The 57671-nt window shown below is 61.4% G+C and carries 46 protein-coding genes, 1 tRNA gene and 1 pseudogene (1 of these 48 running past the window's edge); 41 read left to right on the top strand and 7 right to left on the bottom strand.

The window, feature by feature from the left end:
• Positions 1-419: 419 nt before the first annotated feature.
• The 3 genes from D0550_RS28120 to D0550_RS28130 are packed head-to-tail and all read right to left on the bottom strand — an operon-like array spanning position 420 to position 3709.
• Positions 420-1796 carry a glycosyltransferase family 39 protein gene (locus D0550_RS28120; protein ID WP_116812527.1) on the bottom strand — a complete coding sequence of 459 codons (1377 nt, stop codon included), beginning with the start codon at positions 1794-1796 and terminating at the stop codon, positions 420-422.
• A 28-nt stretch (positions 1797-1824) separates the two neighbouring features.
• Positions 1825-2676, bottom strand: a complete 852-nt coding sequence (locus D0550_RS28125) for a D-alanyl-D-alanine carboxypeptidase family protein (RefSeq protein WP_153067394.1) — start codon at positions 2674-2676, stop codon at positions 1825-1827.
• On the bottom strand, positions 2657-3709 hold the full coding sequence (locus D0550_RS28130; RefSeq protein WP_161966103.1) for a DUF3617 domain-containing protein: 1053 nt from the start codon (positions 3707-3709) through the stop codon (positions 2657-2659). The genes D0550_RS28125 and D0550_RS28130 overlap by 20 nt, the downstream gene beginning before the upstream one ends.
• 185 nt (positions 3710-3894) lie before the next feature.
• On the opposite strand from D0550_RS28130, the gene D0550_RS28135 reads away from it, so the two are divergent.
• From D0550_RS28135 to D0550_RS28155, 5 genes are all read left to right on the top strand, one after another.
• Positions 3895-4248 (top strand): DUF1428 domain-containing protein, encoded by a 354-nt coding sequence (locus D0550_RS28135; RefSeq protein WP_116812530.1) that lies wholly within the window; start codon positions 3895-3897, stop codon positions 4246-4248.
• A gap of 34 nt (positions 4249-4282) precedes the next feature.
• On the top strand, positions 4283-4567 hold the full coding sequence (locus tag D0550_RS28140) for a DUF2277 domain-containing protein (RefSeq protein ID WP_116812531.1): 285 nt from the start codon (positions 4283-4285) through the stop codon (positions 4565-4567).
• A gap of 132 nt (positions 4568-4699) precedes the next feature.
• Positions 4700-6415 carry a GH35 family beta-galactosidase gene (locus D0550_RS28145; RefSeq protein ID WP_116812532.1) on the top strand — a complete coding sequence of 572 codons (1716 nt, stop codon included), beginning with the start codon at positions 4700-4702 and terminating at the stop codon, positions 6413-6415.
• Between the two features lie 28 nt (positions 6416-6443).
• A complete protein-coding gene (locus tag D0550_RS28150; RefSeq protein ID WP_116812533.1) occupies positions 6444-8117 on the top strand; it encodes a glycoside hydrolase family 43 protein in 1674 nt (557 codons plus the stop codon).
• A 226-nt stretch (positions 8118-8343) separates the two neighbouring features.
• Positions 8344-10239 carry a SurA N-terminal domain-containing protein gene (locus D0550_RS28155; protein WP_116812534.1) on the top strand — a complete coding sequence of 632 codons (1896 nt, stop codon included), beginning with the start codon at positions 8344-8346 and terminating at the stop codon, positions 10237-10239.
• A gap of 77 nt (positions 10240-10316) precedes the next feature.
• On the opposite strand, the pseudogene D0550_RS36690 reads toward D0550_RS28155, so the two are convergent.
• The 3 genes and pseudogenes from D0550_RS36690 to gloB form a co-directional block, all read right to left on the bottom strand.
• Positions 10317-11115, bottom strand: a pseudogene (locus tag D0550_RS36690) (enoyl-ACP reductase FabI).
• Between the two features lie 79 nt (positions 11116-11194).
• Entirely contained in the window at positions 11195-12877 is a 1683-nt protein-coding gene (locus tag D0550_RS28165) for a lytic transglycosylase (protein WP_116812535.1), read from the bottom strand.
• Positions 12878-13045: 168 nt separating this feature from the next.
• Entirely contained in the window at positions 13046-13825 is a 780-nt protein-coding gene (gene gloB, locus D0550_RS28170) for a hydroxyacylglutathione hydrolase (protein WP_116812536.1), read from the bottom strand.
• Between the two features lie 247 nt (positions 13826-14072).
• Between gloB and D0550_RS28175 the strand changes: the two genes are divergently transcribed.
• The 6 genes from D0550_RS28175 (at position 14073) to tviB (ending at position 20228) form a co-directional block, all read left to right on the top strand.
• Positions 14073-14819: a class I SAM-dependent methyltransferase gene (locus D0550_RS28175; RefSeq protein ID WP_116812537.1), complete on the top strand. Its 747-nt coding sequence runs from the start codon at positions 14073-14075 to the stop codon at positions 14817-14819.
• Between the two features lie 47 nt (positions 14820-14866).
• Complete coding sequence (gene rnhA / locus D0550_RS28180; protein WP_116812538.1) at positions 14867-15319, top strand: ribonuclease HI; 453 nt, start codon at positions 14867-14869, stop codon at positions 15317-15319.
• A 79-nt stretch (positions 15320-15398) separates the two neighbouring features.
• Complete coding sequence (locus tag D0550_RS28185) at positions 15399-16523, top strand: DegT/DnrJ/EryC1/StrS family aminotransferase (RefSeq protein WP_116812583.1); 1125 nt, start codon at positions 15399-15401, stop codon at positions 16521-16523.
• A 4-nt stretch (positions 16524-16527) separates the two neighbouring features.
• Positions 16528-17301: a DNA polymerase III subunit epsilon gene (dnaQ, locus tag D0550_RS28190; RefSeq protein ID WP_116812539.1), complete on the top strand. Its 774-nt coding sequence runs from the start codon at positions 16528-16530 to the stop codon at positions 17299-17301.
• Between the two features lie 10 nt (positions 17302-17311).
• Complete coding sequence (gene nhaB / locus D0550_RS28195; RefSeq protein ID WP_116812540.1) at positions 17312-18811, top strand: sodium/proton antiporter NhaB; 1500 nt, start codon at positions 17312-17314, stop codon at positions 18809-18811.
• Between the two features lie 133 nt (positions 18812-18944).
• Positions 18945-20228 (top strand): Vi polysaccharide biosynthesis UDP-N-acetylglucosamine C-6 dehydrogenase TviB, encoded by a 1284-nt coding sequence (tviB, locus tag D0550_RS28200; protein WP_116812541.1) that lies wholly within the window; start codon positions 18945-18947, stop codon positions 20226-20228.
• 7 nt (positions 20229-20235) lie between these two features.
• Here tviB and D0550_RS28205 read toward each other — a convergent pair whose 3' ends face one another.
• Entirely contained in the window at positions 20236-20718 is a 483-nt protein-coding gene (locus tag D0550_RS28205) for a four helix bundle protein (protein WP_206606592.1), read from the bottom strand.
• Between the two features lie 20 nt (positions 20719-20738).
• Between D0550_RS28205 and D0550_RS28210 the strand changes: the two genes are divergently transcribed.
• The 30 genes from D0550_RS28210 to gltX form a co-directional block, all read left to right on the top strand.
• Positions 20739-21746, top strand: a complete 1008-nt coding sequence (locus tag D0550_RS28210) for an NAD-dependent epimerase (RefSeq protein WP_116812543.1) — start codon at positions 20739-20741, stop codon at positions 21744-21746.
• A gap of 111 nt (positions 21747-21857) precedes the next feature.
• Positions 21858-23504, top strand: a complete 1647-nt coding sequence (gene pgi / locus D0550_RS28215; protein ID WP_116812544.1) for a glucose-6-phosphate isomerase — start codon at positions 21858-21860, stop codon at positions 23502-23504.
• 101 nt (positions 23505-23605) lie between these two features.
• Complete coding sequence (gmd, locus tag D0550_RS28220) at positions 23606-24694, top strand: GDP-mannose 4,6-dehydratase (protein WP_116812545.1); 1089 nt, start codon at positions 23606-23608, stop codon at positions 24692-24694.
• Complete coding sequence (gene fcl / locus D0550_RS28225; protein ID WP_116812584.1) at positions 24687-25631, top strand: GDP-L-fucose synthase; 945 nt, start codon at positions 24687-24689, stop codon at positions 25629-25631. Before gmd ends, fcl begins: the two co-directional genes overlap by 8 nt.
• 106 nt (positions 25632-25737) lie before the next feature.
• A complete protein-coding gene (locus D0550_RS28230) occupies positions 25738-28677 on the top strand; it encodes an SLBB domain-containing protein (protein ID WP_161966104.1) in 2940 nt (979 codons plus the stop codon).
• 16 nt (positions 28678-28693) lie between these two features.
• Positions 28694-29596, top strand: a complete 903-nt coding sequence (locus tag D0550_RS28235; protein ID WP_116812547.1) for a Wzz/FepE/Etk N-terminal domain-containing protein — start codon at positions 28694-28696, stop codon at positions 29594-29596.
• Positions 29597-29632: 36 nt separating this feature from the next.
• Complete coding sequence (locus tag D0550_RS28240; protein WP_116812548.1) at positions 29633-30973, top strand: oligosaccharide flippase family protein; 1341 nt, start codon at positions 29633-29635, stop codon at positions 30971-30973.
• Entirely contained in the window at positions 30970-31650 is a 681-nt protein-coding gene (locus D0550_RS28245) for a methyltransferase domain-containing protein (protein WP_116812549.1), read from the top strand. Before D0550_RS28240 ends, D0550_RS28245 begins: the two co-directional genes overlap by 4 nt.
• Before the next feature lie 24 nt (positions 31651-31674).
• Positions 31675-32421 carry a class I SAM-dependent methyltransferase gene (locus D0550_RS28250; protein WP_116812550.1) on the top strand — a complete coding sequence of 249 codons (747 nt, stop codon included), beginning with the start codon at positions 31675-31677 and terminating at the stop codon, positions 32419-32421.
• A complete protein-coding gene (locus tag D0550_RS28255; protein WP_116812551.1) occupies positions 32418-33512 on the top strand; it encodes a glycosyltransferase family protein in 1095 nt (364 codons plus the stop codon). The genes D0550_RS28250 and D0550_RS28255 overlap by 4 nt, the downstream gene beginning before the upstream one ends.
• 10 nt (positions 33513-33522) lie before the next feature.
• On the top strand, positions 33523-34800 hold the full coding sequence (locus D0550_RS35035) for a hypothetical protein (protein ID WP_161966105.1): 1278 nt from the start codon (positions 33523-33525) through the stop codon (positions 34798-34800).
• Positions 34797-35867 carry a glycosyltransferase family 4 protein gene (locus D0550_RS36550; RefSeq protein ID WP_161966106.1) on the top strand — a complete coding sequence of 357 codons (1071 nt, stop codon included), beginning with the start codon at positions 34797-34799 and terminating at the stop codon, positions 35865-35867. Before D0550_RS35035 ends, D0550_RS36550 begins: the two co-directional genes overlap by 4 nt.
• A complete protein-coding gene (locus D0550_RS28270) occupies positions 35846-36706 on the top strand; it encodes a class I SAM-dependent methyltransferase (RefSeq protein WP_116812552.1) in 861 nt (286 codons plus the stop codon). The genes D0550_RS36550 and D0550_RS28270 overlap by 22 nt, the downstream gene beginning before the upstream one ends.
• Before the next feature lie 57 nt (positions 36707-36763).
• The gene (gene asnB / locus D0550_RS28275) at positions 36764-38731 is read left to right on the top strand and encodes an asparagine synthase (glutamine-hydrolyzing) (RefSeq protein WP_116812553.1); all 1968 of its coding nucleotides are present in this window, start codon (positions 36764-36766) and stop codon (positions 38729-38731) included.
• On the top strand, positions 38728-39879 hold the full coding sequence (locus D0550_RS28280; RefSeq protein ID WP_116812554.1) for a glycosyltransferase family 4 protein: 1152 nt from the start codon (positions 38728-38730) through the stop codon (positions 39877-39879). The genes asnB and D0550_RS28280 overlap by 4 nt, the downstream gene beginning before the upstream one ends.
• A gap of 68 nt (positions 39880-39947) precedes the next feature.
• Complete coding sequence (locus D0550_RS28285) at positions 39948-41312, top strand: hypothetical protein (protein ID WP_116812555.1); 1365 nt, start codon at positions 39948-39950, stop codon at positions 41310-41312.
• A 518-nt stretch (positions 41313-41830) separates the two neighbouring features.
• Positions 41831-42712: a glucose-1-phosphate thymidylyltransferase RfbA gene (gene rfbA, locus D0550_RS28290; protein ID WP_116812556.1), complete on the top strand. Its 882-nt coding sequence runs from the start codon at positions 41831-41833 to the stop codon at positions 42710-42712.
• On the top strand, positions 42709-43257 hold the full coding sequence (gene rfbC, locus D0550_RS28295; RefSeq protein WP_116812557.1) for a dTDP-4-dehydrorhamnose 3,5-epimerase: 549 nt from the start codon (positions 42709-42711) through the stop codon (positions 43255-43257). Before rfbA ends, rfbC begins: the two co-directional genes overlap by 4 nt.
• A complete protein-coding gene (rfbD, locus tag D0550_RS28300; protein ID WP_116812558.1) occupies positions 43254-44120 on the top strand; it encodes a dTDP-4-dehydrorhamnose reductase in 867 nt (288 codons plus the stop codon). The genes rfbC and rfbD overlap by 4 nt, the downstream gene beginning before the upstream one ends.
• Positions 44117-45208, top strand: coding sequence for a dTDP-glucose 4,6-dehydratase (rfbB, locus tag D0550_RS28305; protein ID WP_116812559.1), 1092 nt, complete (start codon positions 44117-44119; stop codon positions 45206-45208). The genes rfbD and rfbB overlap by 4 nt, the downstream gene beginning before the upstream one ends.
• 279 nt (positions 45209-45487) lie before the next feature.
• Positions 45488-46552 carry an MraY family glycosyltransferase gene (locus D0550_RS28310; protein WP_161966107.1) on the top strand — a complete coding sequence of 355 codons (1065 nt, stop codon included), beginning with the start codon at positions 45488-45490 and terminating at the stop codon, positions 46550-46552.
• Positions 46553-46717: 165 nt separating this feature from the next.
• The gene (locus D0550_RS28315; RefSeq protein ID WP_206606594.1) at positions 46718-48637 is read left to right on the top strand and encodes a polysaccharide biosynthesis protein; all 1920 of its coding nucleotides are present in this window, start codon (positions 46718-46720) and stop codon (positions 48635-48637) included.
• A 192-nt stretch (positions 48638-48829) separates the two neighbouring features.
• Entirely contained in the window at positions 48830-49045 is a 216-nt protein-coding gene (locus D0550_RS28320) for a PIN domain-containing protein (protein ID WP_116812562.1), read from the top strand.
• 503 nt (positions 49046-49548) lie between these two features.
• Complete coding sequence (locus tag D0550_RS28325) at positions 49549-50883, top strand: UDP-glucose dehydrogenase family protein (protein WP_116812563.1); 1335 nt, start codon at positions 49549-49551, stop codon at positions 50881-50883.
• Positions 50877-52307, top strand: a complete 1431-nt coding sequence (locus D0550_RS28330) for a mannose-1-phosphate guanylyltransferase/mannose-6-phosphate isomerase (protein ID WP_116812564.1) — start codon at positions 50877-50879, stop codon at positions 52305-52307. The genes D0550_RS28325 and D0550_RS28330 overlap by 7 nt, the downstream gene beginning before the upstream one ends.
• Before the next feature lie 74 nt (positions 52308-52381).
• Entirely contained in the window at positions 52382-53755 is a 1374-nt protein-coding gene (locus D0550_RS28335; protein WP_116812565.1) for a phosphohexomutase domain-containing protein, read from the top strand.
• A 164-nt stretch (positions 53756-53919) separates the two neighbouring features.
• Positions 53920-56439, top strand: a complete 2520-nt coding sequence (locus tag D0550_RS28340) for a PAS domain S-box protein (protein ID WP_116812566.1) — start codon at positions 53920-53922, stop codon at positions 56437-56439.
• Positions 56436-56882: a response regulator gene (locus D0550_RS28345; RefSeq protein ID WP_116812567.1), complete on the top strand. Its 447-nt coding sequence runs from the start codon at positions 56436-56438 to the stop codon at positions 56880-56882. Before D0550_RS28340 ends, D0550_RS28345 begins: the two co-directional genes overlap by 4 nt.
• Before the next feature lie 87 nt (positions 56883-56969).
• A tRNA-Val gene (locus D0550_RS28350) sits at positions 56970-57044 on the top strand.
• Between the two features lie 48 nt (positions 57045-57092).
• A protein-coding gene (gltX, locus tag D0550_RS28355) for a glutamate--tRNA ligase (protein WP_116812586.1) crosses the window boundary here: on the top strand, positions 57093-57671 show its 5' portion. Its footprint extends 825 nt past the window's final position; 579 of the gene's 1404 nt are visible here — the first part of the coding sequence; its start codon is at positions 57093-57095; its stop codon lies beyond the right edge, outside the window.

Here is a 57671-nt window from a genome sequence, read left to right on the forward strand (position 1 = left end):
CGCTGGCTGATCAGCTGTTGCAACTGATNTNNNAGACANGTCCACGGTAGCTGGCGGCAGCATGGCACTGAAGGTTTGTATCTGCGCGGCGATCGCGTCGGGCGAGGCCACCAGGCCATAAATGGCAACGGCAGCGGCAAGACTGGGGAACACGGCAAGGAGTGCGAACAACGCCAGGCCGCCGGCGACGATGGATACGTTGTCCGCATCGAGCTGTTTCTGGACGCGCCACACCACATCCCACCAGCCACGCCAGGCGATTTCTACCGGCCGGCGTGCGAGCCGTCCGCGGTTGAGCTCGGTGTTGTCGATCTTGCTGGAGTCGATGCGCGGAGGCATTGGCATATCAAGCGTCGGCTTGCGCTCGTGAACAGAGCAATGACGCAGCACGAGGCCGTATGTTCCCTCGGGCTCAGTCGTCAGTCGTAGCTCGCGAGCTCACAACGCTTGCGATCCACGCCGGGTAGCATGCCTTTGCGCAGAAGGATCAGGTTGATGCGGGAGTAGTAGTCGTCGCCGCTCAAAGCGATGGCACGCTCGAAGGCGGTCTCGGCTTCCCTGAACCGACACTCGATCGCGTAAGCCATGCCAAGATTGTTGGCCGCTCGCGAATTTTCAGGATTGTGCGCGGCGGTGTCTTCCCAGAAGGCGACTTCGGTTTGGTAGACGAGGTTGCGCTGATACGTGGCCCAGCTCAGGGCGACGAGCAGCAAGGCGACAGCGGCCTGGCGTAGCACAGGGCGAGCGGGATGCCAGGACGTGAGCTGAACGGCCAACCACCAGGCTGGCCCGACTGATGCCAGATACAACTGACGATCATTGGCTACGTCCAGGCGTGGCAAGAGCGAGTTCGTCGGCGCAAGCCACAGCATGAACCACAACACCGCGAACGCGCTCACCGGCCTGCGTCGCAGGTTCAGCAACGCCCAAACAAGCGAGCCAATCCAGGCCATGCAAAGGATCGCAGTCCGCCAGTCCAGCGAGGTGACGATCGGCAGCTGTGGATCGGCGTTGCCGTTGGTGATGCGGATCAGCTGGCCGGACAGATACAAGAGCGCACGCGATTGCGTCAGGAGATTTTCGCCGATGGTGCGCGTGTCGAGACTCACCGCAAGCAGGCGACGGTAGGTGGGCGAGCTGAGCGCGACGACGAACATCGCAGCCATGAGCAGGAGCAGTGGCGTCAGTCGTTTCAGCGTGGGCGTCAAAGGACGGTCGGCGGAGTAGAGCAGTAGCGCGAGCGGCAGTATCAACGCTGTTTCTTTGGTCGCAACGGCCAATCCGAAACAAATGCAGCAGCTCGCGAGCCATGCATAGGCGTACATGGGGCGCGCGATTTCCTCGCTACGAACCCAGCCATACAGGCTCAGCAAACAGAAGCACGCCGCGAGTGAGCTCGACCGGCCGGAGATGTAGGTGACGGCTTCGGTTTGCACTGGGTGCAAGGCGAACAGCAGCGCAGCCAACACCGCAGCATGCGATGCCATGGATTCGGAGAGCCCGGCGCGCAGGCCGCGGGTGCGAAGCAGTGAGCCCACGAGTGTTGCGCTCAGGGCGTGAATCAGGAGGTTCACCCCGCGAAAGCCGCTCGGATTGGCATCCAGGGCAAAGTTCAACGCATAGCTGAGCTTCAGCAGCGGACGAATGCCCGGCATCGATTGCCACCACGCGGCGAGCGAGTGGACGCGCGGCTCGTTGACGATGACGTTCCAATCGTCGAACTGAAAGCTGGCGCCGAGGGCAGGCCACCACAACAGGAAGATGGCCGCAGCTGGCAGTGCTGGCAGCAGCGCCATGGCCCGGGAAATATCCGCGGTGGAGGTATCAGTTCGCAAGGATCGAGCCGAACGCATCTTCGATCATTCCATGCGCCAGCCACCATCGCTCCGTGCCGCCCAGCATGACGAGCCAGACGTCATGGCCCTGACGCCGCACATACGCAATCAGGCATTGCCCGGCCTGTGAGGTATTGCCGGTCTTCAATCCCTGGGTGCCTGCCAGGCGGCCGAGCAGTGCGTTCGTGCTCGTGAACTTGATCGTGCGTCCCGCGTGAGTCGTGAGCTGCGCTTCGGGAAGCGCCGCGAGGTGCGCGATGAGAGGTACCGCGCGAGCGGCGCGTGCGAGTTTCAGCAAATCAGTGGCAGTGCTGTACTGACCGGTCGCGTCGAAGCCGCATGGATCCACGAAGTTCGAATCACTCATGCCGAGCCGCACGGCACGCGCATTCATTTGCGCTCTGAACGCATTGAGATCGGCGCTGATGCTTTCAACGAGTGCACGACACGCATCGTTGGCGGAGCGGACCAGCATTGCGGCCAGTGCCGCACCGGCAGTGACCTGTTCGCCTGCTTTCAGGCCAAGCCGAGAGGGGGGAACGCTTGCAGCGTACTTGCTGACCGTGATCCAGCGCTCCGCATTCCAATTGGAATCGAGTGCGATCAGCGCCGTGAGCAATTTGGCGAGTGAGGCGGGTTGCAGGCGCAGAGTCGGCGCACGTTGCCACAGCAATTGGTCGTCCAGAACGACCATGTAACTGCGCGCCGCCGACGGATAAGGATCCGCTGCCTCCGCGTGCAGCGGCGAGGCGAGCGTCAACAACAACACGCCGACCAGGGAGGCAAAGGCCTGCATCCCCGAGCGGCGCGTGATGTGACGATTAGTTCGAGAACAGGCCACCCAGTGCCTTCTTGCCCTTGTTGAACAGACCTTTGGTCTTATCGACGGCGTTCTGCGGCTGCTCCTGCGCAGGATCCTGCTGTTCGTCCCTCTCTGGATCCTGAGTGCCACTCTCGCCGCTTGCGGACCGTGCCGACGAGCGTTGCGCGCGCCGTTCCTGGTCCTGGTTGCTGGCGTACTCGGAGCAGAAATTACGATAGTTCGAGGCAATCGCCGTGTAACGACGGCCTGCGCAGTGTTGCGCAGCGATGCCAGCGGCCAGCGTTGGGCACTCGTTCGCGATGAAGCCCAGATCGTTTCTCTGCTCAGCGCTCTTGCACAGGCGTTCGCGTTCCTGTTCCAGCGAGAAGCCGCAGACGCGCGCCGACTCCGTCAGCGGCTTGGCGCGCGGATCGTTGTTCACCGCAACGCTCGCAGCTCTGCGCTCCTGCTGCGAGAGACGACGGAAATTCGAAGGCTTACGAACGGAGTCGCAGTAGGTGCGCTTGTCTGCCGGGTCCTTACACTGAGCCAGGAACCACGGATCGTTCGCTTGCTCGGCCATTTCATGGCAGCGGTAAATCATCTCCTCCTCGGCGCGCTTCTGCTGCCGCTCGATGTCGGCCTGCAATTTCTTCATCACGAAGTTCGCCTCGCTGCCGTCGCACTGGCCGACCTTCTGGCCCTCGTACTTCATGACCATCGACTCGCCGCCGGTGGTGATTTCCATCTGGCCCTTGTAGTGATCGGGGCTGATGTAGGTGAGCTGCGCCGAGCCTTCGGCCGCGTTCTCGCCGGTGCAACGCATCTTGAAGCTCTGCACGTTGCCGCTGCGCTTCATGTCATAGATCTGGCAGTCGTCGTCGGTGCGGATCGGCGGCTCCGAGTCCTGGCCCGGCTGCTTGCAGATCTCCGAGTTCTGCGCCGGCATGGACATGCCAGCCATCTGCATGGTGTTGGTGACCTTCCACTTCTCGCCTTCGATCTTGCCCTGGGCCAGCGCCAGCGAGGTGCCAGCACAGGTCAGCAGCAGCAACGCGCACACGTTTTTCATAGTGTTTCCCGCACTGATAGGATTCGTGCAGGCTCGCATGCGGCACCGTCGTGGTCTATGTCCCGTCAAGGCAGTTGACTTTTGGCTGACACCGGCATGTAAGCGCAACAAAATGTCGAAGCGGCTGTCGGAATGAGTCGAGTGGGCGCGTCCTTGGGATGAGTTTCACTCAATAGGAGACGCAAATGGCTTATGTGGATGGTTTCGTCGTACCGGTGCCCAAGGACAAGCTGCAGGTCTACAAGGAAAAGGCGCGGGTCTGCGGCGAGGTGTGGAAGAGTCATGGCGCGCTGAGTTACGTTGAATGCGTCGCCGACGATGTTCCTTATGGCGAGCTCACGTCGTTCCCGCGCGCCGTGCAGGTCAAGCCGGACGAGCTCGTCATCTTCGCGTGGATCACATACGAATCGCGTCAGCAGCGCGATGCCGTGAATGCGAAGGTTATGGAGGATCCGCGCATGAAGGCGATGTTCAATGAAATACCGGTCGACGGAAAGCGCATGATTTTCGGCGGTTTCGAGATGCTCTTTAGTTTGTGATTTGGGCACCCGCGGCGTGCTGACGGAGTGAGATATGTGTCGGAACATCAAAACGCTGTTCAATTTCGAGCCGCCGGCCACCGACGCCGAGATTCATGACGCCTCACTGCAGTTCGTCCGCAAGCTCAGCGGGTTCACGATTCCGTCGAAGGCCAATGCAGCGGCCTTCGAGCGCGCGGTGGAGGAGGTGGCGGCCGCCGCGCGTACCTTGATGAGCACCATGACGACGAATGCAGAGCCCAAGAGTCGTGAAGTCGAAGCGGAACGGGCGCGGGCGCGCAACGCGATCAGGTTCGGCACCAAGCCCGAAAGCGTCTGAGAGTCGCGCACTCGAGGCGCACCCAAGCACGCTGGTGGGGCAGCAGGTTTGACAAGCCGCGCGCCACCGTTGAATACTAAACTCATACAAAAGCCCCGCGATCTGTGTCGAGTGGGCGAGTCGAGGGGGTCGATGGTGAGCATCCAGCGCGCGCGGCGCGTTTTTTTTCGGGCGCGACTGGTAGCGCTATCAGAGCATTTGCCGCACCTGCGGGGTGCCTGGTTCACGGCAGCCGTCGTGGCGCTGCTCGCCGCTTCGATCTTTTCCACCGCATCCGCTACTCCACGTCTGGAACGACAGGGCAGCACGATGCGCCTGATCGTGAACGACCAGCCGATGCTGGTGCTCGGCGGCGAGCTTGGGAACTCCAGCGCCAGTAGCGCCGCGTACATGGCGCCGTATTGGCCCAAGCTCAAACAGATGAACGTGAACACCGTGCTCGCGCCCGTGTCCTGGGAGCTGATCGAGCCGGTGGAAGGCAGGTTTGTCTGGACCTCGCTCGATCAGTTGCTGAGGGACGCGCGGGCTCATGATATGAAGCTCGTGCTGCTGTGGTTCGGCGCATGGAAAAACAGCATGTCTACGTACGTGCCATCGTGGGTCAAACGCGATCAGGCGCGCTTCCCTCGCGTACAGCTGCCGAATGGTCAGAGCACCGACATCCTTTCTGCATTTTCGATCGCGACCCGTGATGCCGATGCGCGAGCGTTCGCTGCTCTGCTGAATCGCATCAAAGAGGTCGACTCGAAACAAAGCACCGTGGTGATGGTGCAGGTCGAGAACGAGATCGGCATGTTGCCGGTGGCTCGGGAGTATGGCGCCGAGGCCAATCGTTTGTTCGCCGAACGCGTGCCCGCAGAATTGATGAGTCATCTCGATGCGTCGCGGGCCAATCGAACGGGGCTGCACGAGTTGTGGGCCGAGCAGGGCGGCAAGCGCGAGGGCACCTGGGTCGAAGTGTTTGGCGAGGGCGATGCTGCCGCTGAAGCATTCACTGCGTGGCACTACTCGCGTTTCGTGGAGGCATTGGTGGTCGCAGGCAAGGCTGCGTACCCGCTGCCGATGTTTGTAAACGCGGCGCTCAATCGCATGAACAAAGCACCGGGCGAGTATCCGAGCGGCGGTCCGCTGCCGCATCTGCTGGATGTCTGGAAAGCCGGTGCGCCATCGCTCGACCTGCTGGCTCCGGACATTTACTTCCCGAACTTTGTCGATCTGGCCGCGCGCTTCCGCCGTGCGGACAATGCACTGTTCATTCCGGAAGCAAACAATGCCGACAAGCCCGAAGTGCCGGCGAATGCGTTCTATGCATTCGGCAAGCTGGATGCGATCGGCTTCTCGCCGTTTTCCATCGAATCCATCGCCGACCGCAAACCCAACCCCCTGGCCGATGCCTATGCCGTGCTGAGGCAACTCAGCCCGGCAATTCTTTCCGCCCAGGGGCTGGCTCGCATGTCGGGTTTCAAGCCGCGCATTCTCGAAGACCAGACCGTGCTCGACATGCCGGTGACCGAGGACATCGGCGGTTATCGTTTCACGGTGTCGTTCATCGATCCATGGATGCCGGAAGCGCAGCAGAGCACGGCCACGCACGGCGGGTTGATCATTCAGACCGGCCCCGAGGATTATCTGATCGCGGGGCAGGGAATCGTCGTCACCGCCAGGCCGATCGGCCCGGGGCCGCCGCTGGCGGGGATCGACCAGGCCTGGGAAGGCACATTCGATTCGCAGGGACGCTGGCTGCCTGGGCGCTTGCTCAACGGCGACCAGACCCATCAAGGACGTCATGTGCGACTGGCGCCCGGCAACTTCCAGATTCAGCAAGTACGGTTCTATCGCTATCGATGAGTGGGCCGCCAGGCGCCCGGTTACAAATATGCACAAACAGATAGGCAAGCAGTTACTACTCGCGGCACTGGGGTGCGCCATATCGCTGTCCGCGCGAGCGGCGCCGACGGTTTCATTCGATTGGTTCGAATACACGGGCAAGGACGCGGTATTTGAGACGCAGCTGCCGGCCGGCAGTTATCGCAATCCCATTCTCGCCGGGTTCTATCCTGACCCAAGCATCACGCGCGCCGGCGACAAGTTCTATCTGGTCAATTCGACGTTCGCTTATTTCCCCGGTATTCCGGTGTTCGAAAGCAGCGATCTGGTGCACTGGCAGCTGCTCGGACATGTGCTCGACCGTCCGCAACAGCTGCCTTTCGACGGGCTGGAGATCTCGCGCGGCGTGTTCGCACCGGCGATTCATCATCACAATGGCGTGTTCTACGTGCTGAATACGCTGGTCGATAGCGGCGGCAATTTCATCAGCACCGCCACCAATCCCGCGGGCCCCTGGTCGGATCCGGTGTGGCTGCCGCAGATCGATGGCATCGATCCGTCATTGTTCATCGACGCCGACGGCAAGGCCTATGTGCTCAACAACGGAGCGCCGGATGAAGCGCCGAGATATCAAGGCCATCGCGCCATCTGGATGCAGGAATTCGACTTGCAACAGCTGAAGCTGGTGGGCCCGCGCCGGGTACTCGTGAATGGTGGCGTGGACATTTCCAAGCAGCCGATCTGGATCGAGGGGCCGCACCTGTACAAGCGGGGCCAGTGGTATTACCTCATGTGTGCCGAAGGCGGCACGGGCGTGAATCATTCGGAAGTGATCCTGCGCTCGAAGTCGGTGTGGGGGCCTTTCGCTGCCTACGAGGACAATCCGATTCTGACACAGCGGGAATTGTCGAAGGAGCGCGCCAATCCCATCACGAACGCCGGTCACGCGGACCTGGTCGAGGCGCCCGACGGCACGTGGTGGGCAACGTTTCTGGGTTCACGCACCTATGACGGCGTGAACTATCACACGGGTCGCGAGACTTACCTGCTGCCTGTGACTTGGAAGAATGACTGGCCCGTGATCCTGGAGCGCGGCAAGGCCATTCCGTACGTCGCGCCGGGGCCGAAGTTGTCGAACATCCATCCACAGGTCGTGCCGCTCACCGGCAACTTCACCTGGCGCGATGAATTCGACGGACGTGAGTTGAACGCGGCCTGGCTGCAGGTGCGCGCGCCGAAGCGCAAGTGGTTCGATCTGTCGGCCGAGCCGGGGCGACTCAACATCGCGCCCAGCGACGAGCGCTTGGATGGCAAGGGCAATCCCGCCTATCTGGGGCGCCGGCAGCAACATCTCACATTCGATGCCAGCACCTTGCTACGACTACCGAAGGAAGCGGGCGTCGCGGCCGGTATCGCGGCGTTTCAGAACGGCCAGCACTGGTACTTTCTGGGGGCGCGTCGCACGGGCGAGTCGGTGCAGGTCTTTCTGGAAAAGAAGAGCGGCACAACGGTGAAGCAAGTGGCGACCGCCACGTTGAAGCAGGCATCCGATGCCCCGATCAAGCTGAAGATCAGCGGCAACGGTCGCGACCATTCGTTCTACTACGAGGCTGCTGGCTGGCAGCCGCTGCTGGAGAATGACGACGGCTCCATTCTCAGCACCGAAGTTGCGGGAGGCTTTGTCGGCGCGACGCTCGGCCCGCACGCACGACTGGAGCACTGAACGGCGGGCCGCACGACCCAGCGGCGCACTTTCTCAGTCGAGCGATGTCAGATCCGCTATTCGCCGCCGCCCGTACAGCGGGACTCGTGCAAGCGGCCGGCAAGGGCGGGGATCGCAAGTCCCCGCCACTAAATTAGTACGTGTTACTATCGCGGCCCCCGGCCGCATGGCGCGCCCGGCAAGTCGTTCGGAATCAAACGTTTAGGGACATTATCCCGCTCCTCACATGCTACAAACCATCCGCGACAAAATCACCGGCTGGGTTGCCGGTCTGTTCCTCGGCGCCATCGGCATCGTGTTCGTGTTCTGGGGCATCGATTTCCAGTCCACCGCCGCCTCGTTCGCGGCCAAGGTGGATGGCGAGCGCATTCCGGCCGAAACCGTGCGCCAGGCCTGGCAGCGTCGGCAGTCCCAGTTGCAGCAGATGCTGCGAGGGGAGTTGCCGCCGGAAATGGCCCGAGCTCAGCAGCAGGCCATCCTCGATCAGTACATCCAGCAGGCGTTGCTCACTCAGCGCGCCAACGACCTGGGCTACAAGGTGAGCGACGAGGCGCTGGCCCGACGCGTGATGGAGATTCCCGAGTTCCAGGTCGACGGCAAGTTCTCGGCGGACCGCTACAACGGCCTGCTGCGTCAGAATGGCCTCACCGAGGCGCGTTTCGAGTCGCAGCTGCAGGGCGACTTGTTGCTCGAACAGTTGCAGAAGGGCCTGGTCGACTCGGCGTTTGCGGTTCCTTATGAGCTGGAGCGCCGCTATGCGCTGGAGAAGCAGCAGCGCGAGCTCGATTACGTGCTGATCGCGGCGAACGACTTCCTGCCCTCGGTCACCGTTACCGACGAGCAGATCCAGAAGTACTACGAACAGAACGGCAGCGATTTTCTGCTGCCCGAGACCGTGGACCTGCAGTACATCGAGCTGACGCGCGCGCAGGCGGAGTCCAAGGTCGATGTCAGCGAACAGGCGCTGAAGGATTACTACGAGACGGTCAAGGAGCGCTTCGAGGCACCCGAGCGGCGCAAGGGGCGTCACATCCTGATCACCGCCACCGACGGCCTGGATGACGCGGCCGCGCAGAAGAAGGCGCAGGAGCTGACCGACAAGGCCAAGTCGGGCGGCGATTTCGCGCAGCTCGCCAAGCAAAATTCCAAGGATCCGGGCTCGGCCCAGCAGGGCGGCGATCTGGGCTGGGCGCAGAAGGGCATGTTCGTCGGCCCGTTCGAGGATGCGCTGTTCAGCATGCAGCCCGGCGAGATCCGCGGACCGGTGAAGACGCAATTCGGCTATCACGTGCTGAAGCTGGAGAACGTCGAGGCAGGCCATCAACAGAGCTTCGCCGAAGCGCGTGCCGAGGTCGAAGCCGAATACCGCAAGGACCGCGCGCAGACCGGCTTCTACGATGAGTCGCAGAAGATGGCCGACGCGGCGTTCGCTGCGCTGACCGAGCTCGACACGGTCGCGAAGTCGATGAACCTGCCGCTGCACGAGATCAAGGGCTTCACACGCGAAGGCGGTGGCGAGTTCGGCGCCGACAAGAGCGTGATCGATGCGGCGTTCAGCGAAGATGTGCTGGATCGTCGCCAGAACAGCCCGCTGGTCGCCGTTGGCGAGGACAAGGCGGTGGTGTTGCGTGCCATCGGCTACAAGGCCGCCGAGCCGCGCCCCTTGGCCGATGTCCGCGGTGAAATCGAATCACGTCTGCGTTCGCAGGCGGCTCGCGAAGCCGCGGCGGCGAAGGGCGCGGATGCCTTGGCTCGTTTGCAGAAGGGCGAGACTTGGGATTCGCTCGGCGCGTTGGGGTTGAAGCCGGTCGGCAAGCGCTTCGTTACGCGCGATGACTCGATCGCACCGCCGGCAGTGCTGCGCTCGGCGTTCCAGGCGTCGAAGTCCGCGATTTCCGAGACGGCGCCTTACGTGTCTGGAGTGACCACTGACGATGGCAACTACGCGGTGCTGGCCGTCACGCAGACTCGTAGCGGTGAGACGGACAAGGAGCCGGAGCAGGAACGCGCCATCCGTCGTCGCCAGGCTGAAATGCGTGCCGGCAATGAAGAGCTGACCGCTTACGTCGAAGAGGCTCAGCGCAACGCCGACATCGTTCGCAACGACAAGGTCTTCGAATAACGCGACTGCGTCAATTCACGAGGCGCAAAAAAACGCCGCGGTCCTGCACGGACCGCGGCGTTTTTCATTGGCCAGTATCAATCGCCTTCGGGGAAGGACATGCCGACGGTATTGAAGCCGGCATCGACATAGATGATCTCGCCGGTAATGCCGGCCGACAGATCGGAGGCGAGGAACGCGGCGGTGTTGCCGACGTCTTCGATCGTGACATTCCGGCGCAGCGGTGCGATCGACGCGACATGGCTGAGCATCTTGCGGAAGCCACCGATGCCGGCCGCCGCCAGCGTCTTGATCGGACCGGCGGAAATGCCGTTGACGCGAATACCTTTCGGGCCGAGGTCCGCAGCGAGGAAGCGCACGCCGGCTTCCAGGCTCGCCTTTGCCAGCCCCATCACGTTGTAGCTCGGCAGCGAGCGGACCGCGCCGAGATAGGTGAGGGTGAGGATGGAGCCCGCGCGACCTTCGAGCATCGGCTCAGCCGCCTTGATGACGGCAGTGAGGCTGTAGCTGGAAATGTCGTGGGCGATGCGGAAATTTTCGCGAGTCGTCGACTCGACGAAGCCGCCGCGAATTGCATCCGAAAGGCGCGAAAATTGCTAACGGCGTGCACGAATGAATGTCGAAGCTTTGTCCCAAGCTCTTCTTGAGCGTCTCGAAACCGGCGGCAATGCTTTCGTCGCTGGCCACGTCCATTTCGAATACCGATGCCGCGCCGAACTCCTTGCCCATGCCTTCGACGCGATCCTTGAAGCGCTCTTGATAGCTGAACGCCAGTTCCGCGCCTTCGCGCTTCAGCGCCTGAGCAATGCCGAAGGCGATGGAACGCTCGGTCGCCAGTCCGATGATGAGGGCGCGCTTGCCTGCGAGGAATGCCATGAACCGCTCCAGTGAAAGAAAACTGGAGCGTAGTTTAGCAATTTGGCGGTCCGCGGGCTGCGGACCGCCGGGAGAGCTCTCAGATACCCGCGCGCCGGCGGTCGTCGATGTACATGACCAGGCGCTGGCCGGGCTTGATGACGCTGCGCTTGGTCAGGTTGTTCCAGCCGAGCAGATCAGACAGTCGCACGCGGAATTTGGTGGCGATGGTCGAGAGCGAATCGCCGCTGCGAACGACGTACGTGGTCGAACGCGCCACGTTGCTGCTGTCGGTGGTGGCGAGCCGGGCGGTGCCCGGAATCGAGAGCACCTGGCCGACGGCCAGCGTGCCGCCGCTATCCAGTCCGTTGCTGTTGGCGAGGCGGTCCATGCTCACACCGTGAGTCTTGGCGATGCTCCACAGCGTGTCGCCGCGACGCACGATGTGCTTGTCCGAAGGCGCCCGGCTACGCGCCGGCGTTTCTTGTTCGTACGAAGCGAGCTGCACGCCGCTTGGCAACTGCATGCCCTTCGGCGCGGCTGCGATCAGCAGTTCCTGACCAGGATGAATCATGTTGCCGCGAAGCTTGTTGGCGGTCTTCAACGCCGCAACCGAGACACCGTACTTATCGGCGATGTGGCCGAGCGTATCGCCACGACGCACTCGGTGATACACGATGCGCACGCGCTCGGTCGGCGGCAGGGCAGCGATGCCTGCCTGGAAGCGGTCGTTACGATCGATGGGCACCAGAATGTGGTGCGGACCGTCCGGATCGGTGACCCAGTGATTGAACGCCGGGTTCAGTGCCAGCAGCTCTTCCTTCGACATCTCGGCGAGCTCGGCGGCGACGTGCAGATCGAGTTGGCCGCCGACGTCGACTTTGACGAAGTAGGGCGTGTTTGCGATCGGCGCGAACGCCAGTCCGTGAGTGGTCGGATCGCCAACGATGCGGCGCATGGCGAGCAGCTTCGGCACGTATGCCTTGGTCTCACGCGGCAGCGTCAAGCTGAAATAGTCGGTGGGCTTGCCGGCGCGACGATTCTTCGCGATCTCGCGAGCCACCCGAGCTTCACCGCAGTTATATGCAGCGACGGCGAGCAGCCAGTCGCCATCGAACTCATCGTGCAGGAACTGCAAGTAGTCCAGCGCGGCGCCGGTCGAGGCGACCACGTCGCGGCGACCGTCGTAGTACCAGTTCTGTTTCAGGCCGTAGCGACGACCGGTCTCGGCGATGAATTGCCACAGGCCCGAGGCGCGCGCGCGCGAATAAGCAACGGGATTGAAGGCGCTCTCGACCACTGGCAACAAGGCCAGCTCGAGCGGCATGTTGCGGGCTTCCAGCTCGCCGACGATGAAGTGCAGATAGCGCTCGCCACGCTTGAAGGTGCGATCCAGGTAAGCGGGATGATTGACGAACCAGCGCAACTCCATGTCGACCGATGGATGGTCGATGTCGCTGATGGTGTAGCCCTTGCGGATGCGCTCGAACAGGTCGCCGCCTTCGGGCAGCGAGTCGTCGCCTTGACCGAGCTCGCGCACCAGGCGCGGACTGCTCTGTGCGTCGAGGGCTTCGATGGCTTCCTCGATCTGTTCGGGACCGGACACGCCGATCGCCGCTTCATCGAGCTTGCTGATCGAGGCATCCAGCTCGACGAATTCGACGGCATCATCGTCGTCTTCGTCGCCGGCTTTCGAGCCGAAGTGGCTGCAGCCAGCCGTCAAGACCGCCAGGGTCGTTGCAATGATTGCTGGCAGCGCGGTCGCTGGTCGCCACTGATACATCTGATCCCTCCACCTGCCTCGCCTCTTATCGAATTCGAGAGGCAGGCGCAAAACTAACCCTGGTCGGCCCTTGATACTCGGCGTACGCCGAGCCGGCGGGCGACTCCCATCACACTCCGGTGCCCGTGCACCTTGGTTGAGAAACGTGCTGTGCCGCCCACGGCAGCACTAGCGAAAACTGTCCTTCCACTGCCGGATGACAGCGAATACTTCAGGTTGACTAGGTAACCTGCGGCCGGCATAGGCTTCAGCGGCCTGTTTCACACTCTGATCGTCACAGCGCAGAAAAGGGTTCACATTCCTCTCCCGCCTGATGTCGGTTGGAATCGTTGCCTCATCCCGGGCGCGCAGCTCCCGGCAATGCGACAGATAGCTGGCTGCCGCCTGGTTGTGCGGCTCGACCGCCTGGCCGAATTTCAAGTTGCTTAGCGTGTACTCGTGCGCGCAGTACACCAAAGTTTCGGCAGGCAGGGCCGCAAGCTTGGACAGCGAATCGTGCATTTGTTCCGCAGTGCCCTCGAACAAGCGACCGCAGCCGGCGCTGAACAACGTATCGCCGCAGAACACAGCGCCATGACCGACATATGCAATGTGACCTGCGGTGTGCCCTGGGACGTCTAGCACGTCGAAGGCGAGACCGAGGTCGGGAAAGAGGGCGCGATCGCCTTCACGCAACCGTTGTGGATTGCCGGGAATGACCTCGGTCGCTGGCCCGTACACCGGAATTCCGCGGCGATTTTGCAGCAGCTCCTCGACACCACCGACATGGTCGCCGTGATGATGGGTGAGCAGCAGTCCGGACAGCGTGAGATTGCGGGAGGCGAGCGCGCGCTCGACCGGCTTGGCATCGCCCGGATCGACGACCACGACGCGCGCAGCGTCCTGGGGCGAATGAATCAGCCAGATGTAATTGTCAGTAAATGCCCGAACCGGGGTCACTTGCAGCATCGTTGTACCGACCCCGGAAAGCAGCGTACCAGGGGGTATTAAACATGCCATGTGGCTGACCGGCAAGCATTAATCACGGCGTATCCGCGGCTATTTTCGCGTTCGGTTGCGGCGGCACTGCGGATCGGTGCGGAAGTTGCCACTCAAGTGCCTGCTGGGCAGGATGCCCGAATGCCGGGGGCGCAGGCGCAGGACCGGCCTGCGTGCACCGAACCCTTGGCGGCGTTGATCCGTTATCCTCTACGTTATGCCCGAACCCTCCGCACTCGACCTGCACGCCTGGCTGCGCTCGCCGCTCGGTCAGCGCGTTTATGCGCTCGAGCGCAAGCTGGCGGGCGAGGCGCTGGCGCAGGTGTTCGGTTGGCAATTGCTGCAGATCGGGCAATGGGGCGATGACGATGGCTTGATGTCCGAGGCGCGCACTCAGCGCAAATCGGTGCTGGCCTGGCATGGCGCGCGTTCGCCCGGATCATCCTCCATTCGCTCTCGAACCGACGCGCTCGCGATCCAGTCGGATTCGGTCGATGCCGTTTTGTTGCCGCATACGCTCGAGTACGAGCCCGAGCCGCACGAGATCGTGCGTGAGGTCGGGCGCGTCCTGTCCGCCGAAGGGCATCTGATCGTGTTCGGTTTCCGGCCGTTTTCCAGCTGGGGTGTGCGGCACTGGATCGCGAAGAATGGCTTTCCGCCCGGCACCGAACGGCTGATCGGTGAAGGCCGGCTGCGCGACTGGCTCAAGCTGCTCGGGTTCGAGGTCGTCGATTCGCGACGTTATCTGTTCAGCTTGCCGTTCAGCGCCAGCTCGCCTGCCTCACAACGCTTCTTCGAGCGCAGCGGCAATTATCTGTGGCCGATGTTTGCGGGCGGCTATCTGATCAAAGCTCGCAAGCGGGTCTACACACTCACACCGATTCGTCCGCGCTGGCGGCTGCGCCCCAAAGTGGTGGGCGGTCTCATCGAGCCGAGCACGCCGCGCAACGCCAATCGCATGTGACGCCCCGTTGCGAATTCCAAGCTTCGAAAACTCACGATAAGCGATCAATGGCTGCAGTCGAGATCTACACCGACGGTGCTTGCCGCGGCAATCCGGGGCCGGGCGGGTGGGGCGCAATCCTACGCTCGGGTGAGCACGTCAAAGAGCTCAAGGGCGCCGAGGCGCTCACCACCAACAATCGCATGGAGCTGACGGCCGCAATCCAGGCGCTCGCGGCATTGAAGCGCGGCTGCGACGTGGCGCTGTACACCGACTCGCAGTACGTGCGCAAAGGCATCCTCGAATGGATGGCGCAATGGAAATTGCGCGACTGGCGTACCGCCGATAAGAAGCCGGTGAAGAATGTCGATCTGTGGCAGGCGCTGGAGCAGGAGATCGCGCGGCACAAGATCGAATGGCACTGGGTGAAGGGGCACGCCGGCATTCCCGGTAACGAGCGCGCCGATCAGCTGGCTAACCAGGCGATCGACGAGATGCAGGCGCGTGCGCCGGTAGGCTGACCCGCATCATTGCAGATCAGCAACCTCGCACGCATGCGCTATCATGCGCGCCAGCTTGCGATCACCGGCGGATTTCTCCATGGACTTCATCGATCTCAAAACCCAGTACCGGCGCGTGCAGGACTCGGTCAATGCGCGCATTCGTGCGGTGCTGGAGCATGGCCAATACATCCTGGGCGCGGAGACCGTCGAGCTGGAACACAAGCTCGCTGAATACGTCGGTGCCAAACATTGCATCGGCGCGTCGAGCGGCACGGACACGTTGCTGATCGCGCTGATGGCATACGGCATCGGGCCGGGCGATGAGGTCATCACGTCGCCGTTCACGTTCATCGCCACGGGCGAGATGATCGCGCTGGCGGGCGCGAAGCCAGTGTACGTCGACATCGATGCGCGTACTTACAACATCGATCCGAAGCTGATCGAAGCAGCGATTACGCCGCGGACCAAGGCCATCATGCCAGTGTCGTTGTATGGCCAGTGCGCCGACATGGATGCGATCAACGCGATCGCCCGCAAGCATCGCATTCCGGTGATCGAAGATGCCGCGCAGAGCTTCGGCGCAATGTACAAGGGCAAGCGCTCGTGCGCCGTGTCCGAAGTGGGCTCGACGTCATTCTTTCCGTCCAAGCCGCTGGGCGCCTATGGCGATGGCGGCGCGCTGTTCACCGACGATGACAGCCTGGCCAAGCTGATGCGCGAGATTCGCGTGCACGGCCAGGATCGTCGCTATCATCATCCGCGCCTGGGCATCAACGGTCGTCTCGACACGCTGCAAGCGGCGGTGTTGCTGGCGAAGATGGAAATCTTCCCCGACGAAGTTGCGGCTCGTAGCGCCATCGGTGCCCGCTACTCGCAGCTGATCGACGAGGCGTTCGCGAAGGAGAGCGATCCTGCGCGCAAGGTGGTCACGCCCTACATCGCACCCGACTGCACCAGCGTGTATGCGCAGTACACCGTGGAAGTCGCCGATCGAGCCAAAGTGGAGCAGGGCATGAAGGCTCGCAGCGTGCCGACGGCCGTGCATTACCCCGTGCCGCTGCACCTGCAGCCCGTGTTTGCGAACCTCGGTCAAGGGCCGGGCTCCTTCCCGGTTTCCGAAGCTGTTGGCGATCGCGTTATCAGCTTGCCCATGCACCCGTATCTGACCGAGGCGCACCAGGTGCAGGTCGTGAGCGCGCTCAAGGAATCGGTGCTGGGCTAACGGGATGCGTCAAGTCATCCTCGATACCGAAACCACCGGCCTGGAGCCCGAGCAAGGCCACCGCATCATCGAAATCGGCTGCGTCGAGCTGGTGAACCGGCGCAAGTCGGGGCGCACGTTTCATCGCTATCTGCGGCCCGACCGCGAAGTCGATCGCGGTGCCATTCAGGTGCACGGCCTCACCAACGAATTCCTGGCGCAGCAGCCGCGCTTTGCCGACGTCGTCGATGAGCTGCTCGAGTTCATCAGCGGCGCCGAGCTGATCATTCATAACGCGGCGTTCGATCTGGCGTTCCTGGACGCCGAGCTGAAGCGTTTGCCGGGGCCGCTGCGGCAGATGCGGAAACTCTGCAACGTCATCGACACGTTGCCGCTCGCGCGTCAGATGCATCCTGGCCAGCGCAACAGCCTCGACGCGCTGTGCAAACGCTACGACATCGACAACTCGCATCGCGAGCTGCACGGCGCGTTGCTCGACGCGCAGATTTTGCTCGAAGTCTATCTGGCGATGACCGGTGGCCAGACGGCCCTGATCCTCGGTGAGACTAACGAGGCGAGCTCTGCTGTGGCGTTCGAGCCCGTGGCCACCGTCATGCGTCCGCGGGGTGTGTTGCGAGTTCTGCGCGCGACTGAAGAAGAATTGGTCGCTCACGAGCGCATGCTGACCACGATCGACAAGAGCAGCGGCGGCAAGACGCTCTTCAAACAGTTGGCGCTGCCCGAGATCGCACCGGCGCCGCCGCCCGTCGCCGCACAAGCAGCAGCGGCACTGGCCTGATCCACGGCTCATGCTGCACGCGTTTCGTAATCTGTTTCTGGGAAATGCGCCGCGCTGGTACAAGCTGACCATCATCAGCTTTCTGGTGATCAATCCGCTGGTGCTGCTGTTGGGCGGCACGCACGGCGCGACGCTGGCAGCGTGGCTGATCCTCCTCGAGTTCATCTTCACGCTGGCCATGGCGTTGAAGTGCTATCCATTGCAGCCTGGCGGTCTGCTGGCGCTGCAGGCCGTGTTGCTGGGGCTCACTCGAGCCGACTCGGTGTATCAGCACACGGTCACGGCGTTCCCCATCATCCTGCTGTTGATCTTCATGGTGGCGGGCATTTTCTTCCTCAAGGAAATGCTGGTGTTCTGTTTCACCAAGCTGCTGCTGAAGGTGCGCTCCAATCTGTGGCTGGCGTTTCTGTTCTGCCTGGTGCCAGCGGTGCTCGCCGCGTTTCTCGATGCGCTCACAGTACTGGCGGTGCTCATCACCGTGGCGATGGGCTTCTATGAGGTTTATCACAAGGTCGCCTCCGGCAAGTCGCATCACGATCCACATGACAGCTCGGCCGATGAACATGTCGGCGAGTTGCACCGCTCTGATCTCGATGCGTTTCGCGCAGTGCTGCGCGGGTTGTTGATGCACGCCGGCGCGGGCACGGTGTTGGGTGGTGTCATGACGCCGGTGGGCCAGCCGCAAAACGTGCTCGTGGCGGAGCAGGCGGGCTGGAACTTCACTGAGTTCTTCGTGCAGGTCGCACCGGTGGCACTGCCGGTGTTCGTGGTCGGTATCGCCACCTGTCTGGTGATCGAGCACCTGAAGTGGTTCGGTTATGGCACGCGCTTGCCGGATGCGGTCCGCCACGTTCTCGAAGCGTACGATCAGCAACAGCAGGCGCATCGCACGCAGCGCGATGTCGCGATCATCGTGGTGCAGGCCATCACGGCGTTGATCCTGGTCTTCGCACTGGCGTTCCACCTCGCCGCAGTCGGCCTGATCGGTTTGCTCGTGATCGTTCTGGCAACCGCGTTTACCGGCATTACCGAAGAGCAGCGTCTCGGCAAGGCATTCGAGACGGCGCTGCCGTTTACCGCGCTGATCGTGGTGTTCTTCGTGATCGTGGCGCAGATCCACGACCAGCATCTGTTCGAGCCGGTGGTGGGTTGGGCTCTGCAGCAGTCCGGGGACATGCGGGCGGCGATCTTCTATCTGGCGAGCGGCCTGTTGTCCTCGGTCAGCGACAACGTTTTCGTGGCCACGATCTACATCACAGAAGTGAAGGCCGCCCTGCTGGAGGGCACGATCAGCGCCCCCGAGTTCGGCCGGCTGGCGGTGGCCATCAACACCGGCACCAACATCCCCAGCATCGCCACGCCCAATGGCCAGGCGGCGCTGCTGTTTCTGCTGACTTCGGCGGTGGCGCCGCTGATCCGCCTGTCGTACGGACGCATGGTGTGGATGGCGTTGCCATACACCATCACTTTGACTCTGAGTGGTCTGTGGGCGGTGCTGTATCTGCTTTGACAAGCATTCCGACAGTGTTTCCGCGTCGCCGCCAGCGCCGCGTCCTTTAGACCTATGTCTCTATTTCGACGCCGGTTTTGTGGCATTCTTGCGCCCTTTGTGAACAACCCCATCCGTTATCCACCGGACACTTATGTCTCAATTTAGTCTGCGCGAATGCAAGCTGGGAGTGATTGGCCTGGGCTATGTCGGGCTGCCGCTGGCGGTGGAGTTCGGCAAGAGCTACCAAACCGTCGGTTTCGACATCAAGGCGGCCCGCGTTGCCGAGCTGAAAAAGGGCCGCGACAGCACGCTCGAAGTCGAGCCGGCCGAGCTCAAGGCCGCCAAGCGCCTGACGTACACGACCAATTTGAAAGATCTGCGCACCTGCCGGGTTTACATCGTCACAGTGCCGACGCCGATCGACAGCTACAAGCGTCCGGGCCTGACGCCCATCGAGCGCGCCAGCGAGCTGATCGGCCAGGTGCTGAAGAAGGGCGACATCGTGGTGTTCGAATCCACCGTGTATCCGGGCTGTACCGAAGAGGTTGCGGTGCCCATCCTGGAGCGGCTCTCCGGCCTGACCTTCAACAAGGATTTCTTCGCCGGCTACAGCCCCGAGCGCATCAATCCGGGTGACAAGACGCATCGCCTCACCACGATCAAGAAGATCACGTCTGGCTCGACGCCCGAAGTGGCGACCTTCGTCGACGCGCTCTACGGCAGCATCGTCACGGCGGGCACGCACAAGGCGTCGAGCATTCGCGTCGCCGAAGCCGCCAAGGTGATCGAGAACACGCAGCGCGACGTCAATATTGCGCTGATCAACGAGCTGGCGCTGATCTTCAACCGCCTCGGCATCGACACCGAGGAAGTGCTCGAAGCCGCCGGCACCAAGTGGAACTTCCTGCCGTTCCGTCCGGGGCTGGTCGGCGGTCATTGCATCGGCGTCGATCCGTATTACCTGACGCACAAGGCGCAGGAGATCGGCTATCACCCGGAAATGATCCTGGCCGGCCGCCGCATCAACGACAACATGGCGATCTACGTCGCCGAGCAGATCGCGCAGCTGATGATCAAGAAGCGCATCCACGTGAACGGCGCGCGCATCCTGATGATGGGCCTGACGTTCAAGGAGAACTGCCCCGACCTGCGTAACTCGAAGGTCGCCGACGTGGTGGCCGAGCTGAAGAAGTTCGGGGCCAAGGTGGACGTGTTCGATCCGTGGGTCGACGCGGAGGAGTGCGAGCACGAGTACGGTATCAAGCCGATCCGCAGGCCGGGCGCCGGCAAGTACGACGCCATCGTGATGGCGGTCGCACACAAGCAGTTCCGCGACATGGGCATCGACGAGATCCGCTCGTTCGCGAAGAAGCCGCATGTGCTGTATGACATCAAGTATGTGTTCGATGCGGACGAGGTCGACGGACGGCTGTAACTGGCCGTCAGGGCTGCGGGGCGCATGCTTTGGCGTGCGCCGTGCGGCCTGATGAAACCAAACTGCGTATCAGGCCGTTGAGCAGGCGGCCAACTTCGTCGATCGCTGCCACCGTGGCGTGCGTTTCGATATTTGGAGCGAGTCGGCTCGCAATCAAATACTGTGTCTCCAGCTCCGACAGCGAGCAACGAGACGCATGTAGCGACTGGACGAATCGAGCCCGGCTGTGGCTGGCCGCGCCTTCCGCAATGAGGCTTGCGACGGCTACGGCGGTGCGTCTGAGCTGGCTTTGCAGACCGAAGCGTTCGTCTCTGGGCAGTAACCGGCTCGCGGCGTAGACTTTGCACGCCAGCGCGACGGCTTTTTGCCAGACGACCAGGTCCTTGTGACTGTCGATTCTGTTCATGCGGCAGCATTGTGGTGCGCCTGCGGGGTCGAGGTTGCACGTGAAATGGGTTGTGCGCGGAGTTATTCGCGCCCCTTCAATCATCGATATCGGTTAAGCGACACATGAAACTGCTTCTCACCGGCGCGGCCGGCTTCATCGGCTTTCACACCTCCCAGATCCTGCTGGCGCGCGGCGATGAGGTCGTCGGTCTGGACAATCTCAACGATTACTACGATGTCTCTTTGAAGCAGGCGCGGCTGGAAATCCTGCAGAAGTTTCCGAACTTCCGGTTCGTGAAGATGGACGTAGCGGATCGCGAGGGCATGGCGGCGCTGTTCAAGCAAGAGAAGTTTCAGCGCGTGATTCATCTGGCCGCGCAGGCCGGAGTGCGTTACTCGATCCAGAATCCGCTGGCCTACATCGACAGCAACGTGGTCGGCTTTGCGAACATTCTCGAAGGCTGCCGGCACAACGGCGTCGAACATCTGGTGTATGCGTCGACCAGCTCGGTGTACGGCGCGAATACGAAGATGCCGTTCTCGGTGCACCAGAATGTCGATCATCCATTGTCGTTCTACGCCGCCACCAAGAAGGCCAATGAGCTGATGGCGCACACCTATGCGCATCTGTATCAGCTGCCGGTGACCGGGCTGCGTTTCTTTACGGTGTATGGCCCGTGGGGCCGGCCGGACATGGCATTGTTTCTTTTCACGAAGAACATCCTGGCCGACAAGCCCATCGATGTTTTCAACTACGGCAACCATCGCCGCGACTTCACGTACGTCGACGACATTGCGCAGGGCGTGGTGCGGGCCATGGATCGTCCGGCGCAGCCGAACCAGGACTGGAGCGGCGATGAGCCCGATCCGGCGACCAGCAAGGGGCCTTACCGGCTCTACAACATCGGCAACAACTCACCGGTGGAGCTGATGCGCTACATCGAGTGCATCGAACAAAACCTCGGCAAGAAGGCGCAGAAGAATCTGCTGCCGCTGCAGGCGGGCGATGTGCCCGACACATCGGCGGATGTCGAGGATCTGGTGCGAGACGTGGGCTACAAGCCCGCCACACCGGTGGAAGAGGGCGTGCGTCGCTTCATTGAGTGGTACGTCGGCTACTACGGCAAGTAAGCCACCACGCTACGCCTCCCCGCGAGTCACAAAAGCTTCACGCTGCGCCGTCGGTGAGGTAGCCTCCGGCACCATTCCCGTGCCGACGAGCTACCCACAGGAGGTTTTCCCATGACGCTAGCGAACACGACGCCTGAGTGGCAGGCGCTCGAAGCTCACGCTGCGAGCATGCGAGGTCGGCATCTGCGCGATCTGTTTGCGAACGATCCGCAGCGTGCGGTGAATTTCTCGCGCACCTCCGAGCTCAATCTGCTGTTCGATTTTTCCAGACAGCGCGTCGACGCGGAGACGATGCGTCTGTTGCTGGCGCTGGCGAACGCGCGGGGGCTGCGGGGTCGCATCGATGCGATGTTCAGTGGCGAGAAAATCAACACCACCGAGCATCGCGCCGTGCTGCACACCGCGTTGCGCAATCGCACCGACCGGCCGGTGCTGGTCGACGGACAGGATGTGATGCCCGAAGTGCGCGCCAGCCTGCAGAAGATGCGCACCTTCGTCGAAGGCATTCACGGCGGCCGCATTCACGGCCACACCGGCAAGACCTTCACTGATATCGTCAACATCGGCATCGGCGGCTCCGATCTGGGCATCGTGATGGCCACCGAGGCGCTCGCCAAATATCGCAATCGCAATCTGCGTCTGCACTGCGTCTCGAACATCGATGGCGTGCAGCTCGGCGACGTGCTGGAGAAAGTCGACGCGGCCCGTACGCTGTTCGTCGTTTGTTCGAAAACATTCTCGACCCTGGAAACGCTCACCAACGCGAAGCTCGCGCGGCAGTGGATCGTCGATCGGCTGGGCGAGGGCGCGCCGGCGCGTCACTTTGCCGCGGTCTCGACCAATGCCAAGGCGATGGATGCTTTCTTAATCCCGCCACAAAACCGCTTTACGATGTGGGACTGGGTGGGCGGTCGCTACTCGGTGTGGTCGGCGGTGGGATTGTCGGTGGCGCTGGCGCTGGGCATGGATCAGTTCGAGCTGATGCTGGAAGGCGGCTTCGAAATGGACGAGCACTTCCGCAACACGCCGTTCGAGAACAACCTGCCGGTGCTGATGGGCTTGCTCGGCGTCTGGAACCGGAATTTCCTCGGCCTGGATTCGCTCGCGGTGCTGCCCTATGACCAGCGGCTGCATCGCTTTTCCGCTTATCTGCAGCAGCTGGAGATGGAATCCAACGGCAAGAGCGTGACCGTGGCAGGCACGCCGCTGCCGTACGACAGCGGCGCGGTGTTGTGGGGCGAGCCCGGTTCGAACGCACAGCACTCGTTCTTCCAGCTCTTGCATCAGGGCACGGCCCAAGTGGCGCTGGATTTTCTCGCGCCGGTCAATGCATCGAGCCCCTTTCAGGAACAGCAGAATCTGGCGCTGGCGAATTGTTTTGCGCAGGCCCAGGCGTTCGCCTTCGGTCAGACCGAAGCGCAGGTGCGCCAGGACCTCGCGGCGAAGGGCACGAGTGAGAGTGAGATCGTGCGGTTGATTCCGCACAAGCTGCATCCGGGCAACCGGCCGAGCACGATCATCCTGTTCCCGCGCCTCGGCCCGAAGACGCTCGGACGGCTGATTGCTCTGTACGAGCACAAGGTATTCACGCAGAGCGTGATCTGGGGCATCAACGCCTTCGATCAGTGGGGCGTGGAGCTGGGCAAGAAACTGGCGGAATCGCTCGCGCCGGCGCTGGACAAGCCGGCCGAAGCGGCGTCCGGAGCTGAACCGGCGCTGAAGAATTTGTTGGAGCACGTGGCGAAGTGGCGGGGCTAGTGCCGGCCGGGTTTGGGCGGTGCAAACGGCCGGTTTCCGCTAGAATGCACGATCCAAACCGGCTAATGCCGCGTCACGCGTGATCATTTCGAGAGGCTATTTTGGGCAAGAAGGCGTTGATTACGGGAATCACGGGCCAGGACGGGGCCTACCTGGCCGAGTTCCTGCTCGGCAAGGGCTACGAAGTGCACGGAATTAAGCGTCGCGCATCGTCCTTCAACACCGATCGGATCGATCATCTGTATCAGGATCCGCATGACCGCGGCGTCAAGCTGTTTCTGCACTATGGCGATCTGACGGACGCCACCAATCTGATCCGCATCATTCAGCAGGTGCAGCCCGACGAGATTTATAACCTCGCCGCGCAGAGCCATGTGGCTGTCTCGTTCGAAACGCCCGAATACACGGCCAACTCCGACGCGCTCGGCACGCTGCGCATCCTCGAAGCGATCCGCATCCTCGGCCTGGAGAAAAAGACACGCTTCTACCAGGCCTCCACCTCCGAGATGTACGGCAAGGTGCAGGAAGTGCCGCAACGGGAGACGACGCCGTTTTATCCGCGCTCTCCGTACGGTGCCGCCAAGGTTTACGGATACTGGATCACAGTGAACTACCGCGAGGCGTATGGCATGTACGCTTGCAATGGCATCCTGTTCAACCATGAGTCGCCGATTCGCGGCGAAACATTCGTTACTCGTAAGATCACACGCGGTCTGGCGCGCATCAAAGAGGGGCTCCAGGACCAGATGTATCTCGGCAATCTGGACTCGCTGCGTGATTGGGGCCACGCACGTGATTACGTGAAGGCGCAATGGTTGATCCTGCAGCAGGATGAGCCTGATGACTTTGTCATCGCCACCGGCGAGCAGCACTCGGTCCGCGAATTCGTCGAGCTGGCCGGCGCCGAGCTGGGCATGCGCATCGAATGGCGTGGCCAGGGCATCGAGGAGCAGGGCGTGGATGCCAGTTCGGGTCGCGTGATCGTCAAGATCGATAGTCGATATTTCCGTCCGACCGAAGTCGACACGCTGCTCGGCGATGCCAGCAAGGCCAAGCAAAAGCTCGGCTGGCAGGCTGAAACCAGCTTCGCGGACCTGGTCAAGGAAATGATCGCAGCCGACGTGGACGCCGCTCGCCGGGACGCGTTGGTGGCTCGTGAAGGTTTCCGTACCTATCAGCGACATGAATAAGACCTCGCGCATTTTCGTAGCCGGCCATCGCGGACTGGTCGGTAGCGCCATTGTTCGCCGCCTGCGGGCCGATGACTTCTCACAACTGCTGCTGCGCTCCAGTGCGGAGCTCGACCTTCGCAACCAGGGGGCCGTCGAGCAATTCTTCGATGCTGAACGACCCGAAGCGGTGTTTCTGGCTGCCGCGCGGGTTGGCGGTATCCACGCCAACGATACCTATCCGGCCGATTTCATCCGGGACAACCTGCAGATTCAAACCAACGTCATCGATGCCGCTCGACGCTTCGGTACGACCAAGCTGCTGTTTCTGGGGTCCAGCTGCATTTATCCGAAGCATGCGCCGCAACCCATGCCGGAGAGCTGTTTGCTGACCGGGCCACTCGAACCGACCAACGAGTGGTACGCGATCGCCAAGATTGCGGGAGTGAAAATGTGCCAGGCGTACCGGCGCCAGTATCAGTTCAATGCGGTCGCCGCCATGCCGACCAATTTGTATGGACCTGGCGACAACTTCAATTTACAGAACTCCCATGTGCTACCTGCGTTGATCCGCAAATTCCACGAGGCCAAGCTGCGTGGTGACGCCGAGGTGGTCGTATGGGGGACCGGGACCCCACGGCGGGAATTCCTGCATGTGGACGACCTGGCGGATGCCTGCCTGTTTCTCATGCAGCACTATGAGGGCGAGCAACCGGTGAACATCGGTTGGGGCGAGGACGTGACGATCCAGGAGCTGGCCGGGCTCATTCAGGAAGCGGTCGGTTTTGCTGGCAAGTTGCGCTTCGATACCAGCAAGCCCGATGGCACGCCGCGCAAGCTTTTGGATGTTTCCGTGCTCAAAGCACAGGGCTGGGCACCTCGCATCGGCTTGCGTGACGGCATTGCCGCTACCTACCGGTGGTTCCTGGAACATCAGGGCGACTATCGCAGCAGCTGAACCGCAGCTAACTCCGCTGTCTTGCTGCACAATTCATCGCATCCAGGGAAGGGTCTGTGTAAACTTGTCGGCCTCTTTACAGGGATTTAATTCTGAAGCGGCCCTGATGCTTAGAACCAGACTTGCCAACCAAATTTCATGGTTGGCCGCCATTGCATCGCTGTTCGTGTTTGGTCTCGCAGTGTCGCCGGTGAGCTCGGCTCAGACACCGAGTGCCGACCAGATCGAGATGTTCCAGAACATGAACCCGGAGCAGCAGCAGGCCATCATGGAAGCGATGGGAAGCAGCGGCTCATCGACGTCTCCCCGTACCGGTGTACGCTCGGACCGCAAGCTCGACTTTCCGTCTACGGTACGTCCGCGGAACCAGAATAAAAACGACGAAAACGACGAAGACGCGTTCGCCTCGGGCGCGAACGGCGTTCGCAAGTCGCGCCTCAAGGCCGGCGACACGGTTCTGCTGACCTTGGAAATCCGCCAGCTCAAGCGGCGCGCTCCGGAAATCGAGGAGAAGGAGCGTCGTGGGCAGGCTGCCTCGAGCCGGCAGCCGGGCATCCCTGGAAGCACAGTTCAGGTGCCGCAGCCGACCGGCACGAGCGGGCCAGGCGGCAATGAGCAACGTCAGGAAGTACTCGATCGGAGTAGCGACGATCGGCTGCGCCTGGAGCAGTTTCGTGAGCGAGTGCTACGCCGAAATCCGTACAAGCTCGATAAGTGGGGCATTTTGAATATCGCCGAGCTGGGGCCCATTCCGCTCGCCGGCCTCACCGACGAAGAGGCGACTCAGCGCTTGACCGCCGAGTTGCGGCTGGACGATTTCATCGTTTCTTTGACCCGCTTGCCATTGAAGCCACTGGGAGCTGAGGGGCTGAAGCCGTTTGGCTACGACCTGTTTGCTGGGACGCCGTCGACCTTTGCGCCGGCAACCGACGTGCCCGTGCCTGCCGAGTATGTCGTGGGGCCGGGGGACAGATTGCAGATCCAGTTGATGGGCAACACCAAGGGACGCTACGAACTCGTGGTCGGGCGCGATGGCCGCCTCAATTTTCCCGAGCTCGGCCCGATTGCCGTGAGCGGACAACGTTTCGACGATGTGCGCAACACGATTGAAACCCGGGTGAGCGAACAGCTCAGCAATACCCAGGTCGCCGTCAGCATGGGGGAATTGCGCTCGATCCGGGTGTTCGTGCTGGGTGATGCCGAGATGCCCGGCTCGTACACGGTGAGCGGTTTGTCGACCATTACCAATGCGCTGTTCGTGAGCGGCGGCGTGAAGTTGATCGGCTCGTTGCGAACCATTCAGCTCAAGCGCGCCGGCCGGACGGTTTCGACGCTGGATCTGTATGACTTGCTGCTCAAAGGCGATACCAGCGCCGATGTGCGCCTGCTACCCGGCGATGTGATCTTCATTCCTCCGGTTGGAGCGACGGCGAGCATTGCCGGCGAGGTCCGCCGACCAGCGATTTATGAGCTCAAGCAAGAAACGACGACAGCAGACTTGCTGCGGTTGGCGGGCGGACTGCTGCCGGATGCAGATCCGACGCTGGTGACCCTCGAGCGAGTCAACGAGCAGCGCCAGCGCATCATCGTCGATGTGAATCTGGCCGTGGCTGCCGGCCGCAATCGGGCGTTGGAATCCGGAGACATTCTGCGAGTGCCGACGATTCGTCCCGTACTGAACGACGCCGTGGTTGTCAGCGGCCATGTGCATCGACCCGGGGCATACCAGTTCACTCCCGGCATGCGCCTGGCCGGCCTGTTACCGAGTATGGATGACCTGGAGCCGAGTGCGGATCAGCGCTATGTGCTGGTGAGAAGAGAGGTTCCTCCCGACCGTCGGATCCAGGTGTTCTCGGCGAACTTGGAAGAAGCGTTGGCCCGGCCTGAGAGTGCAGCCAACTTCGAACTTGCGCCACGCGACCGCATTTTTGTATTTGACCGCGAATCCGGCCGTGATCGCATCATCGAGCCGTTGATGCGGGAGTTGCAGCTGCAATCGCGGATCGACGAGCCGACGCCGGAGGTCAGCGTTGCCGGCAAGATCAAGGTTCCCGGCAAGTACCCGTTGGAGCCGGGAATGCGTGTGAGCGATCTGCTGCGCGCCGGCGGCAGCCTGGACGAAGCGGCCTACGGCGGCCAGGCGGAGCTGACCCGGTATCAGATTGCCAGCGACGGCACCCGCCAGGCGGAACTGATTGAGATCGACTTGCGCAGAGTTCTGGATGGGGACCCGTCATCCAACCTGGCGTTGCGGCCGTTCGATTACCTCATGATCAAGGAAGTGCCGTTGTGGGCCGTGCAGGAGGAAGTTGAGATTCGCGGCGAGGTCCGCTTCCCGGGGCGTTATCCCATCCATCGCGGCGAAACGCTACGCTCCGTGATGGCGCGTGCCGGCGGTTTGACCGAGCTGGCATTCGCCGAGGGCGCGGTCTTCACCCGCGATGAGCTGAAGGAGCGCGAGCGCAAAAAACAGTTTGGCGACTCTCGCAACCCGTATGGAATCCGATCTCGCCAGGCGTCGCTGATGTCGGCGCAGGAGACGGGTAAAGACGCCGGTCAGGCGCTGGCCGTCGGACAATCGCTGCTTGCTTCATTGCGCGACGCCAAGCCCGTGGGAAGGCTCGTGATCGACCTGGATCGTTCCATCTCGGCGCGGGCCGGTTCGGAGAACGATATCGTGCTGAAGGGCGGTGACCGATTGCTCGTGCCACGCGTCGTGCAGGAAGTCACGGTCATTGGGGAGGTACAGAGTGCAACCTCGCATCTATACCGGAACAACCTCAGTCGGGACGATTATATCGGGATGAGCGGTGGCTTGACCCCGCGTGCCGATGAAAAGCACATCTATGTCGTCCGGGCGGACGGCAGTGTAGTGGCACGTTCGAGCAACGCCTGGTTCAGCGGTCGTGGCAGCGAGATAAAGTCCGGCGACACGATCGTGGCGCCCTTGGATACGGAGCGCATGCGTCCGCTGCCGTTCTGGATCGCGGTGACGACGATCATCTACAACCTGTCCATCGCAGCGGCTGCTGTGAATTCGTTCTGAGCGGGTGGGGCACGCAATGGACGAACGGCCAGTGAGTATCGCGGCGACGGACTGGGCGAGTGGGCAACTCGGTTTTATCGGCCTGTTGAGAATTTTGTGGCTGAAGCGCTGGTGGGTGGCCGCGACTACGATCGTGTGCGCCGGCACCTTCCTCGCTGCGGCGTTTATTCTCACACCCGTATATCGATCATCCGTGTTGCTCATGCCAGTAACCAGCGAGCGCAGCGGCGGCAGCATCGGTTCCGCGTTGGGCCAACTCGGTGGTCTGGCGGCGCTGGCCGGAGTGAAGGTCGGGGCCAACGATACTGAGCTCGAAGAGGCACTGGCGGTTTTGAAGTCGCGCCAGTTCACCGATGGCTTCGTCGAGGATTTCAGTTTGCGGCAAAGGTTCTTTGCCGACCGCTGGGATGAGTCGAATCGGCGTTGGTTGCCGGGCAAGAAGGAACCGAGCGCGGCTCAGGCCTATGATTATTTCGACAAGAGGGTCCGAACCCTAACACGCGACACCAAGACCGGGCTGGTGACATTGAAGATCGAATGGCGCGACCGAACCGAGGCCGCCGCCTGGGCCAACGAGTTGGTCAAGCGACTCAATCTGGAGATGCGCCGCCGCGCCGGCGACAAGGCGACAGCGTCTCTGGAATACCTGAAGAAAGAGCTCAAGACGACCGATGACCTGGGCACGCGCGCGGCGATCTATCGGCTGGTGGAGTTGCAGGTCAAGCAGATCATGCTGGCCAACGTGACGCAGGAATACGTGTTCCAGGTGGTGGACAAAGCGTTGATACCGGATGAGGACAAGTACATCTGGCCACGCAAGGGCGTGATGCTTGCGATGGGGTTGTTCATCGGACTGGCGCTCGGCGTGTTCCTGGCAATTGTCTCATCGGCTATCGTCGCGCTGCGTGCGGCGCGCTAGTCGCGTGCCGCACGTTTTTCCTATATATCGCCGATCATGACCTCAGAGGCGCAGGCGGGCACGGGCGGCGGGCCACTCGGAACGCTGGCTCGCTATGCGGCCATCGTTCGCCACTACCTGTTGAAGGGGTTTCTCTGGAGTCTGATTGCGGCCCTGCTCAACCAGGGGGCCACGGTACTGTCCAGCCTGTTGCTGGCACGGATCCTCGGACTGAAGCAATTCGGCCTGTACGCGATCGTGCTAACCGTCGTCATGACCGCGGCTACGATTGCCCAGGGCGGGGCGGGGCTGGTCGCCGCCAAGTTCATCGCAGAGTTTCGCGGCGCAGGCGGCCGACGGGTGGGCGGCATTCTGCGGCTCTGCAAGTTCCTGACGTTGGCCACCGGACTGTGTGGCGCCGCTCTGATGTTCGTCACGGCACCGATGATCGCTGTATCGGTCTACGGCGATGCCGTGCTGCTCGGACCGTTGAAGATTGCAGCGATCGCCGTATATTTTCAAACCGGCGTCGCGTACCTGCAGGGCTCGCTCCAGGGGTTTGGCGCCTTCCGCAACTTGAGTCATGTGGGACTGATAACTGGCATTACCCACATCGTCGTGACCTGCGTCGGCGGTTGGTGGGGCGGGCTCGATGGAGCTGCAATAGGCTTAGCGGTATCGAGCGCTTGCAGATATGCCGTTTTTTATTTCGCGCTTTCCAAAGTCATCGTCGGGCATGGAATCTCGCGTGACGAGCCTCTGACCGACCACGATCGGCAATTGGTATGGAAGTTCGCATTGCCCGCGGGACTGTCGGGCTTCGTCACCGTGCCGGCGCAATCCATCGTGATGGCGATCCTGGCGAGGCTGCCCGGCGGCGTCGAGTTGGTCGGAATTTACGCGGCCGCCAACCAGATCCGGCTCATTGCATTGCAGATGCCGACGCTGCTGAATTCGGTCACGGTATCGGTGCTCAACAATCTCAAAGGCAAGGCTCAGCTCGGCGAGTTCCGCCACCTATACACGGCCAACGTCCTGGCAACACTCGTTACCGCGCTATTCATAGTTGTGCCATTAAGCTTGGGATTGCCGTATGTGCTCTCGACTTACGGAGAGGCATTCGTTCGGCGTGACTGGTTCGCGTACGTGTTGCTGTTGTCGGTCCTGCCCGAGGTGCTGAGCAGCGCGATGTACCAGTTGGTGCAGGCGGCCGGGCGGATGTGGCAGTCGCTGTTCCTGATCGCCATTCCACGCGACGCGAGCTTCGTCTTACTTTCGTATTTGTGGGCACCCTCCGCAACATTGCAGGGCGTTGCGGCGGCTTATTTCGTGGCCCAGTTCATTTCGGTGTGCGCGACGTGGATGGTCGCACCCAAGCCTGTTCAGGAGGCGTTTTGAACGAGTCGATTGAGCGGCGGGGCGAAGCAACGCCGGCGGTGATGCCGGTGGATCGCGAGGCATGGTTCGATGCCGTGAACCTGTCGATGTTCGTGAATACCTATTATCAGCTGCGGGATGTTCGCCACTGGGTCGGCGCCGGCAAGACGATCCTGATCATCGGTCCCGGTCAGGGACTGGATGCGGCGGTGTTCCGGTGGAAGCAGTACGAGGTAACCACTTTCGACATCGATTCGACCTTCGATCCAGATGTCATCGGCAGCTGCCATGACATGCCGATGTTTCGCGACAAGCACTTCGACATCGTCATCGTGTCCCACGTGCTCGAGCACTTGCCGATTGCGTATCTCAACGGAGCGCTCGCGGAGATTGCCCGGGTCGGCCATTTCGCGCTGGCGTATCTGCCGGTGGCCGGGCGGCATCCGCGCGTCACGTTGGACATGGGGTTCAAGTCGATCGAGTTGACTGCGGTGGCGGATCTATTCAATCCCCTTCGTAAACCGGATCCCGGCCGGCCGTTGTTCTGCAGCGGTCAGCACTATTGGGAAATAGGTTATCGCGGTTTCAGCAAGCGCGCGGTCCGCGAGCGTCTGGCGCACCATTTCGAGGTGCTGACGGAATATCGCAACAAGCATTGGACACCCAGTTACAACTTCGTTCTCCGGTCGCGGCGATGACGCGCGGCGAGCGAGCTCACGAGTATGTTTAAGACTCCCGGCAAGACTTATTGGAATGGCAACTGGGCAGGCGCGGTACCGAGCGGCTCGCTCAGCTCATTGAACGTCTTCAACCTCGATTTGAAGACGCTGTTCAGATCCTTGCGGTTGACCGCCAGTGCGCGAGTCGCCGAGATCGGCTTTGCACCGGGCAAGACGCTTGCCTGGGTGCACGATCACGTGACGCGCAACGTCGTCGGTGTCGACTATTCGGATCAAGGATGCGCCATTGCACGCCAGTTCTTTGCTGCCACAGGTCGGAGCGCACAGATGTTGTGCGAGGATGCCACGGCGGTTGCCGGGCTGGATGGCACCATGGATCTGGTCTATTCGATCGGGGTGCTGGAGCATTTCGACGATCCGTCGGACATGCTAGGCGCGCATTTGCGCTGGCTGAAGGCCGGCGGTACGGCGCTGGTGCTCATTCCCAACTACTCGGGCTTGTATCAACGCTTACAGGCACGGCTCGATCCGGCCAACCTGGAAATCCACAATCTGGACGTGATGCGTCCGTCTTTCTGGACCGACTTGCAGGCTCGCCATCCCGACTATGTGCTGACTGCTTCGTTCTATGGGCGGCCCTCGCCCTGGCTGTTGTCGCTGCAGAAATACGGAGTGGGCGGTCGGTTGGTGCAATATGCACTGAACTTTCTCGCATTTATCTGGCCGCGAAACACGCGCTTTGCAGCGAATATTCTGATCGTCGGTCGTCGGCGCGCGGCGGTCCAATGAAACGAGTCGCGGTGTTCGGCCTGGCATTGGAACGAGAAATCCGGTTGGGAAGCTACGTTCTGTACCCGGTGGGCAAGTCGATCGCCTGGAGCGGTTGCGCGACCGTCGGCCGCAGGCTGCTCACCCATGGGTTCAGTGGCATTTTGCGTAGCCGTTTGGTACTCGAGGCGCGCGGTGTCGATGAGTTGTATCGCGAGCGCGATGCTCAGTACCTGCGCAATTGCGAGCAGCTCTTGAGGGAAATAGAAGGCGCGGATGCGGTCGTCTTCTTCACGTATCCGTTCCTGCATCCAGAGATTCTCGCTGCGCGGCGTGGCTCGCGTAAGTTCATCATGGGCTTCGTCGACGATCCGCACTCGACCTACGTGCGCGGACTTCCCTACGTGTGGGCGTACGATGGCGCCTTCTATATTTCGCCGAGCTACAGTGCCGATTCCAGCTTCGATGAGCTGTTGCGTCGGGCCGGCGTGCGGCGCAGATTCTGGTTGCCCTTGGTGCAGCCTGTGCCCATACCTTCGCTGAGCTATGAGGACATCCTCAAACGCGAGGCGGGCGTGTGCTACGTGGGCAATCCGACATTTACGAAAGTAGAGCGTCTGGCACGAGTCAAACGTGCTCTGGGCGACGATTTCACCGTGCATGGCCGCTGGCCATTCGGTGGCTACGCGGGATTTCTACGGGTGCTGGTCGGAGAGCGTGGCTACTATCGTCGCGTCCATGCCATCGAGCCCGCCGACAAGCGCGAGCTGTATCTGCGAACCAAGATCGCATTGAACATGCACGTAAGCGATGTGCCCTCCGAATGCGGCAACATGCGCACGTACGAGGCGGCGTCGCACGGCATGCTGCTGTTGTGCGACCGTGGCGCGTCGAATCTCCAGACCCAGATATTGCGCGAGAACGAGGAGGCCATCTACTACGACGACATTGGAGATGCCATCGCCAAGGCGTGCAAGTTCCTCGGGGACGACGAGCGTCGAGCCGAAATAGCGTATCGCGGCTACTTGCGTGCCAAGGAGCAGTACACGTTCGAGACGGTCTGGCAGTCGCTGTGTTCCTGGATCTTCGCCGCCGACGCGGAGGCTCGCTGAGGATCGACCGATGCTGCTGTGGACATTGCTATTCATCAACACTGTGTTGACCGGGGCGGCGGTGGGCTTGGTGCAGTGGCGCTCGCCCAATCATCTGCATTTGCTGTCGCTATTGCTGGTGAGCCTGTGGGTCGCGTATCCCTTCAAATGCGCGCTGTTGCTGTTCGACCCCGAAGGTTTCATGACTTTCCCGCACGACGTCGACCAGTTCAATTATCTGTTCGTCAACGTTTACTACTTCGTCAACATGCTGGCATGCATGACTGCGGTGCTGCTGTTCTTGCCGAGGGAGCAGCGTGACTTCACGGAGCGTACCCGGGCACTGCATCCGACCTTCTGGTTGCTGGCAATTTCGGCGATTCTGATCATTGCGTACTGGGGCATCTACGTTGAGTACTATCTCGACTTCTCGCTGGTGAAGAACGAGCTGCGTCGCAAGTCGCTCGAAGCGCAGGTTGGCTACGGTTGGATCACTGTGCTCATGCTGTGGGGGTTGCCGCTCGTGTATTTCACGTTGCGATCGAACGCGAATCTGCTGTTTCGCGCGGCGGCAGTAGGCGCGTTCCTGTCGGTATTGCTGGTGGTAGGTTCGCGTGCTTATTTGTTGGGCGCGCTGCTGTTGGCTTGCGTTGCCGCCATCGGTTTCTCGGCCGTTCGAGCATGCATCGTTCTGGGCGCTTTGGGCGTGGCGGCGTCGGTCATCGGCATGTTGAGCTGGCGAGAGGACAACGAGTTCCTGTTCCTGTTCGCGTTGCGGCGTTTCATGCAAACATACGACGGATTCGATCTGTTCGCGGCGTACCTGCAGATTCAGGACGGGCAGCCGCTGCTGTGGGGCAAGACCATCTTCGAAGATATTTTCATCACGTACATCCCGCGTTTCCTTTGGGAGTCCAAGCCATTCCTGTTCGGCTCGAACGCGGTGGTAGCTGCAATGTTTCCCGACCTGTCGGACACCGAAGGCCTGATGGCGACATTTCCGTCCGGTTTCCTGCTGGAGCAATACGCGAATTTTTCCTTCTTCGGCGTACTGCTGATGTTCATGTTGTTCGCGTTACTGTCGCGATTCCCACGGCCGGTTGGTTTCAAGTCGCGCTTCATTTACCTCGGCTTGTTCGCTTTCGCACCGACGTTTTTCAGATCCGCGGCGTCATTCATCACGTTGATGCTGATCTTGTCGCTGCTGGCACTGGTCGTGGATGCGCTGGAGCAACTCTCGGCCTACATCACAAGTTTGCTCAAACGATATCTGGCGAACATGCGAAACAGCGGTCTGGCGCTTCGATGATCAATGTTCTGGTGCTTTTTTCCGCAGCGGGACTGGGCGGCGCGGAGCGCAGTCTGACCCGAATGTGTCTGGCGAACTCGGCGCCGGATATCACCTACCGGCTAGGCACAGTGGATGGAGAGGGCGAATGGACGCGCTGGGTGCGGGCATGCGGCGTCGAGCCATTGGTTCTTCCTTCGGTCGCCAGTTTTTGGGCGCTGCGACGGACGCTGCGTGAGTTGGCACCGAGCGTGGTGTACGCAGTCGGCCTGCGCTCGTGCATCCTCGTGCGTTTGATCAAGCTTACGCTGCCACGCTTGCGGGTTGTGCATGCCATTCGCACCAGCTTCCCGCCGGGCTCGGAACTGACAGTTCGCTATGGACACTCGGAAAGGCTGCTACGAAGGTTGACCGCTGCTTATATAGCGAATTCTCAGGCAGGCCGCGACTCTCTGTCTCGGATCGCCGGAGTGGATCGCAAGGCGATTCATGTGATTCCGAATGGTGTAGAGCTGCCACTGCCACCGCCGCAGCCGGTGAGCATGCGTCCCAAGAACGTCGCGGTGATCGCAAATCTGCATCCGCTGAAAGGCCACCTGCCGTTTCTTGAAGTGATCGCCACAGTGGCTCGTCAGCACCCTGACGTTAGATTTTTGTTCGTCGGTCGAGACGATCTCAACGGAGCGATCCAGCGCGCTGTTGCTCAGCAAGGTTTGGAATCGAACGTTCGCTTTGAGGGGTTTCAGAGAGACATTGCGCCATTTCTGGCAGCGGCTCGCATGCTCGTGTTGCCCTCGCGGGTGACCGAGGGGGCGCCGACTGCTATTCTCGAAGCTCAAGCGGCTGCCTTGCCGACGCTGGCCTATGGCGTTGGGGGGGTGCGGGAGTTGATCCGAGATGGCGTGGATGGCCATGTCGAGGAGGTTACCGATGTGGGCGCAATGTCTGCCGCTATAGTGTCTTTGTTGGACGATCCCGTCAGAGCAGAACAGATGGGCTTGGCAGCAAGGCGCAAGGTGCAGGAGCAATATTCACTCGCGGCATGCTCGGACCGGCACGCGGTCATATGGCGCGAAATTTGTGGGTGATCGGCGTGAGTGATCGAAACATCGACACGGCTGCCGTGGAAGATTTTGGCTCGGAATGGGAGAAGTTCGACCAGAGCGGCGTTTCGGAGGCTGAGCTGAGGAGACAGTTCGATCGGTATTTCGCCGTCTTTCCGTGGGAATCGCTGCCTCCTCAGGCGCGAGGATTTGATCTGGGCTGTGGCAGCGGACGGTGGGCCAACTTTGCGGCGGCACGCATTCATGAACTCATCTGTATCGATCCGTCTGAACGGGCGCTCGCGGTGGCGCGAAGGAATTTGCGCGAGCGTTCGAACGTCGCGTTTCACTGCGCAAGTGTCGATGCGATGCCGCTTGGCGAGGAAAGCATGGATTTTGGCTATTCGCTCGGCGTTCTTCATCATGTTCCGGATACCGCGGCGGGTATTTGCAGCTGCGTTCGATTGCTAAAAAAAGGCGCGCCTTTCTTGGTCTATCTCTACTATCGTTTCGACAATCGGTCCCGGTGGTTTCGGCTGCTGTGGACGGTGTCCGACGTCGCCCGGCGGGGTATTTCACGGCTTCCGGGTTTTGCCAAGCGCAGAGTATGTGACGTGATCGCTATGTTCGTTTATTGGCCGCTCGCCAGATTCGCTCGTCTGCTGGAGAAGGCAGGAGTGAATGTGAGCAGCGTGCCGCTTTCTCAGTACCGCGCGATGAGCTTCTATACCATGCGCACCGACTCCCTGGATCGCTTCGGGACACGTTTGGAACAACGATTCACGCGCGCGCAAATCAAACAGATGATGACGCAGGCTGGGCTGACCGACATCCAGTTCAGCGATGACGAACCATACTGGTGCGCAGTCGGCTTCAAGACCTGAGCGCGGTTTCTTCAGCGCACGTTTTTTTTCCCCCAATCCAGAAGTGCCTCCCCGACGATGTGCGGAATTGCCGGTTTCGTGAAACAAGGTGCTCCCGACTCAAATCGAGCGGTGCTGCGGCGGATGACGGATTCACTGTCCCACCGAGGGCCGGATGGATCCGGCTCTTGGATCGACGCAGCGACCGGAGTCGCCCTGGGCCACCGGCGCCTGTCGATTATCGACTTGTCGGAATTGGGCAGCCAGCCCATGCGCTCCCGCAGCGGCCGTTACATCACCGTGTACAACGGCGAGATTTATAACTTCGGCGCATTGCGCGCCGTTCTGGAAAAGCTCGGCCACACATTCAACGGTCACAGCGACACAGAGGTGGCGCTGGCGGCTTTCGATCAATGGGGCATCGAGGCGAGCCTGCAGCAGTTCGTAGGAATGTTTGCATTTGCCATCTGGGACGTACAACAACGGGAGCTGACTCTCAGTCGAGACCGTCTGGGCAAAAAGCCGTTGTACTATGGTTTTGTCGGCGGCGGGCTGGCGTTCGGCTCGGAGCTTCGGGCGCTACTGCAATTTCCTGGCTGGAATCCAGTGGTCAGCCGCAGCGCTCTGACTCTGTATTTGCGTCACAACTGCGTGCCTTCGCCATGGTCTATCTATGAGGGGGTGCACAAGCTGCCTCCAGGCCATTCTCTGCGCGTCGGACTGCGCCATGGCAAACCCGAGCAACTGTCTCTTACTTCGTACTGGTTGGCGTCGCAACGGCAGGCTCACGCCATTGCCAATCCATTCCGTGGCTCGTTCGATGAAGCTGTCGATGAGACCGAGCGATTGTTGGCCGATGCTACTCGACTGAGGATGATCTCGGATGTGCCGCTCGGCGCGTTTCTTTCCGGCGGGATCGACTCGAGTGTCATCGCGGCGTTGATGCAGAAGCAGAGCTCGACGCCCGTGCGCACGTTCACCATTGGCTTCAACGAGACTGGCTACAATGAGGCGACTCACGCCAAGGCAGTCGCGGCCCACCTGGGGACGGATCACACCGAGCTGTATGTGAGTCCCCAGGATTCGCTGGACGTGATTCCCAGGCTGCCGTCTATTTACGACGAGCCGTTCGCGGATTCGTCGCAGATCCCGACCTATCTGGTGTCCGCGATGGCGCGGCGGGACGTAACGGTTGCATTGTCGGGTGATGGGGGCGATGAAGGCTTCTGTGGCTACAACCGCTATGTGTGGTGGCAACAGATCTGGGGCCGAACCTCGCGCATTCCGAGTTGGCTGTTGCGTGCTACGGCGCGCGGCATGCAGGGTCTGAGTGCGGCGCAGTGGGATCGGCTGCTGCGGGTCGTATCTCCGGTGCTGCCGGCCAGTCTGAAGATCGCCACGCCGGGCGATCGGCTGCACAAACTGGCCGCAGTGTTGCCGATAAGGGACCCGCAAGCCTTGTATCGGCAACTCGTGTCTCATTATTCGTCGCCCGAGCAGCTTGTGCTCGGCGCGGCCGAGCCCGCGACGATTCTCAACGAGCCCTTCGATCTCGCGAGCGATGAAGACTTCATCAATCGCATGATGCTGCTCGACACCATGACCTACCTGCCGGACGATATCCTGGTCAAAGTCGATCGTGCCAGCATGGCAGTCAGCCTGGAGACACGCGCGCCGCTGCTCGATCACCGCTTGCTGGAGTTTGCGTGGTCGTTGCCGCTGGCGATGAAGCTCCAGGGGCGCGATGGCAAGCGCGTGTTGAAGAGCGTGCTGTATCGCCATGTGCCACGCGAGCTGGTGGATCGTCCCAAGACTGGCTTTGGGTTGCCGCTCGATTCTTGGTTACGAACGACTTTGCGCGACTGGGCCGAGACCTTGTTGACGCCGTCCCGCTTGCGCGCCGATGGCTACTTTGCGGTCGAGCCGATTCAACGACTATGGCGCGAACATCAGTCCGGGAGTCGCCAGTGGCACTATCACCTCTGGGACATTCTGATGTTTCAATCCTGGCTCGATAGTGTCCGCACTGTGCGGGCCGTAGAATGAGTGTGGATCTTTCCGGCGAGCGAATCGCCGTCGTTTCCAGGTGCGCCAGGACGCTGTTCAATTTTCGCCGATCGCTGATAGGCGCAGCTCAGCGCGCTGGCGCAGAAGTCACTGCCTTCGGTTCGGCTGGCGAGGGATTTGAACAGAGACTGCAGTCGCAGGGCATGCGATTCGAGCATATTCCTGTGAGCTGGCGCGGGCTCGACCCGCTGGCCGACCTCATGCTGCTGGGGACCATGGCGCGGATGTTTCGACGCTATCGCCCTCACATAGTCCATTGCTTCACGATCAAGCCGGCGATCTTCGGCACAGTGGCCGCGTGGCTGGCGAAAGTTCCCCTTCGCGTGGTGACGATCACCGGGCTGGGTCATGCGTTCACCACTGCCGGACCGCTGGTCCGGGGTGTGGTCACCCGTCTGTATCGATTTGCCCTCGCGCGCGCGCACGTGGTCTTTTTTCAGAACAAGGACGATCGCGATCTGTTCGTGCAGCTGGGATTGGTGAGCGCCGGCGTCGCCCGATTGATCCCTGGTTCCGGCGTGGATTTGGAGCGCTTCGCACCTGTGGCGCTGCCGGGTGGAGGCAGGGATTCGCCGCGTTTTCTGATGATTGCCAGGCTGCTGCGCGAGAAGGGAGTTCGGGAGTTCATCGAAGCCGCCGCGGCGGTAAAACAGCGGTATCCGGGCGCCGCTTTTACTCTGCTGGGCGGAGCGGATTCGCGCAACCCGAGCTCACTCAGTGCCGCTGAAATAGCTGAGCTACGGAATTCAGCTGCGGTTCAGTGGGTGGATGAAGTGCTGGACGTACGTCAATACATCGCTGCCGCCGACGTCATGGTGTTGCCTTCGTACCGGGAAGGTTTGCCCAGAACGCTGCTGGAAGGCGCGGCCATGGGACGTGCGCTGGTGGCGACGGATGCACCTGGCTGCAGAGAAGTCGTAATCCCTGGCGAAACCGGTTATCTGGTTCCAGTACGCGATTCCGCTGCTCTGGCTCAAGCCATGCAAACCTTGTGCGAATGCCCTGACGAAATCCCCGCGTTGGGTCGGGCAGCCCGCCACATGGTGGAGGCGATCTACGATCAGCGCGTAGTCGATGCAATCTGTTTACACGCGTACGCAGAGCGGCGCGGCACGTCGAGCGGCTAACGTCGACTTTTTTACAGCAATGACGCAGACTTGTAGTCTTCAGCGGAGCCCGGGCCGGACGTGAGGATATGCCCCAACAGCTGCTATTTCTGGAATTCAATGAGATCAATTTCGAGGGCATCGAGTACTACTGCAAGCAAGGTGCGTTGCCGAACCTGAATCGACTCATTGCTGACCACGGTTGGACCAAGACGCTCTCCGAGCAGCGCTATGAGGAACTGGAACCTTGGATTCAGTGGGTGACTGCTCACACGGGAAAGACGCTTGCGGAGCATGGTGTCTTTCGGCTGGGCGATATCACCAAGCACGATTTGCCGCAGATCTGGGAGCGCCTCGAAGAACATGGATTGCGAGTGGGAGCGATCAGTCCCATGAACGCCAAGCACAGGCTGCGTGCCGCCGCGTTCTTCGTTCCCGATCCCTGGACGCGTACCGAGTTGACCGCGAGGCCGCGCTTGCGCGGTCTATACGATGCAGTCGTGCAGGCTGTGAACGACAATGCCGAAGCTCGCCTGACCGTGCGCTCTCTCCAGAAGCTCGTGCTCGGCATGCTTGATTATGCGCGTGTCGCCAACTATGCGTGGTACGCACGGCTGGCTGCAACAGCCATCGCAGCGCCATGGCGCAAAGCTATTTTGCTCGATGTGCTGCTGGCCGATGTGTTTCTTGCGGAGGTGGCTCGCACGGCTCCGCATTTCGCGACGCTGTTCTTGAACGCGGGTGCTCACATACAGCACCACTACTTGTTTTCAGCAGCCTGTTACAGTGGTAAGAGCTCCAATCCAGAATGGTATCTGCGCCCGGGCAGGGATCCAGTCCGCGAGGTGTATCAAGCGTATGACCGGATCCTCGGATCGGTACGGCGCGCGTTTCCTGGCGCGCGGCTGATGATTGCCACGGGTTTGCATCAGGAACCGCACGGTCGAGTTACGTACTATTGGCGCTTGCGTCGCCACAATGAGTTTCTCAAGCGGATTGGCATCGCATTCCAGCGAGTGGAACCGCGCATGTCGAGAGACTTCTTGATCGTGTGTGCGTCCCAATCTCAGGCGGCGGAAGCTGGGCGTCGCCTGGCCGCGGCGAAAAGCAGCGACGGCGTCCCGCTGTTTGAAGTCGATAACCGCGGCAGTGATCTCTTCGTCATGCTGACCTACCCAGGAGAGATCTCGGGCAGTTTGCATTTCTTTATTGACGATCAGCCATACCAGCTAGCCGAGCGGGATGTGGCATTCGTCGCATTGAAGAACGGCGAACACAACGGTGTGGGGTACTTCGTGGATTCGGGGCAGAGTTTTCAAAGAGGGTCTGACGCCAAGGCGTTTGCTCTGGCGGAGATCCCGAACCGCGTGTTCGACGCTTTGGGCATAACTTCGGGCGTCGCGACTGCGAATCAGGCAGTCGACACCGATGGGTCCGCAGCTGTGATGACTTGAGTTGTCGCACTCGGACTCATCGATCGTCCCAGCGACCGCTTCCTTGGTTGGCGATCGATCTTTCATAACGAGCGGGTCCAGTATTCAGCCCCGTCGTCGCACTGTGGATCTTCGCGCCGATCTTTGATCTGTTCAGCAGCATGGTGCGACGAGTGACGAACGGTTCCCTTTCACGGCGACTGGGATCACCTGCACCACGTATTGCGTCGCCATGAGCTGTCGTCACACCAAGTGGCGCGAGCGGCGTTGGCGGGGGCCTTTCGCTACAGCAGCAAGCTGTGTGTGGGGGCTGCCTATGTCAGGATCTGTTGTGGAGCCGCAGGTCGGCCTTGGCAAACGCCGATACGAACAAGGTCGCTGCACACGCGTTGCCTACGCGCTAGCATTCCCGTGGGCCGACCGGTCATCGATCTATTGGGCGTCGCCAGGTCGGGACGCGTGCCGTGCCGGTGTCGCAAGACCGTGCAATCCGTCGGCAATTCTGGGACAATTTTACCTGTTTTCAGCGACTTGGCCCCATGCGCAAAGGCATCATTCTGGCTGGCGGTGCCGGCACTCGTCTTTACCCGCTGACGTTGGTCACCAGCAAGCAGCTGCTGCCGATCTACGACAAGCCGATGATCTACTACCCGCTCAGCGTGTTGATGCTGGCCGGAATCCGTGAGCACCTGATCATCTCGACGCCGGAAGACCTGCCGCGCTTTCGCCAATTGCTAGGCACTGGCGAACAGTGGGGCATGCAGTTTGAGTACGCCGAGCAGCCGCGACCGGGCGGCATTGCCGAAGCCATCCTGATTGCCGGACAGCGTTACGGCAGCCACGCGTTCGCCTTGGTTCTCGGCGACAACATTTTCTACGGACACGGCATGACGCAGCTGTTGCGAGCCGCGGCCGCCCGGGGCACGGGGGCGAGCGTATTCGCGTACCACGTTCAGGATCCTGAGCGTTATGGCGTCGTGGAGTTCGATGCTCACGGCCGCGCCCTCGGCATCGAGGAAAAGCCCGCCAAGCCTCATTCCAACTACGCTGTGACCGGACTCTATTTCTACGACGAGCGCGCTTATGAGTTCGCGCAGCAGCTCGTGCCATCGGCGCGAGGCGAGCTGGAGATCACTGATCTCAACAAGGAGTATCTGCGACGCGGCGAGTTGCACGTCCAGTTCATGGGGCGCGGTTACGCCTGGCTCGACACCGGCACGCACGAATCCTTGATTGCCGCGTCCACGTTCATCGAAGCCGTCGAGACGAGGCAGGCATTGAAAGTGGCCTGTCCCGAGGAGATTGCGTACCGGCAGGGATTCATTACGGCCGGGCAAGTGCGTGCGCTGGCGCGCCCGTTGCAGAACACGCAGTACGGCCAATATCTGCTGCGCATGTTGGAAGAACGAGTCATCGAATGATTTTCAAACCGACCCGCCTGCCCGAGGTCGTGCTGATCGAGCCGAAGGTTATTGGAGACGAGCGCGGCTTCTTCATGGAAACCTGGGAAGCGCGGAAATTCGCCGACGCCGGTATCGACGCGAGTTTCGTGCAAGACAACCACAGCCGCTCCAGCCGCTGGGTGCTACGTGGCCTGCACTATCAGTTGCGTCATGCGCAGGGAAAATTGGTCCGCATCACCGAGGGCGAGGTTTTCGACGTCGCCGTGGATGTGCGCAGATCATCACCGACGTTCGGGCAGTGGGTGGGGGACTATCTGAGTGCGGATAACCGTCGCATGATGTGGATTCCGCCCGGTTTCGCGCACGGCTTCGTCGCGTTGAGCGAGCGCGTGGAATTTTTGTACAAGTGCACGGACTTCTACGACCCGGCGAGCGAGCGTACGCTGCTGTGGAACGATCCCCGAGTGAAGGTGGAGTGGCCCATTGCGCAGGGCATCCAGCCGATCGTCTCTGCGAAGGATCGAGGTGGCACGCCGCTCGACACTGCCGAGTGTTACCCGTGAAAGCTCTGATCGTCGGCGCGACGGGACAGCTCGCTCGGGCACTCCAGCGAGACCTGCCGCAAAGTGTGCAGGCTGTGGCTCTGAGCAGGGCCGAATACGAGCTCGCCGACCATTCGGCGTTAGCTCGTCAACTGGACGCTCACGCACCGAGTGTCTTGATCAACGCGACCGCTTACACCGCAGTCGATCTGGCCGAGACCGATCGGCAGGGTGCCTTCGCCGCAAATGCCGAGGCTGTAGGCCTCATGGCCGAGGCTTGTGAGCAGCGCGCCATCAAATTCGTCCACGTGTCTACGGACTTTGTCTTCGACGGTGGCGCTGGGCGGCCCTACCGGCCGGAAGACGCGACCAATCCGCTCGGTGTGTATGGGCTGAGCAAGCTGGAAGGCGAGCGAAGGATCGCAGCGCGGCCCCGTCTGGACTGGCGAGTTATTCGAACCGCATGGGTCTATTCCGCGGCAGGCCGCAATTTTGTACTGACGATGTTGCGCTTGTTTCGCGAGCGCACGGTCGTCAAGGTCGTTGCCGACCAGGTCGGTACCCCTACCAGCGCCGGCTCTCTGGCCGCATGCGTCTGGGCTGCGGCACTCACCGATGGCGAATCCGGGATCCTGCATTTCACCGATGCCGGAGTTGCCAGCTGGTACGACTTCGCGGTGGCAATTTACGATGAGGCGCGCGCTTTAGGTTTGATTCAGCAAGACGTCGTCATCATGCCGGTCCCTACTGAACAATATCCGACGCCCGCGCGCCGGCCGTCTTACAGCGTGCTCGACAATCGAGTCACGCTCGAGCAACTGGGATTGCAGCCTGTGCATTGGAGAGCGAACTTGCGAAAGGTACTGAAGGAGTTGGTTCCTTGAGGCACCTGCTGGTTACGGGCGGTGCCGGATTCATCGGCGCCAATTTTGTTCACTATTGGCTGCAGCAGCATCCGGAAGATCGGGTCGTAGTGCTGGATGCGCTCACCTATGCCGGCAATCGGTCGAATTTGGCGGACGCTGAAGGCCGGGCTCAGTATCGATTCGTGGCGGGCGACATCTGTGACGCGCAATTGGTCGGCGATCTCATGCGCGATGAGAAAATTGACTGCGTGGTGCACCTCGCCGCCGAGTCGCATGTCGACCGATCGATCTCCGGGCCTGATGAGTTCATTCGTACCAATCTGCTCGGCACGCACACGCTGCTGAAGAGCGCGCGTGCGTTGTGGAGTCAGGAAGGCCGGCTGCGCGCCGATGTGAGATTTCATCATGTCTCGACCGACGAGGTGTATGGCTCGCTCACTTCGACGGCGCCGTCGTTCACCGAAGCGACCGCTTACGGCCCCAACTCACCGTACTCCGCCAGCAAGGCCGGTTCCGATCACCTGGTGCGGGCCTACCACCACACATACGGATTGCCGGTTACGACCAGCAACTGCTCGAACAACTACGGCCCGTTCCAGTTTCCGGAAAAACTGATCCCGCTGATGCTGGTGCATGCGCTGGAAGGCAAGCAGCTGCCAGTCTATGGCCGCGGCGAGAACGTTCGGGACTGGCTCTATGTCGAGGATCACTGCGCGGCGATCGAAGCAATCCTACAGCGGGGGAGAGTCGGCGAGACGTACAACGTGGGCGGCTGCAATGAGTGGCGGAATATCGACATCGTCACCGAATTGTGCGGACTGCTGGAGGTCAAGTTCAGTGGAGACGAGTCGCTGCGCGAGCGTTTTCCAAACTGTCCGGCGGCGCGCGGGCGCCGCGTCAGCGAACTGATCGAGTTCGTGACGGATCGCAAAGGGCATGACTGGCGTTACGCCATCGACGCCACCAAGATCCGCGATGAGTTGCAGTTCACACCGCGCGAACGTTTCGAAACCGGCATCGTGAAAACCGTGAACTGGTATCTGCAGCACGAGTCGTGGTGGCGCGCAGTGTTCGACGGCAGCTATCGGCTCGGCAATCGATGCTGAGCGATAGACCGACGAACGTATGTGTCCAGTTGCCGACACCGTGACGGTCGCGGAATTGCTTTCGCAATATGCGGGCTCTGGTGGATATATCTATTTGTGTCGCCTGGGCTACAATAGGAAGACCGGCCGGCGGAAGAGCCGCACATGCACGGGGATGACGATGGTGCATTCCCGACAACACGGTCAACGCAACGAATTTCCGGCCTTCAAGGGACAAGGGTAATCATGCCAGGGCGAATACTCGGACTCGCGCTGCCGCTGCTAGTGACGGTTCTTTTCATGTTCGCGTTGAGGCCGTTCGCGCGCAGCGTCGGTCTGATCGATCGTCCTGGCGGCCGCAAACAGCACATCGGCGAAATCCCTGTGATCGGGGGGTTGGCGATGTTCGCGGGTTTCCTGATCAGCAGCATCTACAGCTATCAGTCATTCCCTGACTATCCTTACTTGCTTGCAGGACTAGGGGTCCTGGTTGTGATCGGCATGCTGGACGACCGCTTCGATCTGCCGGCGCCGGTGCGTTTCATCGGGCAGGCGTGCGCCGCGTTACTGATGGTCGGCGGCGCCAACGTGGTCGCCACCAACATTGGTCATGTGTTTTTCGGCGGAATCGTCGAGCTGGGGTGGTTTTCCGACCTCTTTACCATCACGATCGTGCTGACCGCGATCAACGCCTTCAATATGTTCGATGGCAGCGATGGCGTGGCCGGCATTCAGGCGATGATGGGGCTGGTGTTCATGGGCTTCGCCTGCGTCCTGGCCGGGCAACTCGGACCGATCCCGCTGATCGTCAGCATGATCGGTTGCCTGGTGGGCTTCCTGATTTTCAATTGGCCGTCCAAGCGTACCAAGCCCATGCGCGCTTTCATGGGCGACGCGGGCAGCACCATGCTCGGCTTCCTGCTCGCCTGGCTGGCCATCGATCTGTCCCAAGGGGCGGAGCCGGTATTCAGCCCGGTTGTCGTGCTGTGGATTTTCGCACTGCCGATTTTCGATCTGTTCAGCAGCATGGTTCGGCGTGTGATGAATGGACTCTCGCCATTCCACGGCGACTCGGATCATCTGCATCATGTATTGCGCCGCCAGGGGTTGTCGTCGCGCAAGGTGGCACAAGCGGTGGCGCTTGGCGCTTTCGCCAGCGCGGCAATCGGTGTGGGCGGATATCGAACCGGTGTTCCGGACGGCGTTCTGTGTCTCGGTTGGATCGCCACCGGCGTGATCTATCACGTGGTGTTCGGCAGCGGCATGGTACTGGGGCGCCGGCCGTCCAGCGCCGACGGACGTTTGGTGGGCGGTTCTACGGTTACCCTGGAAACCGCTCCTCCTGCGAAGCGCCATTCGTCCTGAAGCAAAATGTCGCCATATGGCGACGTCGGCAGTGCCGTGGTTTGACATGGCAGCCAACGGACTACATTCTCGACGCGAGCCGTCCTCGACTCGCGCATGCGTTGCGCAAGCTGGCAATACAGGCGATGCATGAGGAATCTGTCCCGCTCTAAAAAGCGCCTCATCATGCTGACAGTGGATGTCATCGGCATCCCACTGGTCTTCTGCTTTGCATTGTCGCTTCGGCTCGGCACGCTGCGCCCCGATGCCATAGGCAACGAATGGATCTCGGCCACGCTGTTGTGGACCACGATCCCCGTGTTTCTACGTATGGGCTTGTATCAGGCTGCGCTGCGCTATCTCGGGCACCGGGCAGTACTGGCGGTCTTCACGGGAGTCACGGCGTCGGTTGCATTGCTGGCGGTGTCGTTACTCATTTGGCCGCAACCTTCGATTCCGCTGTCGGCGTTGCCGATTTATTGGGCGTTCGCGCTGCTGTATGTGGGCGGCACACGTTACGTTGCTCGCAGCGTACTCAACTATCGTTTCTATACCGGCGTGCCGAGAGTCGTGATTTACGGCGCGGGCGAAGCGGGGGAAATGCTCGCGACCGGTTTGTCTCAGGGCGGTAGTTACCAGCCGGTCGGATTTATCGACGATAACGTTGCCCTTCACGGCAATATCGTGCACGGGTTGGAAGTGTTTCCACGCTCGGCGCTGCCGAAAATGGTGAGCAACGAAGGCGTGCAGGCGGTGTTGCTGGCCTTGCCTTCGCTGTCGCGGCGGCGGCGTCAGGAAATCATCAAATCCATCGAGCCACTGTGCTTGATGGTGCAGACCGTTCCAGATCACAGCGACATTTTGTCCGGCACTGCCAGGGTCGAGGATCTGCGTGACGTCGATCCGGTCGACCTGCTCGGTCGTGATCCTGTTCCTCCCGATGCGCGGCTGCTCGATGCATGCATCCGTGGCAAGGTCGTGATGGTGACGGGTGCAGGCGGTTCGATTGGCGCAGAGTTGTGCCGCCAGATCCTGCGGCTGCAGCCCGTGCAACTGCTGCTGTTCGAGATCTCGGAGGTTGCGCTTTACAACATCGAGCGCGAGTTACGGTCGTTGCTTGCGCTCGAGAGCCTCACGGTCGATTTGGTCGCGTTGCTCGGCGACGTGAATCATCGCCAGCGTTTCACGGAGGTGCTGCAGCTCTACTCGGTGCAGAGCATTTATCACGCTGCCGCCTACAAACACGTTCCCATCGTCGAGCAGAACGTGATCGAAGGGATCAACAACAATGTGTTCGGCACCTGGAACGCGGCCGAGGCGGCGCTCGACAGCCGTGTGGAAACGTTTGTACTGGTCTCGACGGATAAGGCCGTAAACCCCATCAATGTCATGGGCGCGACCAAGCGCTTCGCCGAGCTGGTGCTGCAAGGACTGCAGACGCGCACCGGGCAGACGCGCTTTTGTATGGTTCGTTTCGGCAACGTGCTGGGCTCGTCCGGCTCGGTGGTGCCGTTATTTCGGGAGCAGATCGCGCGCGGTGGGCCGGTGACGGTCACCCATCCCGAGGTGATCCGTTATTTCATGACCATTCCCGAGGCGGCGCAGCTGGTGCTGCAAGCGGGCTCGATGGGGCAGGGCGGCGACCTGTTCGTGCTCGACATGGGTAAGCCGGTGCGCATTGCCGATCTCGCCAAACGCATCATCGGCTTGATGGGCATGACACTGCGTGACGATGACAATCCGGACGGAGACATTGAGATCGTCTACACCGGCCTGCGCCCCGCCGAGAAACTGTTCGAAGAGCTGCTCATCGGCACCAATGTCAGCGGCACCGAGCACTCGATGATCCTGCGAGCGACGGAGCATTCGTTGCCATGGAATCAACTCCAGCAAGTGCTCGATGAGATGTCACTGGCGCTGGGCCGCTTTGACTGCGCCAGGGCGCGCCAGCTGCTGATACAGACCGTAGCCGAGTACCGGCCGAGCGGGGACATTCAGGATCTGGTGTGGAGTCGCAAAACGGCCGGAGAATTGGCCAGCGTGACTACGCTTCAGGCAAGGCGGCCGCGCGTGGCCGCGCCGCCGCAAGGGCCGCTGGGTCACTGAGCACAACGGCGCGCTGCAAATATCGCGTGTTTCTGGGCGAAACCCCACTTATCTGCGCTATCAAACATCGGACCTGCAAGCATTCTTTGCACAGGACAAGGAATGTCCGCGTCCGGAACTCCCCACCGCCGGACGGCGCTCAAACCGCGGAGCACAGGATGTGCTCCGCGTCTTTGTGTTCGCGCTACCTATGTGAGCGAGATCGCTGCGTTGCCGGATCATGGATTCTGGGGTGAGCCCACGGCGGGCTACGCGCACCTTGCGTTCGGCCGCACGATGGCCAACACCAGCTCTCATCTGGCGGTGACCGATGGCTACCTCGCGACGCTGGCACTGATCCGCGGCGGGCGCCTGGTGACGTTGGATAAACAACTCGCCAGGATGTATGACAAGGTGGTGCTGGTCTGAATCGAATGGCGCCGCGAGCCGCTGTGGGCGGCGGCTCGCGGCGACCGAGTCGAGTGGTGTGACACGCGCACCTGGCCTTCCTGGCCGCAGCGGCGTGTGCACCCGTTCCTTCGTCCTGTTCTTATTGCGATCACTTTCCCTGTGCGCGTCGTTTCTCGAGCCGTGGGAGCAGCGCGATGGCGACTTTCGGGAAGAGTTGCGGGCCTGCTGATTCCGTAGCAGCTGTCTGCCGGTTGCCAACGTCCTGTCGGGTTCCGGCCGTTGCGTGCATCCCTGCACGCCCCGCGCTTCCCTAAACAGCTATTGCCTTCCGTGGCAAAGCTGCTGTTCCTAATAGATAAAGCGACAAAGCTCGACTTTCTCCCTCGCAAGCAGCTGAAATTTTTTCAAGTTATGGAACATTCTGGGGCACTGTCAGCGCCTGCCGACTGCTTTACCCCGACCGGCGCGTCCGTTAAGCTCGCCAGCCATTTTTCCTTTTAAGTCCAGCGAGTTATCCCCCCATGCGTTTGACTATTTTCGGCTCCGGTTATGTGGGCCTGGTGACCGGTGCCTGTCTGGCCGAGGTCGGCAACAACGTGCTGTGCGTGGACGTGGATGAGCGCAAGGTCGAGATGCTCAAGCGCGGCGAATCGCCGATCTACGAGCCGGGTCTGGATGACCTGTTGCGCAAGAATCTCGCGGCCGGCCGCCTCAATTTCACTACAGACGCGGTGGAAGGCGTCAAGCACGGTCTGTTTCAGTTCATCGCGGTCGGTACGCCGCCGGACGAGGACGGCTCGGCCGACCTGAAGTACGTGCTGGCGGTCGCCGAAACGATCGGCAAGAACATCGGCGAGTATCGGGTGGTGGTTACCAAGTCCACGGTGCCAGTGGGCACGGCCGACAAGGTGAAGGCCAAGATCAACTCGACTCTGCAGGCGCGGGGGGCGCAGGCGGAGTTCGACGTGGTGTCCAATCCGGAATTCCTCAAGGAAGGTGCCGCGATCAATGACTTCATGAAGCCGGATCGCATCGTGGTCGGTACCGACAATCCGCGCACCGCCGAGCTGCTCAAGGCGCTATACGATCCTTTCACCCGCAATCGCGAGCGCATGATCGTGATGGACGTGCGTTCCTCGGAGCTGACTAAGTACGCTGCCAACGCCATGCTTGCGACCAAGATCAGCTTCATGAACGAGCTTGCCAATCTGGCCGAGCGCATGGGCGCCGACATCGAGAAGGTGCGGCAGGGCATCGGCTCGGATCCGCGCATCGGCTATCACTTCATCTATCCCGGCATGGGCTATGGCGGCTCCTGTTTTCCGAAGGATGTGCAGGCGCTGTCGCGCAGCGCCGCCGATCACAAGTTCGACGCCGAGCTGCTCAATGCCGTCGAGGCGGTGAACAAGCGCCAGAAAGCGGTGCTGTTCGACAAGATGCGCGCGGTGTTCAACGACGATCTGGCCGGCAAGACGATTGCTTTGTGGGGCCTGGCGTTCAAGCCCAATACCGATGACATGCGCGAGGCGCCGAGTCGCACGCTGTTGGAATCCTTGTGGGCCGCCGGTGCGAAAGTGCGGGCCTACGACCCGGTGGCGCACGAAGAGGTGCATCGCATTTACGGCGAGCGCCCGGAGCTGCAGTTGGTGAAGTCGGCCAACGAGGCTCTGCAAGGTGCCGACGCGCTGGCGATCGCCACCGAATGGCAGGAGTTCCGCAGCCCCGATTTCGATCTGATTGCCTCGCAGCTCGCCAGGAAAGTGATTTTCGACGGCCGCAATCTGTATGACCCGGCCTTTGTGAAGCGTTTTGGATTGAAGTACTACGCCATTGGGCGAGGTGACAGCGTATGTTGATTCCCGTGATTCTTTCCGGCGGCTCGGGCACACGCCTGTGGCCGCTGTCGCGCGAGCTGTATCCGAAGCAGCTGCTGCCGCTGGTCGGCAAGGGCACCATGCTGCAGGAAACGCTGGCGCGAGTCGCTGGAGTCCAGGGGCTCGGTGCGCCGGTCGTGGTGTGCAACGAGAGCCATCGCTTTCTGGTCGCCGAGCAGATTCTCGAAGCGGGCATCAAGCCGCAGGCCATCGTGCTCGAGCCGGTGGGTCGGAACACCGCGCCCGCGGTGGCGGTCGCGGCCATGGCAGCGGTCGCCGATCTTCCCAAAGGAAACGACAGTGACCCGTTGTTGCTGATCCTGCCGGCGGATCATGTGATCCGCGACGTGAAGGCGTTCCGTGCCGCATTGGAGGTCGGCCGCAAGGCGGCTGCCGAAGGCAAGCTCGTGACGTTTGGCGTGGTGCCGAACAAGCCGGAAACCGGCTATGGCTATATCAAGCGCATCAATGGCGCGGGCCCTGCTTACGCCATCGACCGGTTCGTGGAAAAGCCCGACCTCGCCACGGCCCAGTCCTACGTCGAGTCGAAGGAATATTTCTGGAACAGCGGCATGTTCCTGTTCCGCGCGTCGGCCGTGCTCAACGAGCTGCGCGAGTTGTCGCCGAAAATTTATGAAGCGTGTGCGCAGGCCGTCACCGCCGCGAAGCGCGATCTGGATTTCACCCGTCTGCCCACCAAGGAGTTCAGTGGCTGCCCGAGCGACTCCTTCGACTATGCCGTGATGGAGAAGACCAAGCTCGGTGTGGTCGTGCCGCTGGATGCGGGCTGGAGCGATGTCGGTTCCTGGTCGGCGCTGCATGAAGCGATTCCGGCCGATGGCGACGGCAACGTCGTCCTGGGCGATGTGCTGACCGCCGACTCGAGCGGCAACTATCTGCATTCCACCAGCCGACTGGTCGCGGCCGTGGGCTTGAGCGATCACGTGGTGGTCGAGACCAAGGATGCAGTGCTGGTCGCGCCAAAGAATCGGGTGCAGGACGTGAAGGAGCTGGTCAATCAGCTGAAGAAGCAGGGCCGTTACGAGACGTCCTTGCATCGCGAAGTGTTTCGTCCGTGGGGCAGCTACGACAGCATCGACAACGGCCAGCGTTTCCAGGTGAAGCGCCTGTCGGTGAAGCCGGGCGCGTCGATGTCGTTGCAGTTGCATCATCACCGTGCCGAGCACTGGATCGTGGTGTCGGGCACGGCGCGGATCACACGCGGCGAGGAGGTGTTCCTGCTGGAAGAAAATCAGTCGACCTACATCCCGCTGGGCACCAAGCACCGCATCGAAAACCCGGGCAAGATTCCGCTGCACATCATCGAGGTGCAGTCGGGCGGCTACCTGGGCGAGGACGACATCGTGCGCTTCGAGGATCGCTACGGGCGCGAAGGCGAGAAATAGCTCGCTCGCCCGATCGGCCGCAGTCAGTAAACATTCAGCAATCGATTTTGAGATAGAGAGAAGGAACGCAGCGCATGTCCAACCCGTCTTCCGCCATCGTCGGCTTCAAGGCCTATGACTATCGTGGCCGGATCCCGACCGAGCTCAATCCCGAGGTGGCCTATCGCATCGGGCGAGCGTATGCGGAATTCTTGAAGCCCAAGCGCGTGATCGTGGGCCGGGACATTCGTAAGTCCAGCGAGGAGCTGTGCGCGGCGCTGACTCAGGGTCTGCTCGATTCGGGCGTGGATGTTTATGACATCGGTCTGTGCGGCACGGAGGTCGTGTACTTCGCGACCTTCAGTGAAGGCATGGATGGCGGCATCATGGTGACTGCAAGTCACAATCCGCCGGACTACAACGGCATGAAGTTCGTGCGCGAACAGTCGCGGCCGATCAGCGGCGACACGGGATTGAAAGACATCCAGCGCATCGCCGAGGCCAATAGCTACACAGCGCCGGTGCAGCAGGGCGCGCACCACACGCTCGATATCAGCAGGAAATATATCGATCACCTGCTGTCGTATCTGGATCACGCCAAGCTCAAGCCACTGAAGATCGTGGTGAATGCCGGCAATGGCGGCGCCGGCCTGATCGTCGATCAGCTCGAACCGCATCTGCCGTTCGAGTTCATCAAGATCAATCACGCGCCCGACGGCAGCTTCCCGAACGGCGTGCCCAACCCGATGCTGGAGCAGAATCGCGTCGCGACCATCGAAGCGATCAAACAGCACAAGGCCGACTGCGGCGTGGCCTGGGACGGCGACTACGATCGTTGTTTCCTGTTCGATGAGCACGGCAGTTTCATCGAGGGCTATTACATCGTCGGCCTGTTGGCGTCGGTGTTCCTGACGCAGGAGCAGGGCGCGCGCATCGTGCACGATCCGCGCTTGACCTGGGCGACGACCGACATGGTCGCCTCGCTCGGCGGCAAGGCCGTGATGTCCAAGTCGGGACACGCTTTCATGAAGGACGTGATGCGCCAGGCCGACGCGATCTACGGCGGCGAGATGAGCGCGCATCATTACTTCCGTCGCTTCGGCTATTGCGACACCGGGCAGATTCCGTGGCTGCTGGTGGCGCAGATCCTGTCGGACACCGGCAAATCACTGTCCCAACTCGTGGGCGAGCGCATCGCGAAGTTTCCCGCCAGCGGCGAGATCAATCGCAAAGTGGCCGACGCCAAGGCCACCATCGCCCGCGTGCAGCAGCACTATCAGCCCGGTTCCAGGGCCATCGACTTCACCGACGGTCTGTCGATCGAGTTCGACGACTGGCGTTTCAACCTGCGCTCGTCGAATACCGAGCCGTTGATCCGCTTGAACGTCGAAAGCCGCGGCAACGAGGCGCTGATGAAGGCTCGCACCGCAGAGTTGCTGCAGATGATCGGCGGCGAGGAAGCGCACTGATCGCACCCTGGCGCCCGCATCGATAGGGGCTCGAAGTCGCACGGCCGCTCGGGAAGTGCGACTTCGAACATTCTGCAGGCGCGCACGGCAGGTGTAGGCTCGTCCCATTCACGGGCGCGCGACAGCACCAACAACGGCACAGGCCGCGCCAGGGAGTATCGGCGGTGGCAACGCACCTTACGCGCGACGATTCGGCAACGAACGCACAGCTGCTCGATCTGCAGCGCGTCTTCGATCTGTCTCAGGATCTGATGTGCATGACCGACGCGCAGACGCGCTTTGTGCGCGTGAGTGCGTCGTCCGCGCGCATCCTGGGTTATCCGCCTGAAGAGCTGATCGGGCGCACCTTGCTCGATCTGGTTCATCCCAACGATCTGCAGTCCACGTTGCTCACGCACGAATCGGTGCTGCAAGGTGCGCAGGTCGTCGAGTTCGAGAATCGCTGTGTTCGCAAGGACGGCACGTCGGTCGAGCTGAGCTGGACGTCGACATGGATTGCCGGCCCCGATGGTGCGGGCGCGACGTATTCCGTCGCGAGAGATATCACAAATCGCAAGCGAGCCGAGCGACTGCGCGAGTCGCAACGTGAAGTGCTGCAGCTGATCGTCGCGGGCGCACCGCTCGGTGATGTGCTGCGTCGGATCTGCAGCATCATGGAAGTCTTCGATGCCGACGCCAAATGTGCCGTGACGGTGCTCGACGCGGCGGGAGCATGCGTGCGCTCCGCCTTCAGCCCGAGCCTGCCATCGCGATTCCTGTCTGTCGTCCAGGATACATTGCTCGGCATGCCGCACGGTGCATGCGCCAACGCGTTACGCAGCGGGCAGACGGCGACGTGTGCCGATATGACCAACGATCCGGAGTGGCAGGAGCTGGCCGCGCTCGGTGCGGAGCATGGCTTGCGGGCTTGCTGGTTCACGCCGGTGTTCGGGGCGCGCGGACGTTTGATTGCTGTCATAGCTGTCTATTACCCACATCCATACCAGCCGTCCGATCGCGAGCTGGTGCTGGTGCAGGCAGCGGTGAGTCTGGTGGCGCTGGCGATCGCGCATGCGCATGCGCAAACCCAGTTGAAAGAAAGCCTCACCCGCGTGGAACTGGCGCAGAGCATCGCGCGGCTGGGTTATTGGGAGCGCGATTTGTCGAGCGACAAGCTCAATGTCTATGGCGAGGCCAATGCGATCCTGGGCATTCCTGGGGAACGCACCATTGGCCTGGATGTATTTCTCGGTGTCGTGCTCGAAGCAGACCGGCCGGCGTTGATCGCTGCGTACGGTGAGGCGAATCGGGGTGATACATCAGGCGGACTGCAATTCCGCGTGCGTCATCCGGATGGATCGGTCCGCCACGTGCATGCCGAGCGCTGCGTGATTCGGGACGAGTCCGGCCGCGCAACTCATATCATTGGCACCATGCAGGACGTGACCGAGCGCAATCAGGCAGATCTGGAGCGGCAGCGTTATCTCAACCAGATGTCCGCGCTGGCGGACGCGGCCCGCAAAGTGAACTCGGTGCTCACGGTGGATGAGCTGTTGCAGATCATTACAGAAATTGCGCGCGATCTGGTCGGAGCCCATGTTGCCGTCAGTGTCTTGCAAGGTGCGGATGAGCCAACGGTCGAGTGCTGCAAGACATCGCATTCGGAAAAATATTCGTCGGTCGTGCCGGGTTCGTGGCTGCTGGAAGGCGAGGGCCAGCGAGCGGGCGGCGCGGCTGCGCATGTGACCCGGATTGACCGGTCCACAGCGGCGCGGGACATGGCGCTGGGCACGCAATGGCAGGCGTGTGGTTGCATCACGGTGTCGCTGGCGGCGGCCTCCGGTCGACGCATTGGTGTGCTGTGCGTGGCAGACAAGCAGAGCGGGGAGTTCGCTCCCAACGACGAGCGGGTGCTGGGTCAACTGGCCGATCTGGCCGCGGTCGGCTTGGAGAATGCGCGCCTGTACGCCGAACTCGAGGAACGTGTGAGAAAACGGACACAGGAGCTACAGGAGTCCAATAGGGAACTGGAAGCTTTCAGCTATTCCGTGTCTCATGATCTGCGGGGACCGTTGCGTGCCATAGCGGGGTTTACCGGCTTGCTGCGCGACCGGCATTACGAGACGATCGATGCGGACGGCCGCCGCTGCATCGATCGCGTACTGGCTGGTACGCAAAGAATGTCGAACTTGATCGATGACTTGCTGGAGCTGGGCCGGGTCACGCGGGTGGAAATCAGGCGGCGGCAGGTGGACCTGTCGGAGTATGCGCGCGCGACCCTGACGCGGCTTCGCGAAGCTTCCCCGGAGCGGGCAGCCGCGCTCGTCATCGAGCCGCAGCTGAGCGTGGCGGGGGATCCCGGGCTGCTCGCGATCGTGCTGGAGAATTTGCTGGACAACGCCTGGAAGTTCACGGCCAGCCGGCCCGTCGCGGAGATCCGCTTCGGCGCGGTGGCCGCGGCGGGTGACGAAAACGAGAGGACGTTCTTCGTGCAGGACAATGGCGTCGGGTTCGATCCGCGATATGCAGCGAACCTGTTCGGGGTGTTCCAACGTTTACATGCGGCCGGGGAGTTTCCCGGCACGGGCGTGGGCCTGGCGACAGTCCAGCGTATCGTGCAGCGGCATGGCGGGCGCATCTGGGCCGATGCGGCGGTCGATCGAGGGGCGACGATTTACTTCAGCATTGCCGAGGGGCCGCAATGAGCGAGCGCTACATCCTGCTGGTCGAGGACAACCCGGACGACGAGGAACTGACGCTGCTCAGCCTGCGCAAGAACAATCTGGCGCACGAGATCGTCGTGGTCCGCGACGGGGTGGAGGCAATCGAGTACCTGTTCGCCACCGGCCAGTACGCCAGTCGCGATGTGATGAATGCGCCCACGGTGATCCTGCTCGATCTGAAGCTGCCCAAGCTCGACGGGCTCGGTGTGCTGAAACGACTGCGTGCCGACGAGCGGACCCGCAATCTGCCGGTAGTGGTGCTCACGTCCTCCAGCCAGGACGCCGACGTGATCGCCAGCTACAACCTGGGCGCGAACAGCTATGTCCGCAAGCCGGTCGAATTCGGCGCCTTCGTCGAAGCGGTCAGCAGCCTGGGGCTGTACTGGGTGATGCTGAACCGGCCGCCGCCGGTGCATGTGGCCTGATCTGTGCGACTTGATTTGACCGCGCCCATCGTCATCCCTAAACTACGCGCCCCTTCAAACCACAAGACGGTTCGTCGGGCCGGCATCGGGCGGTTAGCTCAGCGGTAGAGCACTGCTTTCACACGGCAGGGGTCACAGGTTCAATCCCTGTACCGCCCACCACTCCCAACGATTCGGATGGAATCCCGGCCCTTGAACGTCAAGGGCGCCATGGCCATCCGAACTCGTTTTGCTCCCAGCCCCACCGGCATGCTGCATATCGGCGGCGTGCGAACCGCGCTGTTTTCCTGGTTGTATGCGCGCCGCCACGACGGCACGTTCATCCTGCGCATCGAAGACACCGATCGGGAACGGTCCACCGATGAGGCCACGCAAGTCATTCTGGATGGCATGCAGTGGCTCGGTCTGAATGCCGATGAAGGCCCGTTCTATCAGACCCGTCGCATGGATCGATATCGCGAGGTCATCGACCAGTTCCTCGCAGCCGGCAAGGCGTATCACTGCTACTGCTCGAAGGAAGAGCTGGAAGAGATGCGCAACCGTCAAATCGCGGCCAAGCAGAAGCCGCGCTACGACGGTACCTGCCGGCATCGCACCGAGCCGCGTCCCGGCGTGTCGCCTGTCGTGCGCTTCAAGAATCCCCTCGAAGGCAGCGTCGTGGTCGAAGACGCGATCCATGGCAATGTGGTGTTCGACAACATGGAGCTCGACGATCTGATCATCGCGCGCTCCGACGGCACGCCCACGTACAACTTCTGTGTCGTCGTCGACGACAGCGACATGAATTGC

This window comes from Steroidobacter cummioxidans (genome assembly GCF_003104955.1).

What these genes read in the sequence shown, in the direction of transcription:
- dnaQ (WP_116812539.1), top strand. Translation starts at nt 16,528, where the DNA reads ATGCGTCAAGTCATCCTCGATACCGAAACCACCGGCCTGGAGCCCGAG.
- D0550_RS28240 (WP_116812548.1), top strand. Translation starts at nt 29,633, where the DNA reads ATGACCTCAGAGGCGCAGGCGGGCACGGGCGGCGGGCCACTCGGAACG.
- D0550_RS28145 (WP_116812532.1), top strand. Translation starts at nt 4,700, where the DNA reads ATGGTGAGCATCCAGCGCGCGCGGCGCGTTTTTTTTCGGGCGCGACTG.
- D0550_RS28250 (WP_116812550.1), top strand. Translation starts at nt 31,675, where the DNA reads ATGTTTAAGACTCCCGGCAAGACTTATTGGAATGGCAACTGGGCAGGC.
- D0550_RS28140 (WP_116812531.1), top strand. Translation starts at nt 4,283, where the DNA reads ATGTGTCGGAACATCAAAACGCTGTTCAATTTCGAGCCGCCGGCCACC.
- D0550_RS28185 (WP_116812583.1), top strand. Translation starts at nt 15,399, where the DNA reads ATGGACTTCATCGATCTCAAAACCCAGTACCGGCGCGTGCAGGACTCG.
- D0550_RS28155 (WP_116812534.1), top strand. Translation starts at nt 8,344, where the DNA reads ATGCTACAAACCATCCGCGACAAAATCACCGGCTGGGTTGCCGGTCTG.
- nhaB (WP_116812540.1), top strand. Translation starts at nt 17,312, where the DNA reads ATGCTGCACGCGTTTCGTAATCTGTTTCTGGGAAATGCGCCGCGCTGG.
- D0550_RS28235 (WP_116812547.1), top strand. Translation starts at nt 28,694, where the DNA reads ATGGACGAACGGCCAGTGAGTATCGCGGCGACGGACTGGGCGAGTGGG.
- gloB (WP_116812536.1), bottom strand. Translation starts at nt 13,825, where the DNA reads ATGCTGCAAGTGACCCCGGTTCGGGCATTTACTGACAATTACATCTGG.
- pgi (WP_116812544.1), top strand. Translation starts at nt 21,858, where the DNA reads ATGACGCTAGCGAACACGACGCCTGAGTGGCAGGCGCTCGAAGCTCAC.
- D0550_RS28255 (WP_116812551.1), top strand. Translation starts at nt 32,418, where the DNA reads ATGAAACGAGTCGCGGTGTTCGGCCTGGCATTGGAACGAGAAATCCGG.
- rfbA (WP_116812556.1), top strand. Translation starts at nt 41,831, where the DNA reads ATGCGCAAAGGCATCATTCTGGCTGGCGGTGCCGGCACTCGTCTTTAC.
- rnhA (WP_116812538.1), top strand. Translation starts at nt 14,867, where the DNA reads ATGGCTGCAGTCGAGATCTACACCGACGGTGCTTGCCGCGGCAATCCG.
- D0550_RS28285 (WP_116812555.1), top strand. Translation starts at nt 39,948, where the DNA reads ATGCCCCAACAGCTGCTATTTCTGGAATTCAATGAGATCAATTTCGAG.
- D0550_RS28210 (WP_116812543.1), top strand. Translation starts at nt 20,739, where the DNA reads ATGAAACTGCTTCTCACCGGCGCGGCCGGCTTCATCGGCTTTCACACC.
- tviB (WP_116812541.1), top strand. Translation starts at nt 18,945, where the DNA reads ATGTCTCAATTTAGTCTGCGCGAATGCAAGCTGGGAGTGATTGGCCTG.
- D0550_RS28310 (WP_161966107.1), top strand. Translation starts at nt 45,488, where the DNA reads ATGTTCGCGTTGAGGCCGTTCGCGCGCAGCGTCGGTCTGATCGATCGT.
- D0550_RS28325 (WP_116812563.1), top strand. Translation starts at nt 49,549, where the DNA reads ATGCGTTTGACTATTTTCGGCTCCGGTTATGTGGGCCTGGTGACCGGT.
- D0550_RS35035 (WP_161966105.1), top strand. Translation starts at nt 33,523, where the DNA reads ATGCTGCTGTGGACATTGCTATTCATCAACACTGTGTTGACCGGGGCG.
- D0550_RS28130 (WP_161966103.1), bottom strand. Translation starts at nt 3,709, where the DNA reads ATGAAAAACGTGTGCGCGTTGCTGCTGCTGACCTGTGCTGGCACCTCG.
- D0550_RS28280 (WP_116812554.1), top strand. Translation starts at nt 38,728, where the DNA reads ATGAGTGTGGATCTTTCCGGCGAGCGAATCGCCGTCGTTTCCAGGTGC.
- D0550_RS28175 (WP_116812537.1), top strand. Translation starts at nt 14,073, where the DNA reads ATGCCCGAACCCTCCGCACTCGACCTGCACGCCTGGCTGCGCTCGCCG.
- D0550_RS28165 (WP_116812535.1), bottom strand. Translation starts at nt 12,877, where the DNA reads ATGTATCAGTGGCGACCAGCGACCGCGCTGCCAGCAATCATTGCAACG.
- D0550_RS28270 (WP_116812552.1), top strand. Translation starts at nt 35,846, where the DNA reads ATGGCGCGAAATTTGTGGGTGATCGGCGTGAGTGATCGAAACATCGAC.
- D0550_RS28135 (WP_116812530.1), top strand. Translation starts at nt 3,895, where the DNA reads ATGGCTTATGTGGATGGTTTCGTCGTACCGGTGCCCAAGGACAAGCTG.
- rfbC (WP_116812557.1), top strand. Translation starts at nt 42,709, where the DNA reads ATGATTTTCAAACCGACCCGCCTGCCCGAGGTCGTGCTGATCGAGCCG.
- D0550_RS28315 (WP_206606594.1), top strand. Translation starts at nt 46,718, where the DNA reads ATGCTGACAGTGGATGTCATCGGCATCCCACTGGTCTTCTGCTTTGCA.
- asnB (WP_116812553.1), top strand. Translation starts at nt 36,764, where the DNA reads ATGTGCGGAATTGCCGGTTTCGTGAAACAAGGTGCTCCCGACTCAAAT.
- D0550_RS28330 (WP_116812564.1), top strand. Translation starts at nt 50,877, where the DNA reads ATGTTGATTCCCGTGATTCTTTCCGGCGGCTCGGGCACACGCCTGTGG.
- fcl (WP_116812584.1), top strand. Translation starts at nt 24,687, where the DNA reads ATGAATAAGACCTCGCGCATTTTCGTAGCCGGCCATCGCGGACTGGTC.
- D0550_RS36550 (WP_161966106.1), top strand. Translation starts at nt 34,797, where the DNA reads ATGATCAATGTTCTGGTGCTTTTTTCCGCAGCGGGACTGGGCGGCGCG.
- D0550_RS28150 (WP_116812533.1), top strand. Translation starts at nt 6,444, where the DNA reads ATGCACAAACAGATAGGCAAGCAGTTACTACTCGCGGCACTGGGGTGC.
- D0550_RS28205 (WP_206606592.1), bottom strand. Translation starts at nt 20,718, where the DNA reads ATGATTGAAGGGGCGCGAATAACTCCGCGCACAACCCATTTCACGTGC.
- D0550_RS28345 (WP_116812567.1), top strand. Translation starts at nt 56,436, where the DNA reads ATGAGCGAGCGCTACATCCTGCTGGTCGAGGACAACCCGGACGACGAG.
- D0550_RS28335 (WP_116812565.1), top strand. Translation starts at nt 52,382, where the DNA reads ATGTCCAACCCGTCTTCCGCCATCGTCGGCTTCAAGGCCTATGACTAT.
- D0550_RS28230 (WP_161966104.1), top strand. Translation starts at nt 25,738, where the DNA reads ATGCTTAGAACCAGACTTGCCAACCAAATTTCATGGTTGGCCGCCATT.
- D0550_RS28120 (WP_116812527.1), bottom strand. Translation starts at nt 1,796, where the DNA reads ATGGCGCTGCTGCCAGCACTGCCAGCTGCGGCCATCTTCCTGTTGTGG.